Source organism: Curvibacter sp. Hmag1.1 (genome assembly GCF_059769165.1).
Genome location: NZ_JBMBGX010000002.1, coordinates 1,116,162 through 1,171,200, shown reverse-complemented (window position 1 = coordinate 1,171,200; position 55,039 = coordinate 1,116,162). Strand labels below are relative to the sequence as shown.

54 protein-coding genes and 2 pseudogenes (2 of these 56 only partly in view) are annotated in these 55,039 nt (G+C 60.6%); 29 read left to right on the top strand and 27 right to left on the bottom strand.

Annotated elements, in window-relative coordinates:
* On the bottom strand, window positions 1–1,337 hold the 5' portion of the coding sequence (locus tag ACOAP0_RS06105; protein WP_498391344.1) for a sensor histidine kinase. 136 nt of this gene lie to the left of the window's left edge; the window shows 1,337 of its 1,473 coding nt (coding positions 1–1,337); it begins with the start codon at window positions 1,335–1,337; its stop codon lies beyond the left edge, outside the window.
* A 66-nt stretch (window positions 1,338–1,403) separates the two neighbouring features.
* Here ACOAP0_RS06105 and dtd point away from each other — a divergent pair, with 66 nt between their 5' ends.
* Both dtd and ACOAP0_RS06095 read left to right on the top strand, forming a co-directional pair.
* Window positions 1,404–1,868: a D-aminoacyl-tRNA deacylase gene (dtd, locus tag ACOAP0_RS06100; RefSeq protein WP_498375158.1), complete on the top strand. Its 465-nt coding sequence runs from the start codon at window positions 1,404–1,406 to the stop codon at window positions 1,866–1,868.
* A 161-nt stretch (window positions 1,869–2,029) separates the two neighbouring features.
* On the top strand, window positions 2,030–2,428 hold the full coding sequence (locus ACOAP0_RS06095) for a hypothetical protein (RefSeq protein WP_498375159.1): 399 nt from the start codon (window positions 2,030–2,032) through the stop codon (window positions 2,426–2,428).
* Between the two features lie 149 nt (window positions 2,429–2,577).
* On the opposite strand, the gene ybeY is transcribed toward ACOAP0_RS06095, so the two are convergent.
* Complete coding sequence (gene ybeY / locus ACOAP0_RS06090; RefSeq protein WP_498375160.1) at window positions 2,578–3,021, bottom strand: rRNA maturation RNase YbeY; 444 nt, start codon at window positions 3,019–3,021, stop codon at window positions 2,578–2,580.
* A gap of 23 nt (window positions 3,022–3,044) precedes the next feature.
* Window positions 3,045–4,067, bottom strand: a complete 1,023-nt coding sequence (locus tag ACOAP0_RS06085) for a PhoH family protein (RefSeq protein ID WP_498375161.1) — start codon at window positions 4,065–4,067, stop codon at window positions 3,045–3,047.
* Window positions 4,068–4,198: 131 nt separating this feature from the next.
* On the opposite strand from ACOAP0_RS06085, the gene ruvA reads away from it, so the two are divergent.
* Together ruvA and ACOAP0_RS06075 are read left to right on the top strand one after the other, a co-directional pair.
* On the top strand, window positions 4,199–4,771 hold the full coding sequence (ruvA, locus tag ACOAP0_RS06080; protein ID WP_498375162.1) for a Holliday junction branch migration protein RuvA: 573 nt from the start codon (window positions 4,199–4,201) through the stop codon (window positions 4,769–4,771).
* Between the two features lie 169 nt (window positions 4,772–4,940).
* A complete protein-coding gene (locus ACOAP0_RS06075; RefSeq protein WP_087495098.1) occupies window positions 4,941–5,171 on the top strand; it encodes a DUF1161 domain-containing protein in 231 nt (76 codons plus the stop codon).
* A gap of 45 nt (window positions 5,172–5,216) precedes the next feature.
* Here ACOAP0_RS06075 and ACOAP0_RS06070 read toward each other — a convergent pair whose 3' ends face one another.
* Window positions 5,217–6,344 carry a carbonic anhydrase gene (locus ACOAP0_RS06070; RefSeq protein WP_498375163.1) on the bottom strand — a complete coding sequence of 376 codons (1,128 nt, stop codon included), beginning with the start codon at window positions 6,342–6,344 and terminating at the stop codon, window positions 5,217–5,219.
* A 180-nt stretch (window positions 6,345–6,524) separates the two neighbouring features.
* Here ACOAP0_RS06070 and ruvB point away from each other — a divergent pair, with 180 nt between their 5' ends.
* Both ruvB and ACOAP0_RS06060 read left to right on the top strand, forming a co-directional pair.
* Window positions 6,525–7,592 carry a Holliday junction branch migration DNA helicase RuvB gene (gene ruvB, locus ACOAP0_RS06065; protein WP_498375164.1) on the top strand — a complete coding sequence of 356 codons (1,068 nt, stop codon included), beginning with the start codon at window positions 6,525–6,527 and terminating at the stop codon, window positions 7,590–7,592.
* A 174-nt stretch (window positions 7,593–7,766) separates the two neighbouring features.
* Entirely contained in the window at window positions 7,767–8,492 is a 726-nt protein-coding gene (locus tag ACOAP0_RS06060) for a hypothetical protein (RefSeq protein ID WP_498375165.1), read from the top strand.
* An 83-nt stretch (window positions 8,493–8,575) separates the two neighbouring features.
* Here the strand turns inward: ACOAP0_RS06060 and ACOAP0_RS06055 are convergent, their stop codons facing one another.
* Genes ACOAP0_RS06055 through ACOAP0_RS06020 form a run of 8 tightly spaced genes read right to left on the bottom strand, consistent with a single transcriptional unit; the run spans window position 8,576 to window position 14,693 of the window.
* Complete coding sequence (locus tag ACOAP0_RS06055; RefSeq protein WP_498375166.1) at window positions 8,576–10,300, bottom strand: lysoplasmalogenase family protein; 1,725 nt, start codon at window positions 10,298–10,300, stop codon at window positions 8,576–8,578.
* 45 nt (window positions 10,301–10,345) lie between these two features.
* The gene (locus ACOAP0_RS06050; RefSeq protein WP_498375167.1) at window positions 10,346–10,831 is read right to left on the bottom strand and encodes a hypothetical protein; all 486 of its coding nucleotides are present in this window, start codon (window positions 10,829–10,831) and stop codon (window positions 10,346–10,348) included.
* Between the two features lie 19 nt (window positions 10,832–10,850).
* Complete coding sequence (locus tag ACOAP0_RS06045; protein ID WP_498375168.1) at window positions 10,851–11,501, bottom strand: histidine phosphatase family protein; 651 nt, start codon at window positions 11,499–11,501, stop codon at window positions 10,851–10,853.
* Window positions 11,502–12,104, bottom strand: coding sequence for a DUF4136 domain-containing protein (locus ACOAP0_RS06040; protein WP_498375169.1), 603 nt, complete (start codon window positions 12,102–12,104; stop codon window positions 11,502–11,504).
* A gap of 35 nt (window positions 12,105–12,139) precedes the next feature.
* Window positions 12,140–13,099: a tRNA 2-thiocytidine(32) synthetase TtcA gene (gene ttcA, locus ACOAP0_RS06035; RefSeq protein WP_498375170.1), complete on the bottom strand. Its 960-nt coding sequence runs from the start codon at window positions 13,097–13,099 to the stop codon at window positions 12,140–12,142.
* Between the two features lie 39 nt (window positions 13,100–13,138).
* Window positions 13,139–13,510: a dihydroneopterin aldolase gene (locus tag ACOAP0_RS06030; RefSeq protein WP_087495090.1), complete on the bottom strand. Its 372-nt coding sequence runs from the start codon at window positions 13,508–13,510 to the stop codon at window positions 13,139–13,141.
* A complete protein-coding gene (locus tag ACOAP0_RS06025) occupies window positions 13,507–13,908 on the bottom strand; it encodes a dihydroneopterin aldolase (protein ID WP_498375171.1) in 402 nt (133 codons plus the stop codon). The genes ACOAP0_RS06030 and ACOAP0_RS06025 overlap by 4 nt, the downstream gene beginning before the upstream one ends.
* A complete protein-coding gene (locus ACOAP0_RS06020) occupies window positions 13,905–14,693 on the bottom strand; it encodes an SDR family oxidoreductase (protein ID WP_498375172.1) in 789 nt (262 codons plus the stop codon). Before ACOAP0_RS06020 ends, ACOAP0_RS06025 begins: the two co-directional genes overlap by 4 nt.
* A 76-nt stretch (window positions 14,694–14,769) precedes the next feature.
* Here ACOAP0_RS06020 and ACOAP0_RS06015 point away from each other — a divergent pair, with 76 nt between their 5' ends.
* The 11 genes from ACOAP0_RS06015 (at window position 14,770) to ACOAP0_RS05965 (ending at window position 26,800) form a co-directional block, all read left to right on the top strand.
* Window positions 14,770–15,891 carry a class I SAM-dependent methyltransferase gene (locus ACOAP0_RS06015; RefSeq protein WP_296511313.1) on the top strand — a complete coding sequence of 374 codons (1,122 nt, stop codon included), beginning with the start codon at window positions 14,770–14,772 and terminating at the stop codon, window positions 15,889–15,891.
* Window positions 15,892–16,026: 135 nt separating this feature from the next.
* Window positions 16,027–17,052: an iron ABC transporter substrate-binding protein gene (locus tag ACOAP0_RS06010; RefSeq protein ID WP_296511309.1), complete on the top strand. Its 1,026-nt coding sequence runs from the start codon at window positions 16,027–16,029 to the stop codon at window positions 17,050–17,052.
* Window positions 17,053–17,059: 7 nt separating this feature from the next.
* A complete protein-coding gene (locus ACOAP0_RS06005) occupies window positions 17,060–18,628 on the top strand; it encodes an ABC transporter permease (protein ID WP_498375173.1) in 1,569 nt (522 codons plus the stop codon).
* Window positions 18,625–19,692: an ABC transporter ATP-binding protein gene (locus tag ACOAP0_RS06000; RefSeq protein ID WP_498375175.1), complete on the top strand. Its 1,068-nt coding sequence runs from the start codon at window positions 18,625–18,627 to the stop codon at window positions 19,690–19,692. The genes ACOAP0_RS06005 and ACOAP0_RS06000 overlap by 4 nt, the downstream gene beginning before the upstream one ends.
* 80 nt (window positions 19,693–19,772) lie before the next feature.
* Window positions 19,773–20,141: a phosphomannose isomerase type II C-terminal cupin domain gene (locus ACOAP0_RS05995; RefSeq protein ID WP_498375176.1), complete on the top strand. Its 369-nt coding sequence runs from the start codon at window positions 19,773–19,775 to the stop codon at window positions 20,139–20,141.
* Window positions 20,142–20,184: 43 nt separating this feature from the next.
* Complete coding sequence (locus ACOAP0_RS05990) at window positions 20,185–21,165, top strand: ROK family protein (RefSeq protein ID WP_498375177.1); 981 nt, start codon at window positions 20,185–20,187, stop codon at window positions 21,163–21,165.
* Window positions 21,166–21,340: 175 nt separating this feature from the next.
* Window positions 21,341–22,591 carry an ABC transporter substrate-binding protein gene (locus ACOAP0_RS05985; RefSeq protein ID WP_498375178.1) on the top strand — a complete coding sequence of 417 codons (1,251 nt, stop codon included), beginning with the start codon at window positions 21,341–21,343 and terminating at the stop codon, window positions 22,589–22,591.
* A gap of 97 nt (window positions 22,592–22,688) precedes the next feature.
* Window positions 22,689–23,951, top strand: coding sequence for an ABC transporter substrate-binding protein (locus ACOAP0_RS05980; protein WP_498375179.1), 1,263 nt, complete (start codon window positions 22,689–22,691; stop codon window positions 23,949–23,951).
* Window positions 23,952–23,956: 5 nt separating this feature from the next.
* Window positions 23,957–24,835, top strand: coding sequence for a carbohydrate ABC transporter permease (locus ACOAP0_RS05975; RefSeq protein WP_087495083.1), 879 nt, complete (start codon window positions 23,957–23,959; stop codon window positions 24,833–24,835).
* A 30-nt stretch (window positions 24,836–24,865) separates the two neighbouring features.
* Window positions 24,866–25,720 (top strand): carbohydrate ABC transporter permease, encoded by an 855-nt coding sequence (locus ACOAP0_RS05970; RefSeq protein WP_313867596.1) that lies wholly within the window; start codon window positions 24,866–24,868, stop codon window positions 25,718–25,720.
* Window positions 25,721–25,723: 3 nt separating this feature from the next.
* Window positions 25,724–26,800, top strand: a complete 1,077-nt coding sequence (locus ACOAP0_RS05965) for an ABC transporter ATP-binding protein (protein ID WP_498391342.1) — start codon at window positions 25,724–25,726, stop codon at window positions 26,798–26,800.
* Between the two features lie 141 nt (window positions 26,801–26,941).
* Here ACOAP0_RS05965 and ACOAP0_RS05960 read toward each other — a convergent pair whose 3' ends face one another.
* From ACOAP0_RS05960 to ACOAP0_RS05940, 5 genes and pseudogenes are all read right to left on the bottom strand, one after another.
* The gene (locus ACOAP0_RS05960; protein ID WP_498375181.1) at window positions 26,942–27,214 is read right to left on the bottom strand and encodes a hypothetical protein; all 273 of its coding nucleotides are present in this window, start codon (window positions 27,212–27,214) and stop codon (window positions 26,942–26,944) included.
* A gap of 73 nt (window positions 27,215–27,287) precedes the next feature.
* Complete coding sequence (locus tag ACOAP0_RS05955; protein WP_498375182.1) at window positions 27,288–28,664, bottom strand: sensor histidine kinase; 1,377 nt, start codon at window positions 28,662–28,664, stop codon at window positions 27,288–27,290.
* Window positions 28,661–29,362: a response regulator transcription factor gene (locus ACOAP0_RS05950; RefSeq protein ID WP_087495080.1), complete on the bottom strand. Its 702-nt coding sequence runs from the start codon at window positions 29,360–29,362 to the stop codon at window positions 28,661–28,663. Before ACOAP0_RS05950 ends, ACOAP0_RS05955 begins: the two co-directional genes overlap by 4 nt.
* Before the next feature lie 48 nt (window positions 29,363–29,410).
* Complete coding sequence (locus ACOAP0_RS05945) at window positions 29,411–30,712, bottom strand: multifunctional CCA addition/repair protein (RefSeq protein ID WP_498375184.1); 1,302 nt, start codon at window positions 30,710–30,712, stop codon at window positions 29,411–29,413.
* A gap of 25 nt (window positions 30,713–30,737) precedes the next feature.
* Window positions 30,738–31,422: pseudogene (locus ACOAP0_RS05940) on the bottom strand (glutathione S-transferase family protein).
* Window positions 31,423–31,552: 130 nt separating this feature from the next.
* Between ACOAP0_RS05940 and ACOAP0_RS05935 the strand changes: the two are divergent.
* Together ACOAP0_RS05935 and ACOAP0_RS05930 are read left to right on the top strand one after the other, a co-directional pair.
* A complete protein-coding gene (locus ACOAP0_RS05935) occupies window positions 31,553–32,440 on the top strand; it encodes a transporter substrate-binding domain-containing protein (protein WP_498375185.1) in 888 nt (295 codons plus the stop codon).
* Window positions 32,430–34,277: a diguanylate cyclase domain-containing protein gene (locus ACOAP0_RS05930; RefSeq protein WP_498391341.1), complete on the top strand. Its 1,848-nt coding sequence runs from the start codon at window positions 32,430–32,432 to the stop codon at window positions 34,275–34,277. The genes ACOAP0_RS05935 and ACOAP0_RS05930 overlap by 11 nt, the downstream gene beginning before the upstream one ends.
* Window positions 34,278–34,301: 24 nt before the next feature.
* On the opposite strand, the gene ACOAP0_RS05925 is transcribed toward ACOAP0_RS05930, so the two are convergent.
* Entirely contained in the window at window positions 34,302–36,302 is a 2,001-nt protein-coding gene (locus ACOAP0_RS05925) for a lytic transglycosylase domain-containing protein (protein ID WP_498375187.1), read from the bottom strand.
* Window positions 36,303–36,311: 9 nt separating this feature from the next.
* On the opposite strand from ACOAP0_RS05925, the gene ACOAP0_RS05920 reads away from it, so the two are divergent.
* Complete coding sequence (locus tag ACOAP0_RS05920) at window positions 36,312–36,911, top strand: 5-formyltetrahydrofolate cyclo-ligase (protein ID WP_498375189.1); 600 nt, start codon at window positions 36,312–36,314, stop codon at window positions 36,909–36,911.
* 49 nt (window positions 36,912–36,960) lie between these two features.
* Here ACOAP0_RS05920 and ACOAP0_RS05915 read toward each other — a convergent pair whose 3' ends face one another.
* Entirely contained in the window at window positions 36,961–37,362 is a 402-nt protein-coding gene (locus ACOAP0_RS05915; protein ID WP_498375190.1) for a TfoX/Sxy family protein, read from the bottom strand.
* 6 nt (window positions 37,363–37,368) lie between these two features.
* Entirely contained in the window at window positions 37,369–38,274 is a 906-nt protein-coding gene (locus ACOAP0_RS05910; protein ID WP_498375193.1) for a DUF6279 family lipoprotein, read from the bottom strand.
* Here ACOAP0_RS05910 and glmU point away from each other — a divergent pair.
* Window positions 38,273–39,724: a bifunctional UDP-N-acetylglucosamine diphosphorylase/glucosamine-1-phosphate N-acetyltransferase GlmU gene (gene glmU, locus ACOAP0_RS05905; protein ID WP_498375194.1), complete on the top strand. Its 1,452-nt coding sequence runs from the start codon at window positions 38,273–38,275 to the stop codon at window positions 39,722–39,724. The two genes, ACOAP0_RS05910 and glmU, sit on opposite strands and share 2 nt — an antisense overlap.
* Window positions 39,725–39,733: 9 nt before the next feature.
* Window positions 39,734–40,486: a sensor histidine kinase gene (locus ACOAP0_RS05900; RefSeq protein ID WP_498375195.1), complete on the top strand. Its 753-nt coding sequence runs from the start codon at window positions 39,734–39,736 to the stop codon at window positions 40,484–40,486.
* Window positions 40,487–40,543: 57 nt separating this feature from the next.
* Here the strand turns inward: ACOAP0_RS05900 and ACOAP0_RS05895 are convergent, their stop codons facing one another.
* Window positions 40,544–40,726 carry a hypothetical protein gene (locus ACOAP0_RS05895; RefSeq protein WP_313867582.1) on the bottom strand — a complete coding sequence of 61 codons (183 nt, stop codon included), beginning with the start codon at window positions 40,724–40,726 and terminating at the stop codon, window positions 40,544–40,546.
* A gap of 204 nt (window positions 40,727–40,930) precedes the next feature.
* Here ACOAP0_RS05895 and ACOAP0_RS05890 point away from each other — a divergent pair, with 204 nt between their 5' ends.
* The gene (locus ACOAP0_RS05890; protein ID WP_498375196.1) at window positions 40,931–41,875 is read left to right on the top strand and encodes a LysR family transcriptional regulator; all 945 of its coding nucleotides are present in this window, start codon (window positions 40,931–40,933) and stop codon (window positions 41,873–41,875) included.
* Here ACOAP0_RS05890 and ACOAP0_RS05885 read toward each other — a convergent pair.
* Window positions 41,872–42,345: an Lrp/AsnC family transcriptional regulator gene (locus ACOAP0_RS05885; protein ID WP_498375197.1), complete on the bottom strand. Its 474-nt coding sequence runs from the start codon at window positions 42,343–42,345 to the stop codon at window positions 41,872–41,874. The two genes, ACOAP0_RS05890 and ACOAP0_RS05885, sit on opposite strands and share 4 nt — an antisense overlap.
* Before the next feature lie 143 nt (window positions 42,346–42,488).
* Between ACOAP0_RS05885 and glmS the strand changes: the two genes are divergently transcribed.
* Complete coding sequence (glmS, locus tag ACOAP0_RS05880) at window positions 42,489–44,405, top strand: glutamine--fructose-6-phosphate transaminase (isomerizing) (protein WP_498375198.1); 1,917 nt, start codon at window positions 42,489–42,491, stop codon at window positions 44,403–44,405.
* 17 nt (window positions 44,406–44,422) lie between these two features.
* Window positions 44,423–44,935 (top strand): annotated as a pseudogene (mobB, locus tag ACOAP0_RS05875) (molybdopterin-guanine dinucleotide biosynthesis protein B); the annotation flags it as partial.
* Here the strand turns inward: mobB and ACOAP0_RS05870 are convergent.
* Window positions 44,932–46,629 (bottom strand): SulP family inorganic anion transporter, encoded by a 1,698-nt coding sequence (locus ACOAP0_RS05870; protein ID WP_498375199.1) that lies wholly within the window; start codon window positions 46,627–46,629, stop codon window positions 44,932–44,934. The pseudogene mobB and the gene ACOAP0_RS05870 sit on opposite strands and share 4 nt — an antisense overlap.
* A gap of 118 nt (window positions 46,630–46,747) precedes the next feature.
* Here ACOAP0_RS05870 and ACOAP0_RS05865 point away from each other — a divergent pair, with 118 nt between their 5' ends.
* The 4 genes from ACOAP0_RS05865 (at window position 46,748) to queC (ending at window position 51,336) form a co-directional block, all read left to right on the top strand.
* The gene (locus tag ACOAP0_RS05865) at window positions 46,748–48,193 is read left to right on the top strand and encodes a DUF4139 domain-containing protein (RefSeq protein WP_498375200.1); all 1,446 of its coding nucleotides are present in this window, start codon (window positions 46,748–46,750) and stop codon (window positions 48,191–48,193) included.
* Window positions 48,194–48,248: 55 nt separating this feature from the next.
* Window positions 48,249–49,844 carry a methyl-accepting chemotaxis protein gene (locus tag ACOAP0_RS05860; protein WP_498375201.1) on the top strand — a complete coding sequence of 532 codons (1,596 nt, stop codon included), beginning with the start codon at window positions 48,249–48,251 and terminating at the stop codon, window positions 49,842–49,844.
* A 190-nt stretch (window positions 49,845–50,034) separates the two neighbouring features.
* Complete coding sequence (locus ACOAP0_RS05855; protein ID WP_498375202.1) at window positions 50,035–50,532, top strand: hypothetical protein; 498 nt, start codon at window positions 50,035–50,037, stop codon at window positions 50,530–50,532.
* Between the two features lie 66 nt (window positions 50,533–50,598).
* Complete coding sequence (gene queC / locus ACOAP0_RS05850) at window positions 50,599–51,336, top strand: 7-cyano-7-deazaguanine synthase QueC (RefSeq protein WP_498375203.1); 738 nt, start codon at window positions 50,599–50,601, stop codon at window positions 51,334–51,336.
* Here the strand turns inward: queC and ACOAP0_RS05845 are convergent.
* The 4 genes from ACOAP0_RS05845 to ACOAP0_RS05830 form a co-directional block, all read right to left on the bottom strand.
* Entirely contained in the window at window positions 51,294–53,117 is a 1,824-nt protein-coding gene (locus ACOAP0_RS05845; RefSeq protein WP_498375204.1) for an ABC transporter ATP-binding protein/permease, read from the bottom strand. The genes queC and ACOAP0_RS05845 overlap by 43 nt on opposite strands.
* 94 nt (window positions 53,118–53,211) lie before the next feature.
* Window positions 53,212–53,463, bottom strand: coding sequence for a hypothetical protein (locus ACOAP0_RS05840; RefSeq protein WP_498375205.1), 252 nt, complete (start codon window positions 53,461–53,463; stop codon window positions 53,212–53,214).
* A gap of 92 nt (window positions 53,464–53,555) precedes the next feature.
* Window positions 53,556–54,449, bottom strand: coding sequence for a 5'-nucleotidase (locus ACOAP0_RS05835; protein WP_087495057.1), 894 nt, complete (start codon window positions 54,447–54,449; stop codon window positions 53,556–53,558).
* Between the two features lie 9 nt (window positions 54,450–54,458).
* On the bottom strand, window positions 54,459–55,039 hold the 3' portion of the coding sequence (locus tag ACOAP0_RS05830) for an SPFH domain-containing protein (RefSeq protein WP_498375206.1). The gene runs 226 nt beyond the window's last position; the window shows 581 of its 807 coding nt (coding positions 227–807); its start codon lies beyond the right edge, outside the window; the stop codon is at window positions 54,459–54,461.

The window sequence follows — 55,039 nt, the reverse complement described above, 5'->3', positions numbered from 1 at the left end:
TCACGCGTGGAAAAGAAGGGCTCAAACACCTTGGCCAATGCGTCTGGCGGGATGCCGGGCCCGGTGTCCTGCACACGCAGCACGCCGTGGGTGGCTGTGTGGCTCAGCGCCAGTTGCAGCGTACGCTGCTGCGGCGGTACCTGCTCCATGGCTTGCAGTGCGTTGGTCAGCAGGTTATGGATGATTTGCTCCAGCGCCACCGGGTCGGCCTGCACCTCCAATGGGGTGCCGTCCACGGTCAAGGTGGGGGTGCAGCGGCTGCGCTGCAGCTCGGGTTCCAGCAGGTAGAGCGCGTGCTGGCAGGCCGCGTGCAGGTCCACGCTTTGCACTGCTGCGGCGCTGCCCGGACGCTCCACTGTGCGGCGCAGGCGCCCCACCACATCAGACGCTCTGCGCGCCTGTTGCACCGCCATTTGCATCGCGCTGCGGGCGGCGGTCAGGTCCGGCTCGGCGTCGTCCAGCAGGCGGCTGGCGGCCTGGGTGTTGGCCAAGATGGCGGTGAGCGGCTGGTTGATTTCGTGGGCCATACCGGCTGCCAGTTCGCCCATGGTGTTGAGCCGTGTGCGCTGCCCCACGCGCTGGCGCTCTTCCTCGCGGCGTAGCTGGGTGCGTTGCTGCACCAGCATCCGGCCGCGCAGCAAGGCCAGCGCAATGGCGCCCGCGCTGATCAACATATAGGTCCACGGCAGAGCCGACCACGGCACATGCAGGCGCGACACCACTTCAAAAGGCTGGCTCTCCGCCGCCAGCACTTTGCGGGCTTCAAAGGTCCAGCCCGCATCTTCGGGAGCAAAGGGGTGACCGGCTTGCGCGGTGTAGGTCTTGGCGCCCAGATCGAGGCGCACTTGCACCGGGCTGGTGTCCGGCTTCATGGGCCATTCCGCCCACGGCACCATGTTGCGCAGGGCAATGGTCAGGGCATAGCTGTCCGGCTGCGCAGCCAAGACCAGCTGGTAAGTGCCCTTTTGCAGGTCGACATCGGCCAGCACTGCGCGCTTGAGGCGGAGGGACTCGGCCTCCGCGTTGGCAAGTTCGGGCGAGGGCCAGGTTTCATTGGCGCCCCGGTGGGCTGCCGCCGCAATCTGGCCATACAGCGCGGGCAGGCGTTGCTCAGGACGATCAGCCGCATTGCCGCCGTGCAGCAGCGCCAGCGTGGCCAGAATGGCATCGTGTTGCACGACCTGCTGGCTGAGCAAGCGGTGCACGATGCGGGCGTTGGTGTCGAACACGTCCTGCTGACGCGCCAGCTCGCCGCGCGCGATGTAAACACCGCTCAACAGCGACAGCGCGGCCCAGGCCAGCAGCCACAATCGGAGGCGTTGGAGGTGTGCAAACATGATGATTCATTGTGGCACAGGAGTGCGCGGCACAATGGCCGTAGACAGTTTCGAGAGGTACACGGGATGATGGCTTTGGTACAGCGCGTTCGCCGCGCGCAGGTGGTGGTGGAGGGCGCTACGGTCGGCAAGATTGAGCAGGGCTTGCTGGTGCTGGTGTGCGCCGAACAGGGTGATACCGAGGCCCAAGGCGACAAGCTGCTGGCCAAGCTGCTCAAGCTGCGCATCTTCAGCGATGCAGACGGCAAGATGAACCGCAGCGTGCAGGACCTCGATGGTGCGGGCCAGCACGGCGGCCTGCTTGTCGTGAGCCAGTTCACCCTGGCTGCAGACACGTCGGGCGGTAACCGGCCCAGCTTCAAAGCGGCTGCAGCGCCCGATGAGGGGCGGCGTTTGTACGACTACTTTGTGGCCCAGGCCCGCACAGTGCATCCCATCGTGCAGACCGGAATTTTTGCTGCAGACATGCAGGTGGAGCTGGTCAATGACGGGCCGGTGACGATTCCGATGCGGGTGGCGCCTGCTGTATAGGTGCTACTGATTTGATAGCTGATTGCGCATATTTCATGGGCGCTAGAGACTAAAAATACTAAAGGGTTAGGGCCGTCGCCTCCCTTTGAAGGCCCCTGCAAGCGAGGGCTCATGCTGCGGCATGTCGCGGCGAATTCACGCGTCGTCCCGATAATTTGCGTATGAAAATCGCACTCGCTATTGCAACTGTATTTCTCGCCCTGTTGTGGACTGGCTTTATCGGCCTCTCGGCGGCCTTGGCCAGTTGGGTGGCAGGCCAAGGCGTGGACCTGCAAGGCGGGCTTCAGACCATCGCCCAGTGGCCGCTGCCCCCATGGATTGCGTTGTGGACAGACGCAGGTACCGCTGAGGCGGTGCGCGCAACCATCGTGTGGTCGGTGGAAATGCTTGCCGCTGTCATGCCGTGGATCACTCCGCTGCTGGATTGGGTAGCCCCGCTCTTGTGGGTGATCTGGGCCTTCGGCATGGTGACACTGATGGTGCTGGCTGCAGTGGGTTTGCTGCTGATCGGACGTATGCGCAAGCGCGCACGGGTTGCAGGTGTGCGCTACGCGGATTGATAGAGGTGCGCAGGTTCTCGCTCGCAACGAATAACCCGTAGGAGAAGCCGCCTTGGGCGCTTTGCGCAGGTCAAGGAGGCGCGCGAAGCGCGGGGGACACGGAGCAAAGCGCCCAAGGCAGATGCTCCTGAGCGCACTACCAACAGGGTTCAATAGGGGTTCTTGAACCCCAAGCGTGCCATGATCTCGCTCTCGCGCAGCTCCATTACTTCAGCGTCTTCGTCCAGTTCATGGTCCCAGCCCTGCGCGTGTAGGGTGCCGTGGACGATCATGTGGGCGTAGTGGGCTTCCAGCGTTTTCTTTTGCTCTTTGGCTTCTTTGGCAACTACCGGTGCGCACAGCACCAAGTCTGCGGTGACAGGCTCTTGCGTGTAGTCGAAGGTCAGCACGTTGGTGGCGTAGTCCTTCTGGCGGTATTCGCGGTTCAGGGTCTGGCCTTCTTCGGCGTCCACAATGCGCACGGTGATTTCACCGTCCACCTCCAGGGTGTTGCGGATCCAGCGGATGACTTTGTGGCGCTTGAGTGCGTCGCGGTGTTTTTCGGCGTCTTGGATCTTGCCGAATTGCAGGGAGAGGCTGAGTTCTGGAAGCATGTGGTTCAGTGAATCAAAAAGGGTTAGCTGCTGCGTGCTGTACGGGCCGGAGCGCGGGTCTTGGGCAGGCCCACGCGGGGGAGTTCGAGCTCAGGCTCGGGAATAGCGATTTGTGGCAGGTCTTCCAGCCGCGCGGCCTCGTAGGCATCCACGATGCGGGCGACCAAGGGGTGTCGCACGATGTCGGAGCTGGTAAGGCGGGTGATGGCAATGCCCGGCGTGCGACGCAGCACGCGCTCGGCTTCCACCAGGCCGCTCATCTGCGCTTTGGGCAAATCGATCTGGGTCAGGTCGCCGGTGATCACCGTCTTGGTGCCGAAGCCCACGCGTGTCAAAAACATCTTCATCTGTTCTGGCGTGGTGTTCTGTGCCTCGTCCAGGATGACAAACGCGTTGTTCAGCGTACGCCCACGCATGAAGGCCAGAGGGGCAATTTCCAGCTGCTGGCGCTCAAACGCTTTGTGCACCTGGTCGTAGCCCATCAGGTCGTAGAGCGCGTCATACAGGGGGCGCAGATAGGGGTCCACCTTCTGGTTCAGGTCGCCGGGCAGAAAGCCCAGTCGCTCTCCGGCTTCCACCGCGGGGCGGGTCAGCACGATGCGCTGCACTGAGCTGCGCTGCAGTGCGTCCACCGCGGCAGCTACGGCGAGATAGGTTTTGCCGGTACCAGCGGGGCCGATGCCAAACGTGATGTCGAACTCGGCAATGTTGTCCAGGTACAGCGCCTGGTTCTGGCTGCGGGGTTTGAGGTCGGCGCGGCGGGTGGAGAGGCTGGGGCCCTCGGCGCCCAGTTCGCCATCGCCGCTGAGCATGAGCTGCACGGTGGATGCTGCAATCGGCCGGCCGGCAATCTCGTACAGGGCCTGCAGCATCTCCATGGCGCGCTGGGCTTTGGCCTTGGCACCTTCCACCTTGAACTGCTCGTGCCGGTGGGCAATTTTGACTTCCAGCTCGCGCTCGATGGTGCGCAGGTGTTCGTCGGTCGGTCCGCACAGGTGCGAGAGACGCGTGTTGTTCAGCGGGGTGAAGATGTGTTTGAGAATCAAGCTGATAATCCGGCAAAGCAGGGGGCCTGCGAAGGGGCGCCACAGAGGCGCTACCCCTGCATTGTCCCCAATTTGATCCGAACCGTGGCCTCGCTGGCCATCCACCACTCCAGAACCCCGGACTCCGCACCATGATCGGCAAACTCACAGGCATCGTCAGCGACAAAAATCCACCGCAAGTCATCATCGACTGCGGCGGCGTGGGCTACGAGGTGCAGGTGCCCATGAGCACCTTCTACAACCTGCCGGCCGACGGCCACAAGGTCACGCTGCTCACCCACTTTGTGGTTCGCGAAGACGCGCAAATCCTCTACGGTTTTGCCACCAGCACTGAACGCGAAGCCTTCCGGGAATTGATCAAGATCTCCGGTGTGGGGCCGCGTACGGCCTTGTCCGTGCTGTCGGGCATGGATGTGGGCGACTTGGCACAGGCGGTGACCTTGCAAGAGGCCGGTCGCCTGATCAAGGTACCGGGCATCGGCAAGAAAACAGCCGAGCGCTTGCTGCTGGAGCTCAAAGGCAAGTTGGGTGCAGACCTTGGTGCGCCTCTGGGCGCCGTGGGCGATGCGCAGTCCGACATCCTGCAGGCATTGCTGGCCCTTGGCTACAGCGAGAAGGAAGCGGCAGCCGCGCTCAAGGCCCTGCCCAAGGATGTGGGTGTCAGCGACGGTATCAAGCTGGCGTTGAAGTCTTTGGCTAAATAAGCCTCTGGCGCCCGCTGCATCTGCGTGGGAAGCTCCTCTTTTGGTAGCGCCTTGGGGCGCTAGTCTGCGGGTTAGCGATAGGTGGGGGTGCCTTGCGGTCTGGCTACCATGCAGTCAGGCCCGTAGAGGCCGTGTCTCTTGACGTACCCCACCAGAGAGGAATCGCCCCATGAAGAAATCCGTGTGCTTTAGCGTGTTGGCCTTGGGCCTGTTGTCCGCCAACGCATGGGCGGCCAAAGACTGCGAAGTGTTGAAGACTGAACTTGGCGCCAAGATCGAGTCCCATGGGGCCAAGAACTTCACCTTGGACGTGGTGGACCGCGATGCCGACAGTGGCAAAAAGCGCGTGGTCGGCACCTGTGAGGCTGGCAAAAAGAAAATCGTCTACACCCGCAACTGACCCCGCCCTGCGGCGGGTGTCTAGCGGCCTGACGCCAGTGCTTGCTTACTGCGCGTCACGCACCGGGCGGCCGTTCAGTGGCTGCACCGGGCGCGCATTCAACGGGTAGAGCTGGGTGAACAAGCGCAACTGGTTGCGGCTGATAGTCATAGGCTGCTTGAGCACCATCCACAGCACGCCTTCCGAGCAGGGGGGTGTGGTCAAGGACCCCATGAACTGGTAGTAGCGCTGGTCGGAGGGCAGCAATTCGTTCATGTTCAGCAGCTCGCGCGGCATGCGCACGCGGTCGCCTGCGTCCAAGGGCATGTACGTCCACACCTTGTCGATCAGCGGGTTGGGTGCGGCGCCCGGATCCAGCAGCACGGCCACCACGGCCAGTTGACCTTCATCATTCTTGTGCACCAGGTGCGCCACCATGGCAAAGCGCTTGTAATTTACAGACTCTTCAGACGGTGTGTGGAAGTGGAACTGCAGCAACCGGTAGCGCGAGCCACGCACGGTGATGCTGTTGTCGCCCTGTACATCCACCTGGATGGTGTGGCCGTTGTTCACCACGGTGCCATTACTGGGTGTGTAGTTGAACTGCACCGGTTCCGCGGGGCCCTGCAGGGTGCTGCCGTCTTCGATGTTGATGGGCGACTGGCGTTTGCCGATGGCGCAGAGGTTGAAGTCAGGTTTGAGCTTGCCCCAGGCCTGCGGGCCGTTCTCGCCCTCATAGGCCCAGTGGACATCGCCACCATGTGCATCTGCAGCGGACGCACCAACTGCTGCAATTTGTGCCGTACCGCCGTGACCTGCCAATGCCGCGGCACGCGCCTGGATGTATTGCCGGCTGCTCATGCTGGAGCCTGAGCTACCTCCGCCAGCCGCGGGAGCAGATGAGCCACCGGGTACCTTGGATACATTGATCAGCAGCTTCTTTTTGCCAGCTACTTCGGTGCCCAACGCTTCGCGCAGCTGGTCGCCCACCTCTTTGGGATTGGATGCACTGGTGGCGGAGATTTCGCCCAGCACCTCTTTTTTTGCGGCTTTTGTGGGCGCTTTTTCGGCCGTTTTGTGGGCAGGATCCGCGTCATTGGCCCATGCGGGTGCGCAACACAGGGCGGCCAGAAGCAAGGCGATCAGAGCCTTGGGGCGCAGGCGCTGCGCGGCAGAGGTAGGGCGGATGGGCATGGCGGGCGCTGCCTTTCAAGCAAACACAAATGCAAATCTCCGGCGGGCCACGGGGCACGCCAGAAGGGGATAAGGTGCTTATCGGCAGTCTGCCGCCTTCTCTTGAGCGCGGCAAGCTGCGCGCTATAGTGGGCACCCCGCTGGAGTTTCTTGTTTTTTCTGCTTGGATAGGCCGCTGCTGTGAGCATTCAGACCGACGATTTTGCTGTTCCCCCGCCGCCCGCACCCCGCGTGGTGTCGGCCGCGCCCGTGTCCAACAGCGAAGAGGCCATTGAACGCGCCCTGCGCCCCAAGCTGCTCGACGAATATGTGGGCCAGGCCAAGGTGCGCGAGCAGCTGGAAATCTTTATCGGTGCCGCCAAAAAGCGGGACGAGGCGCTGGACCACGTGCTGCTGTTCGGCCCCCCTGGCTTGGGCAAGACGACACTCTCCCACATCATTGCCCATGAACTGGGCGTTAACCTGCGCCAGACCTCTGGCCCGGTGCTGGAAAAGCCCAAGGACCTGGCCGCGCTGTTGACCAACCTTGAAAAGAACGACGTTCTTTTCATCGACGAAATCCACCGCCTCTCTGCGGTGGTCGAAGAAATCTTGTACCCCGCACTGGAGGACTACAAGATCGACATCATGATCGGCGAAGGCCCGGCAGCCCGCTCCATCAAGCTCGATTTGCAGCCCTTCACGCTGGTGGGAGCCACCACCCGCGCCGGCATGCTGACCAACCCGCTGCGCGACCGCTTCGGCATCGTGGCGCGGCTGGAGTTTTATACGAATGAAGAGCTGGCCCGCATCGTCAAACGAAGTGCGGGCCTCTTGGGTGTGCCCATGGACGAGAATGGCGGTTTCGAGATCGCCCGCCGCTCGCGCGGCACACCGCGGATTGCCAACCGCCTGCTGCGCCGCGTGCGCGACTTTGCCGAGGTCAAAGGCGACGGCAAGATCACTCTCGACATTGCCAACCGCGCGCTCGCCATGCTGGATGTGGATCCGCAAGGCTTTGACCTGATGGACCGCAAGTTGTTGGAGGCCGTGATTCACCGCTTTGACGGTGGCCCTGTGGGACTGGACAACATTGCCGCCAGCATCGGCGAAGAGCGCGAAACCATTGAAGACGTGATTGAGCCCTACCTGATCCAGCAGGGCTACTTGCAGCGCACTCCGCGTGGCCGCATTGCGACGCTGGCCGCTTACCGCCACCTGGGGGTGACCGCACCATCGGGCCCGGCGGTGGATTTGCTGGGCGACTAAGTATCAGGTGTCTCGAAAAATCGCAGGGTACTTCTGTTTCCTCTTGCGTTGAAACGCGATGCAAGATTAGTTTGTTGATTAAAGATTTATAAAATATTTGGCAGAGAAAAAATAGCCACGCTAATGGCCCAACTACGGCCTGAATGTTTTTGGCGATCACAGGGAGTGAAGAGTATGAAGTCTGCCTACATGACGCTTGGCCTTCCAGGGGATGCGAGTCCAGAGGAAATCCGACAAGCATTGACGGCTGCTCAATCGAGGTTCACCAAAGAACATCTGGTAAATCACCCCGAAGATATGGAGCGGCTTCAGTCAATCCGAGACGCTGGCAAGATCCTCTTAAATCCGGAGATGCGGACGGCCCATGACCGCAAGTTGCAGGCAAGTTCAGTTAAGCCTCCGCTTCCGATGCAATATGTGACAGAGGTTGGTCAAAAGCCTTGGTATTGGCGCCCGACTATGGTGGGCGCTTTGCTGGTCGTCGTGTTGTTTTCTGCCGGTGGCTACCTGCAGTATCAAAACCAAGAACGACGGCGGGAGCTTGCGATGATGGAGCTCGAAAAGCGAAAGATAGAAGAGCGAGAAGCCCAGCAAAAGTTGGCTGATGACGCTAGACGTGAAGCGATGGTTGCCAAAATGAACGCCGATGCTAGGGCTAACGAGGACAAACTTCGCCAAGAAAGCCTTGTTGCTTCTAGAAATGCGGAATACCAAAATTCTCTGGCCGTATCACAGCAGAATCAACGAGCTTATCTCGAGCGTGCAGAGGCTCAACGAAAAGAGTCTGCAGACAGAAATGCTAAGTACCAAGCGCAGATGGATGCCCAAAGAAATTTGGCAATTGACCAACAGCGTATTCGCAATCTTTGTATGCAGAACTACGGCAGGATCAACTGCTGAAAGAACACTTTCCACTCCTCATCATTGCATAGGGGCGTAGCTTTTCGCGGATTTGTATTTCATTGGTTTTGGTCGCACCCGTATCAGAATTTGCTATTGCGGGTGATCAGCAACTGCGCCGCAAAGTAAGTTACCAAAATCCAGAAAAAAGCCAGAGGTACCGGCGCGAGGAACTTGTTGACTGCAATCAGCGCGTCGCTCGCCATAAAGATGCATGCACCCAAAGCCACGCGCCTCGCCGCCCCATCGCCCAATGTGCTGGCCCGGCCCAAGGCTTGGGACGTCATCAGACAAATCACCATGATGTAGGCCGCCACAGCTATTTGCAGGCCCGCGTCGGGCAAATGACTCCACAGCAAGGCATAAACCGCAGCACCGAAAGCCAGCACCACTTGCAAAGCGCGGCGGTTGGCAAACCAAGGGGCATCCTGCCGGAACAGGGCGATGTAGAACGCGTGCGCCACCAAGAACGCCGCCAGCCCGGGGATAAAGTAGTCGCCCGGCAGCATCAAGAACACGTCACCCGCCAACGAAAACACCAATGAAGCCAGTAGCAGTGCGGTAGATTTTGATTGTTTTTGGCCGTTGGTGCTCATGGAATATGCGCGAGCAGCTACGAAAATAATAGCAATCGTCATGACCAGCGGCTTGGCTAGCAGGTGGCCGGGCAGCAGGTCTACCGCACTCAGGCTGGCCCATGCAGCAGCCTCTACCGCCAATACTTCCAGCATGCCCAGGCCATGTTGCATGAAGCGGCCCACTGCCCATACCGAAGCAAACAGCCCTGCCGCATACAGTGCCGCATTGGTAAAGCTCAAGCTGTCCGCAACCCACAAAAATGCCGCCACCGCACCCAGCAGTCCCAAAAACTGGAGGCCTGCGAACCACTGTTGGGTGGTGGTCAAGGGCGGGTTGAAGGTCTGCACCTGCTCCAGACGGAATGGAGGCTTGGGGTGGGCGGCGGCCAGGTCTGCCGGTTGCCAGCCTGGCGGCATGAACCAGACGCGCAGCTTGTCCATCCAGCGGCGGGTGGCCCAGCTGTCTTTGGCCAGGCCCCAGTAAACCTCGGCATTGGCCCAGACCGGGTCCCAGCTGTTGAGCGCGCCGCGGGTGCCGTAAACGCACGGCTCATCTTCGTCACGGAAGGTGCCGAACATGCGGTCCCACACCATCAGGATGCCACCGTAGTTTTTGTCGATGTACGGGTCGTTCACCGCATGGTGCACCCGGTGGTTGCTGGGTGAGCAAAACACGCGGTCAAACCAGCCCAGCTTGCCCACCTGCTCGGTGTGAACCCAGAACTGGTAGAGCAGGTCGATCAGCGCCACGATGCCGAAAACCAGCGGTGGCACACCGGCTATGGCCATGGGCAAGTAAAACACCCAGCCGAAAAACGCCCCGCTGCTGGTCTGGCGCAGGGCGGTCGAGAGGTTGTAGTGCTGGCTCTGGTGGTGCACCACATGGGCCGCCCAGAACAGCGCGACCACGTGGCCGGCACGGTGCAGCCAGTAGTAGCAGAAATCGTAAAACACCAAGGCCAGCACTACGCCGTACCAGGTGCTCCAGAAAGCTAGGTCGGGGTACAAGGCCACGGCCTTGAACACCGCGGCATAGATGCCCACGGTCAGCACTTTGGTCAGCACGCCCGCTACCTGGCTCAGAATGCCGAGGCTGATGCTGTTGATGGCGTCATTGAGCCGGTAGGCCCGGTTGCCGGGGACGCGGGCATTGGCACGTCGGCTCCAAGCGAACTCCAGGGCGATGAGGAGAAAGAAAACCGGGGTGGCGAAAACAATTATTTTGCTCATGCAGCATTTTTGCCGAGCAAGCGCTTGGTGCCGATCGGGGGAACCCTAGGCCGCGCTGGAGGGGGGCGTATATTTCCGTCCGCGGAAATCGCGCCACTGCACCCGGGTGAACCAGCCGGTGACAACGCCGAGCACTCCGTAGAAGGCCAATAGACTCCAATTCACTGCGGGGAAATCCCATGCAAACCCTATAACGGCAGATACGCTGATCAAAAAGAGCAATCCGGAGAGCAGCGACCAGATCAGCGCGAGGAAGCGCTCCACGCCAGTTTTGACGTTCTCCATGGTGTGTCGGGTTTCCTGCCATGCATCAGCCGCATCGGCCAATGGGCTTTGGGCTTGGGCTTCCAGCGCTTCGGCCACATTGCCTTGTTGGACCAGCGCTGCAAAATCACCTTGTTGCGGGCGACTTGCCCGCTTGCGCCACCAGAGACCAAAGAACACTGCGGCGATGACCGCGATGATGAGCCCGGCATACAGCAATTGGTCTTGCCAAGGGACTGAGCCGGCGTGTAGCACGTAATGGAGCATGGCAGAGTTCGGTGGGACCTCAGGCGGTGGTTTCGTCCAATGCGTCGTCTTCCAGATGGCGTGCATCGCCCCAGCCGACCAGGCTCAGACCATCCGGTGTCCACAGTAGCCGGTTGATCGCGGCGTTGCCCAAGTGCCAGGTGCGCGGGGCATGCAGCTCCTGCCGGGTGGCCAGGCGGTAAAGCATGTCCATCACGCCGCCGTGGGCTACCAGCACGATGTGTTCGCCGGGATGGCGGGAGGCAATGTCGTCCACCGTGGCCTGTACACGTACCAGCAGTTGGGTCGGGGTTTCACCGCCGGGCGGGGCGAAGTGAGGGTCGCGCTGTTTCCAGCGGCGGGACTCGTCGGGCCACTTTTCTGCAATGTCGGCCCAGGTCTCCCCTTCAAAGGTGCCGAAGCCGCGCTCGCGCAAGCCGGTGTGCAGTTGCACTTCGCGTGCGCTCGCGTGGGCAGCGTGTCGGGAAATGGCCTTCGCGGTGCTGTGGGCGCGTTGCAGGTCGCTGCTGTAGATCCTGTCTATGGCTTCTTCAGCCAATGCTTTGCCCACGCGCTCGGCTTGCCAGAGACCGCGCTCGTTCAAGCCAATGTCGAGTTGCCCTTGGATGCGGGTGTCCACATTCCAAGCGGTTTCGCCATGGCGCACGGCGATGATGCGGGTTACGGGCATTCAGGGGTTCTCTTTTCCGGGGGCGGGCAGCTCCACCACCACACGCCTGTTACCGGGGTTGGGGTAGTCCTTGAGTGCGGCTTCCAGCATGGGCGGTACGAGGTTCAGGGTGTCGCGCCAGGGACCGTCAAAGATGGCGGTGGTCTCAAAGGCCACTTGGCTGGTACTGCTGTCGCGCAGGGTCAGGTGTACTCGGTGGCGGAACCAGGGCACTTCAATGTCCGGCATCACTGGCCATTCTTCGTACAACTTGCCATCGGCACCCCGCACCAGGCGGGGGCGGGGCGGGCGGTAGTGCGGATTGCGGATGTTGTCCACGCCCAAACCCACTTGCGCCAGATAGCGGCCAGACGTGTCATTGCGGTTCAGGCCCACACGCTCCAAGGCTTCCTGCGCCATGCTCTCCAGTGTGTCCTGAAAGCCCAGGTTTTGCTGCTGCGAGGGCAGGCGTTCAAACCGGAAGTCCGCATTGCTGACCGGTAGCGCTGCGCCTGCAAAACTTTGCACATCGCTGTCGATCATGCGCGGCAGGGAGCAACCGGTCAGGCCAACCAGGGCTGCCAGAGCGACCCAGCGGGCTAGCGTGTGAAAGAGGTGAGGCATGGTGCGCTCCTCGGGTGTCAATGTAGGGCGGTGCTTTACAGGTTCACGACTTGCACACCCGGCAGCCCGGAGAGGCTGGGCAGGGTGGGAGCGGGCAGGTCTTCCGCGTCGAAGGCTTTGTCGCCGTTCTCGTCAGCGATGCCGGTGGGGCGGATGTTCTTGAAGTCGTGCTTGGTGTGGTCCATGAGGTGCGAGGGCACCACGTTTTGCAGCGCGGTAAACATGGTCTCCGCACGGCCGGGGTATTGCTTTTCCCAGTCGCGCAGCATGTTGCCAATCTGCACGCGCTGCAGGTTGGTCTGGCTGCCGCACAGCGAGCAAGGGATGATGGGGAACTCGCGGTGCGCGGCCCAGCGGATCAGGTCTTTCTCGGCCACGTAGGCCAGCGGGCGGATCACGACGAATTCGCCGTTGTCGCTGGTGAGCTTGGGTGGCATGCCTTTAAGCTTTCCACCGAAAAACATATTCAGGAAGAAGGTTTGCAACATGTCGTCGCGGTGGTGGCCCAGCGCGAGTTTGTTGCACTTGAGCTTGCGCGCCACGCTGTACAAAATGCCCCGGCGCAAGCGGCTGCACAGGCTGCACATGGTCTTGCCTTCGGGGATGTTGCGCTTGACGATGGAATAAGTGTCTTGCGTTTCGATGTGGAATTCCACCCCCAACTTGGCCAGGTATTCAGGCAAGATGTGGTCGGGGAAGCCGGGTTGCTTCTGGTCGAGGTTGACCGCCACGATCTCGAAGTTGATGGGCGCGCGCTGCTGCATCTTGAGCAGGATGTCGAGCATGCCGTAGCTGTCTTTGCCGCCGGACATGCAGACCATGACGCGGTCGCCTTCTTCAATCATGTTGAAGTCCACAATGGCCTGGCCCATCTGGCGGCACAGACGCTTTTCCAGCTTGTGGGTTTCGCGCTCGATCTTGAGTTCTTTGTTGCGGTTTGCAGCAGCTTCCGCCGCTTCGGTGGTGGTGTCTTCTTCAACCCATGTTGCGTTCATGCTTCTCTCCTTGTTGCGTTGGTGCAATGGCGGGGTGGATCACCACTCTCCGGTCTCCATGCGGATGGCAACTTCACAGTCTTCAAAAATTTCCAGTTTCGCGATCTTGACGCGCACGCCCAGCACGCCGGGCAACTGCATCAGCCGGTGGGCCAACTTGCCGATCAGGGTCTCCAGCAGGTTCACGTGCTCGGCCGTGCATTCGCTGATGATGATCTGGCGCACCTTGCGGTAGTCCAGCACGTGGTTAATGTCGTCGTCATGCGGCAGCAGGGGCTGGGTGCCCAGGCTCAGCTCGGCGTCCACCTGGATGGGCTGGGGTGCGACTTTTTCGGACTCCAGAATGCCGAGGTTGGCGTCAAAGCGCAGGCCCGTAAGGGTCAGGGTTTGGTGACCGGTGCTGGCCTTCATGTGTTCACGCCTTTCATGCGGAATACTTCGACGCCCACGCCCGCGCAGTCGGGGTACACGTCCGGTTTTTGGGTAGACAGGCGCACGGCGCGCACCTGCGGGTGGGCCAGCATCTGCTGCACCAATTCATCGCACAGGGTTTCCTGCAGTTCGACATGGCCACGCGCAATGCGGCGGGCAATGAGTTCGCGCACAAAGTCGTAGTCCACCACTTCTGACAAGCTGTCAGAAACAGGCGTGCTGCCCTCATAGGGCACGAACAGTTCCACATTAAAAATAAGGCGCTGTGACACACCTTTTTCAAAGTCATGGGCGCCGATGTGCACTTGCACTTCGTGGTCCCGTAAAAAAAGGCGGCGGCATTCCAGTGACAGGGTCACCAAGGGATCTTGGCTCATGGGTTGTCTTTCACAGAAATGGTTTCTACGGCAAACATCACATCGCGCTCCAATGGCACCAAATGTTGGCCGTTGTCCACGCACAAGGTGCTGCCGGTAATGCAAGGGTTCTCCGCCAGAAACAGGCAGGTGGCAGCGACCTGGCCGGGGTCTATGGGTTCGCGCAACAGGTTGACACGCGCGGCCTTGTCGAAGTTGTCCTGGGTTTGCGGGCCGCTCAAAAACATCAGGCCCGGAGCCACACCGCACACGCGCACGGCTGGAGCCAGCGCCTGGGCTTGCAAAGCCACTGCCCGTTCCAGCGCCAGCTTGCTGACGGTGTACGAAAAATAGTCGGGGTTGAGGTTGAACACCTTCTGGTCCAGCACATGGATGATGCTGTGCGCGCCCGGGGTAGCGTCCGCACCCAGGCTGTTGGCCATCCAGCGTGAGAGCGACAAGGGTGCCATCAGGTTGACTTCCAGCTGCTGGCGAGCGCCTTCGGTGTCGATGGCATCGCCACTGTCGGGCTCGAAGCTGGAGGCGTTGTTCACCAGGCAATGCAGCGGGCCGGACTTGGCGGCAATTTCTGCAATCACGGCCTTGCGGCTGCCTTCATCTGACAGGTCCGCATGGATGGCGTGGGCCTCATGCCCTTGGGCACGCAGCCCGCCGCACAGCGCTTCAGCCGCTTCAGCGCTGCGCTGGTAATGGCACCACACCTCCCACCCGGCCGCGGCGAAACGGGCGCAGAGGAGCGCACCCAAACGATGGGCACCACCGGTGACAAGTACGCGCTTCAACACAAATGCATCCTGAAAAAAGGGAGGGGGCGTGGGGGAAAGATAATCTGTGGCTTTACGCAACACGAGACCCATGCCCATGTCCACGACGGAGAGTATTCCGGCCAACTTGACCCGAATTATCGCGGATGCCATCGAAAAGGCGGGCGGATGGATTGGATTTGACACCTTTATGGCCCTGGCTTTGTATGCGCCGGGTTGGGGCTACTACGCCAACGGCTCCACCAAATTCGGCCAGATGCCCCAGGGATTGGTGGGTGAAGCAGGGGTCGAAGGTGCCGGTAGCGACTTTGTGACGGCCCCGGAGATCAGCCCTTTGTTCGGCCAGGCGCTCGCCCGCCAGGTAGCGCAGGTGCTGGAAGCCACAGGCACCGACGAGCTCTGGGAATTCGGCGCGGGCACCGGAGCCTTGGCGCTGCAGTTGCTCGACGCATTGGGCGACCGGGTGCGCTCGTACACGATTGTGGATCTTTCGGATTCCTTGAAAGCCCGCCAGCGGGAGCGACTGGCAGGCCATGCAGGCAAGGTGCAGTGGGTGAGCGCGCTGCCTGCGCACATGCGTGGCGTGGTCGTGGGCAATGAGGTGCTGGATGCCATGCCGGTGCAGCTGCTGGCCCGTGTGGCGGGGGCCTGGCATGAGCGCGGTGTGGCCTTGGCTCAGGGCCAATTGGTCTGGGCTGACAAGCCCAGCACCTTGCGCCCGCCCGTCGATATTGATGGCGAACATGACTACCTGACGGAAATCCACGCACAGGGTGAAGCCTTTGTCCGCACGCTGGCGGATCACTTGCAGCTTGGGGCTGCTTTCTTGCTGGACTACGGTTTCCCCGAGAGTGAGTACTACCATGTGCAGCGCTCCGGCGGCACGGTCATGTGCCACCGCGCCCACAGGGCGGATGCGGACCCTTTAAGCGATGTGGGGCTCAAAGACATCACCGCGCACGTGAACTTCACTGGTGTTGCGGTCGCCGCGCAGGACGCGGGGCTGGATGTATTGGGCTACACCAACCAGGCACACTTTCTGATGAATTGCGGCTTGGTGGAAGCCATGCAATCGCAGCCACTGCAAGCCCGTGTAGCCGCCCAGAAACTTCTGATGGAGCACGAGATGGGCGAGTTGTTCAAGGTAGTCGCGTTGGGTCGGGGTGTGGACGCTCCACTTCTGGGCTTTGCTCGTGGCGACAGGACCCACCGGCTTTAGTCCTGAGGCATTCGCGGTCTCTCCGGAGGCCCCATCGGGGTGCAGCGAAAACTAAGGCTACAATCTAAATGCGAATTGTTGTTATTTGTGTTGTGGCCGAAACAAAACGGCCGGATTAAACCCTTTGCCTGCATCATGAAACGTAAATTCCTGAACTCTTTGTTCCGCTTGGCTGCCTTGGGCGCTGCGATCGCCACCGTGGGATTGCCTGCGCAAGCGCAGACGCCTTCCGCAGAAGGCATCCTGGTCTACAACGCTCAGCACGCCAGCTTGACCCAAGCCTGGGTAGAGGCCTTCACCAAAGAAACCGGCATCAAGGTCACTTTGCGCCAAGGCAGCGATACCGAGTTGGGCAACCAACTGGTGCAAGAAGGAGCCGCCTCGCCGGCCGACGTGTTTTTGACTGAAAACTCCCCGGCCATGGCCTTGGTAGACGGTGCCGGCCTGTTTGCTCCGTTGGACCCCGCCACGATCAACCTGATTGCCCCTAGCTACCGCACCGCCCACGGCCGCTGGGTAGGCATTGCGGCGCGTAGCACCGTGTTTGTGTACAAGAAAACCAAGTTCACTCCTGAGCAGCTGCCCAAGTCGCTGATGGATCTGGCCAAGCCCGAGTGGAAGAGTCGCTGGGCTGCGTCCCCTGCGGGTGCGGACTTCCAGGCTATCGTGAGCGCGGTACTGGAGCTCAAGGGCGAGGCTGCTACAGCTGCCTGGCTCAAGGGCATGAAAGAGAACGTGGTGCCCTACAAAGGCAACAGCATTGCCATGAAGGCTGTCAACGCGGGTCAGGTTGACGGTGCGGTGATCTACCACTACTACTACTACGGCGACATGGCCAAGACCGGTGAGAACAGCGAAAAGGTGGGTTTGCACTATTTCCGCAATGAAGATCCGGGCGCATTTGTGAGTATTTCGGGTGCGGGCGTGCTGGCCTCCAGCAAGCGCAAGGCAGAAGCCCAGGCATTTGTGAAGTGGGTTGCCGGCAAAGGCGGCCAGGAAATTTTGCGCACCGGCAACTCATATGAATATGCTGTGGGTCAGGGTGCTGCTTCACACCGCAGCCTCGTACCTCTGGCGGACTTGCAAGCTCCGAAAGTCGAGCCCGCCAAACTCAATAGCAAAAAAGTATCTGACCTGATGACCCAGGCGGGCCTGTTGTAATCCATTTGTGACTTCTCTCGCGGTGCATGTTCCTGCGCCCCTGGCCCGCCCCGCGCGCCAGGGGCGTTTGTCCTGGGTGGCGCTGGCTGCGCTGCTCGTGTCCGTGCTTGCCCTGCTGCCCTTGGGTTTTGTGGCATGGGTCGCTTTTCAGAGCGGTTGGGACACGGTGGTGGCCTTGGTATTCAGGCCGCGGGTAAGCGAGTTATTGATCAACACCGCACTGCTGGTGGTCCTGACCGTGCCACTTTCCATCGTGCTTTCGTTGTCCTTGGCGTGGTTGACCGAGCGTTCAGACCTGCCCGGTGCGCGCTGGTGGTCGTGGTTGGCTGCGGCGCCTTTGGCAGTGCCGGCCTTTGTGCACAGCTACGCATGGATCAGCGTTGCGCCCGGCATGCACGGCCTGTGGGCGGCGGTGTTGATTTCGCTGGTGGCGTACTTCCCGTTTGTGTATTTGCCGATTGCGGCCGCTTTGCGGCGCTTGGACCCAGCTATGGAAGACGCGGCGGCTTCTCTGGGCTACGGCCCGTGGGCCGTGTTTATCAAAGTGGTGCTTCCACAGTTGCGGCTGGCCATCTGGGGCGGCGCACTGCTGGTGGGTCTGCATTTGCTGGCGGAATACGGATTGTTTGTGACCATCCGCTTTGACACCTTCACCACCGCCATCGTGGACCAGTTCCAATCCACTTACAACGGCCCGGCCGCCAACATGTTGGCGGGGGTGTTGGTGCTGTGCTGCTTTGGCTTGCTCGGCTTGGAAGCCGGCACCCGCGGACGGGAGCGCTATGCGCGGGTCGGCGCGGGTTCTGCCCGGCAAGTGCCTGTGCGGGCCTTGGGCCGCTGGACTGCACTTTGCCTGCTATTGCCGGCTGCGACTGCCTTGTTGTCACTGGGCGTGCCGCTGGTCACCCTGAGCCGCTGGCTGTGGGCAGGCGGCGCGGAGGTCTGGAACTTCAAGGAATTGGCGCCCGCACTCTGGCAAACCTTGCTGTTGGCCGGTTTGGGGGCCTTGCTCACTACCGTATCTGCGGTACCCATGGCTTGGTTGTCTATCCGGTCGCCCGGGAAAGTGCAGCGTTGGGTGGAGGCGGCCAATTACCTGGCCGGCGCACTGCCCGGCATCGTGGTGGCGCTAGCACTGGTCACTATCACCGTGCGCGTGGCGCTGCCGCTGTACCAGACAGTGTTCACTGTATTGCTGGCCTATGCGCTCATGTTTTTACCCCGTGCGCTGGTGAGCCTGCGCGCCGGCATCGCACAAGCTCCCATGGAGCTGGAGCAGGCTGCACGCAGCCTGGGGCGCACACCTTTGCAGGCCCTGTGGCAGATCACCATGCGCTTGGCGGCACCCGGCGCAGCATCAGGCTACGCCATGGTGTTTTTGGCCATTACCACTGAACTCACGGCCACTTTGTTGTTGGCCCCCAATGGCACCCAGACGCTGGCGACCGCTTTCTGGTCCCACAGCTCGGAGATCGACTATGCCGGCGCCGCGCCTTATGCGCTGCTGATGGTGCTGATGTCGCTCCCACTGACTTGGATGCTTTACCGCCAATCTCGACGCATGGCTGGACGATGACGACTCTTGAACTGCACGGTGTGCACAAATCGTATGGAAATGTGGCGGCCCTCAAGGGCATACAGCTGAGCGTGCCGCGCGGCAGCCGCACCGCCATCGTGGGGCCTTCGGGCTCCGGCAAGACCAGCCTCTTGCGCATCATTGCAGGCTTTGAGGCGCCTGACGCAGGTCGCGTGGTGTTGCAGGGTGATGTGCTTGCGGACGGGCCTGCCATCGTGCCTGCGCACCAGCGTGGCATTGGCTATGTGCCGCAAGACGGCGCGCTGTTTCCTCATTTGAGCGTCGCTGACAACGTGGGCTTCGGGCTGGACAAATCGGCTCCCGATCGCAAGTCTCGCATTGATGAATTGATGGACATGGTTTCGCTGGACCGTGCCATGCTGCAACGCCGCCCGCATGAACTCTCTGGTGGGCAACAGCAGCGCGTGGCGCTGGCGCGCGCCCTGGCGCAGCGGCCCAAGTTGATGCTGCTGGACGAGCCGTTTTCCGCGTTGGATACGGGCTTGCGGGCTTCCACGCGCAAGGCGGTCGCCCAGTTGTTGCAAGACGCGGGCATCACCACCATCCTTGTCACACATGACCAGGCGGAGGCTTTGTCTTTTGCAGACCAGGTCGCTGTGATGCGCGGCGGCCTGCTCGCGCAGGTGGGCACTCCCTTGGACTTGTACTTGCGCCCGAACGATCCTGTCACTGCCAGCTTCTTGGGCGATGCAGTGGTGCTCGACGCGACGCTATCAGCCGGCTGGGCGGACTGCGCCCTGGGCCGGCTGCCCACGCAAGAACACGCCCGGGTGGGCGCTGGCCAAATTTTGTTGCGCCCTGAGCAGCTGTCAGTCAGTCCGCTGGATACGGCGGCAGTATCCGCAGGGGGGGCGCAGTCCTGTGTGGGCACGGTGGTTGAGGCCGATTTCTGCGGTTCGGTATGTGAACTGATTGTTCAGTTGGATACGCCGGTCACCGGTGGTCGTGTGCACGTGCACAGTGCAGGGCTGGAGGCGCCTACCGTGGGTGCACGGGTGCAGGTGTCGGCGCGTGGCATGGCCCACGTGTTTCCCGCATCCTGATATTCGGCAGTAACAGCCCCGTAACGACGAGGGTGTGATGCGGGGTAGGATAGCCGCGCCGTTTTAAGGATTGTTTAATCATGCAAACTACCTTGCGAACCGAGACCATCGAACGTACCCAGCGCCCCTGGGGCTGGTACGAGACCATCTCAGAAGTACCGGGCAACAAAATCAAGCGCATCGGTGTGTTCCCCGGTCAGCAACTGAGTTTGCAAAAGCATCACCAGCGTGCAGAGCATTGGGTGGTGACAGAAGGCATTGCCCGGGTCACACTGGATGACCGCCAGTTTGACCTGAAGCCCGGTGAGTACTGCGACATTGCCATCGGGCAAGTGCACCGCCTGGCCAATCTGACCGACGGCCCGGTAGAGATTGTGGAAGTACAGTTCGGTAGTTATCTGGGTGAGGACGATATCGTGCGTCTCCAGGACGACTACGGCCGCAACTGAAACCCAACCCCTGTAAATTTCAAGATTTGAGAGCGAGTGCAGCATGGCATTGACCCACGACATTGAATTGAACATCGCCCCCGGCAGCGCGCCTGTCGCCTGTGTGGACATCGGCGGCACCAAGGTGGCAGTCAATATTGCCGATGCTGCCGGAGTGCGGGGCAAGGTTTCTGAGCCCACCGCCAAAGAAGGCAACAACGATGCCTTGGCCCGTCAGATCATCCGCATGGTGGGCGAGAGCTGCGCCTTGGCGGGCGTGGCCGTGGCGGACATTGCTGCAGTGGGGGTGGCCACCTGCGGGCCTTTTGTGATCAACCAGGGCATGGTCGAGTTGGCCGGCCCCAACATCTGTGGCGGCCTGGCTGGCAAGGCGCGCGGTTTGCCCAACGACTGGGTGACCGCCTTGCTCGAAGCCCCCTTGAAAGCCACATTCCCGAACGTGCGGGTAGAGAACGACGGAGTAGGCGCCCTGGAAGCAGAGCGCCGCTGGGGTGCGTTGCAGGGTGTGGCCAATTGCGCTTACGTGACCTGGAGTACTGGTATCGGCATGGGCTTGTGTGTGGACGGCAATATTCTGCGCGGCAAAAACGGTAACGCAGGCCATGCGGGCCACACCTTTGTGAGTTCCAACGACGATGCCTTGTGCGGCTGCGGCAACGTGGGCGATGTGGAAGGGCTGGTCGCCGGCAACGCGATTCCGCGCAGGTTCGGTGCACAGGGCTTTGCAGACGCTGCTACGCTTTTTGTAGCTGCTCGCGCAGGCGATGCGGGCGCTGTGGCCATTGTGGATGATCTTTGCGACCTTATGGGGCGTACCTTGTACAACATGGTGGCCACGCTGGACTTGCAGCGCATCAGTGTGGGCGGCAGTGTGTTCTGGCACAACCGCGATTACCTCTTGCCCAAACTCCAAGCCGCTCTCAAAGGCAAGCTACCGGCCCTGACCGACGGTGTGGAGATCGTGCCCGCCGGCTTGGGTGAGAAGGTCGGCGACTACGCCGCGCTCGCATTGGTGGTGGCCTGAGTCGGTAAATCAAGCCGATAGATCTAAGTCTCCCTAGGGAAACTCCTAGTAGTTCAACGTTAAAAATTAATTAAAAATTAATTAATTCAAGTGAACATGGTGTTCGCTCGAATTCAACGTTGCTTCCGGCCCGTTTTGTTGCACAGCCGGACAGATACACTTTTTTGGAGACAAGATGTTGAAGCTTTCTAAACTCGCCACCGCAGTGGCACTCGTGGTTGCTGGTTCGGCCGCTGTGGCTGGTGAAGTGGAAGTCCTGCACTACTGGACATCCGGCGGCGAAGCCAAGTCCGTGGCTGAACTGAAGAAGATCATGCAAGGCAAGGGCCACACATGGAAAGACTTCGCAGTGGCCGGCGGCGGTGGTGACAACGCTGCTACCGTGCTGAAGAGCCGCGTGGTGAGCGGAAACCCTCCTGCAGCCGCCCAGATCAAAGGCCCTGCCATTCAGGAGTGGGCTTCTGAAGGCGTGTTGGCTAACCTCGACGCTACCGCCAAGGCTGAAAAGTGGGGCGACCTGCTGCCCAAGGTGGTGGCTGACGTCATGAAGTACAAAGGCAACTACGTTGCTGCTCCCGTGAACGTGCACCGCGTGAACTGGATGTGGGCCAACTCCGCTGTCCTGAAGAAGGCCGGCGTGACTGCTACCCCCAAAACATGGGACGAGTTCTTTGCTGCTGCTGAAAAGGTCAAGAAGGCCGGCCTGATCCCCGTGGCACATGGTGGCCAGAACTGGCAAGACTTCACCACCTTTGAGTCTGTGGCTCTGGGAGTGGGCGGCACCAAGTTCTACAACGAAGCTCTGATCAAGCTCGACCAGAAGGCACTGACCAGCGCCACCATGACCAAGGTCCTGGAAACATTCCGCAAGGTCAAGGGTTACACCGACGCAGCCGCCCCCGGCCGTGACTGGAACCTGGCGACCGCCATGGTCATCCAAGAGAAGGCCGCATTCCAGTTCATGGGTGACTGGGCCAAGGGCGAGTTCTCTGCTGCTGGCAAGGTTCCCGGTAAAGACTACGTCTGCGCTGCTGCCCCCGGCACCGGCAATGCGTACACCTTCAACGTGGACTCCTTCGCGATGTTCAAGCTGAAAGACTCTGGCGCCCAAAAGGCCCAGGCTGATCTGGCTGCTTCCATCATGGGCACCGAGTTCCAGGAAGTCTTCAACCTGAACAAGGGTTCCATCCCCGTGCGTTTGAACATGTCCATGGACAAGTTCGACGACTGCGCCAAGACTTCCGCCAAGGACTTCGTGTCTACCGCCAAGTCCGGTGGTCTGGTTCCTTCCGTGGCTCACGGCATGGCCATCAAGCCCGCTGCTGAAGGCGCGATCAAGGACGCCGTGTCCCAGTTCTGGAACGACGACAAGATCTCCGTTGCTGACGGTGTGAAGAACATCGCCAAGGCCGCTGCTACCAAGTAAGCCCTGGCCGGGCGCCTGGCGCCCGTTCTTCCAAGATGGCCCCATCCCTTGACGGGGGTGGGGCCATTCCCCATCACGTGTTCTTCAGGTCAACCTCATGTACTTTTCAGCCCTAGCGCGCACCATGGCCGCTGCATTTGCGCTGTGCGCAAGCGCCGCGTTGCATGCCGGCGAAGTAGAAGTCTTGCACTACTGGACCTCCGGCGGTGAAGCCAAATCGGTTGCAGAACTCAAAGACATGATGGGCAAACGCGGTCACACCTGGAAAGACTTTTCCGTGACCGGTGGTGGTGGCCAGAATGCCATGGCGGTGCTCAAACAGCGTGTGCTCGCGGGCAATGCGCCGGCGGCAGCCAACATCAAAGGGCCAGCCATTCAGGAATGGGCCGAGCTGAACGTGTTGACCAGCCTCGACGCGATGGCGTCGTTCGAAAAGTGGGACGAAGCGCTCCCCAAGGTCGTTGCCGACCAGATGAAATACAAAGGCCGCTATGTGGCCGTCCCGGTGAACGTACACCGGGTGAATTGGTTGTGGGCCAACTCCGCCGTGCTCAAGAAAGCCGGTGTCGCAGCGCTACCCAAGACATATGACGAATTTTTTGCCGCAGCCGACAAGATCAAGGCTGCCGGCTTCATCCCTGTCGCACACGGCGGGCAGGACTGGCAGGACTTCACGGTGTTTGAAAGCGTGGTTCTGGGCGTGGGCGGTACCGCGCTGTACGACAAAGCTTTGGTCAAGCTGGACCGCACTGCGATGACCAGCGACGAGATGAAAAAGGCGCTGGAAATCTTCCGCCGCATCAAGTCTTACACCGATGCCAATTCCAACGGCCGTGACTGGAATGTCACCACCGAGATGGTCATCAACGGCAAAGCCGGCTTCCAGTTCATGGGTGACTGGGCCAAGGGCGAGTTTCTGGCTGCGGGCCAGACACCTGGCAAGGAATTTACCTGCTCCGCAGCACCCGGCACCGCCAACGCCTACACCTTCAACGTGGACTCCTTTGCCATGTTCCAGCTCAAGAGCTGGGAAGCCCAAAAAGCCCAAGGCTACCTGGCCTACCTGCTCATGGGCAAGGAGTTTCAGGAAAAGTTCAATCTGCGCAAGGGCTCCATCCCCGTGCGACTGGGCATGAACATGGACAAGTTTGACGACTGCGCCAAGACCTCCAGCAAAGACTTTGTGGCCACCTCCGCCTCTGGCGCGCTGGTGCCCTCGGTAGCCCACGGCATGGCGCTGTCGTCGTCACAACAAGCGGCCATGCGCGCCGCGGTGAGCGAGTTCTGGAACAACGACAAGCTGAGCGTGAGTGAGGCCGTCGCCAAATTGGTCGCAGTGAGTGCGCCCAAGCAAAAGTAAGACTTATGAAAACCCTTGAAAACATCCTCCCCAAGCTGGTGATTGCCCCGGGCTTTGTGCTCGGCTTCGCCTTCATTTACGGATTCATGATCTGGAACGGCATCCTGTCGGTCACCGGCTCGCGCATGCTGCCCAACTACGAAGAGTTCGTGGGGTTGGAGCAGTACGTGCGCCTGTGGGAGATGGACCGTTGGTACATCGCCCTCAAAAACCTCGGCATCTTCAGCGTGTTGTATGTGGGTGGCTCCATGATCCTGGGCATGGCCTTGGCGATTTTTCTGGACCAGAAAATCCGTGCCGAAGGCGTGCTGCGCACCATTTATCTGTACCCCATGGCCTTGTCGTTCATCGTGACCGGCACTGCCTGGAAATGGATCTTGAACCCCAGCCTGGGTTTGGAGAAGTTGGCGCACGACTTCGGCTGGACCAGCTTCAGCTTCGATTGGCTGGTGCAGTCTGACACCGCCATTTACTGCGTGGTGATTGCCGGCATCTGGCAGTCCGCGGGCTTTGCCATGGCCTTGTCGCTGGCCGGCCTGCGCGGCATTGACGACAGCATCATCAAAGCTGCCCAGATTGATGGCGCATCGCTGCCCCGCATCTACTGGCGCATCATTCTTCCCATCCTGCGCCCCGTGGTGTTCTCCACCGTACTGGTGTTGTCGCACCTGTCTATCAAGAGTTTTGACCTGGTGATGGCGCTCACGTCTGGCGGCCCCGGCTATGCGTCTGACGTACCCGCCACCTTTATGTACGTGATGAGCTTCACCCGCGGCCAGATCGGCCTGGGTGCCGCCAGCGCCACCATGATGCTGATGTTCGTGGCGGCCCTCGTGGTGCCGTATCTGTACAGCGAATTGCGCACCAAACCTCACGACCGTTAATCCACGACCGTACCACCACGATCGCACCCTATGTTGTCTAAAAACCTACCCCGCATCCTGATCTACGGCACGTTGCTGTTGGCCGCCTTCTTTTTCCTGGCGCCGCTGTACGTGATGTTGGCCACCTCGTTCAAAGATGCCGAGCAAATCCGTTCCGGCAACTTGCTGAGCTTGCCCAACTCCCTCAATTTTGAATCTTGGCAACTCGCTTGGTCCAGCGCCTGTACCGGTGTGGACTGCCGCGGCCTGCAGCCTTACTTCATGAACTCCATCATCATGGCGGTACCCGCTGTGCTGATCTCCACCGCCTGGGGCGCCATCAACGGCTACGTGCTAAGCATGTGGAAGTTCAAAGGCAGCGAAGTGCTGTTCGGCTTCATGCTGTTTGGCGTGTTCATGCCCTTCCAGGTGGTGTTGTTGCCCATGAGCCAGGTGTTGGGCTACTTGGGCCTCTCCAGCTCACTCGGTGGCTTGGTGCTGGTGCACTGCATTGCCGGTTTGGCCGGTACCACGCTGTTCTTCCGCAATTACTACACCGCCATCCCCAAAGAGCTGGTGAACGCAGCGCGCATTGACGGTGCCGGTTTCTGGCGCATCTTCTTCCGCATCGTGGTGCCCATGTCCACCCCGATCCTGATGGTGACGCTCATCTGGCAGTTCACCAACATCTGGAACGACTTCCTGTTCGGCGTGGCCTTCAGCGGCGCGGACAGCAAGCCCATCACCGTCGGCCTGAACAACATGGCCAACACCTCCAGCAGTGTCAAAAGCTACAACGTCGACATGGCTGCGGCCGTGATTGCAGGTCTCCCCACCATGTTGGTCTACGTACTGGCAGGTCAATACTTCGTGAAAGGTCTCACCGCTGGCGCGGTGAAAGGATAAAAAATGGCAGCTTCTCTCCAAATCGCAGGCATCCGCAAAGTTTTCGGCAAGGGCGACAAAGCCGTTGAAGTCCTGAAAAAGATCGAAATCGACGTCGCCCCCGGCGAGTTCCTGATTCTGGTCGGCCCCTCCGGCTGCGGCAAGTCCACCTTGCTCAACATCATTGCAGGCCTCGAAGAACCGTCCGAAGGCGAGCTGCGCATTGCCGGCAAAAACGTGGTGGGTGTAGCCCCCGCACAGCGCGACATCGCCATGGTGTTCCAGAGCTACGCGCTTTACCCCACCATGAGCGTGGCTGACAACATCGGCTTCGCCTTGGAAATGCGCAAGGTGCCCGTGGAAGAGCGCAAAAAGCGCATTGCTGAAGTGGCCGCCATGCTGCAAATCGAACACTTGCTGGACCGCCGCCCCGCGCAGTTGTCTGGCGGTCAGCGCCAGCGTGTAGCCATGGGCCGTGCTTTGGCACGTGACCCCCAACTCTTCTTGTTTGATGAGCCGCTCTCCAACCTGGACGCCAAGCTCCGCGTGGAAATGCGCGCTGAAATCAAGCGCCTGCACCAGGTGTCCGGCATCACCAGCGTGTACGTGACACACGACCAGATTGAGGCCATGACGCTGGGCAGCCGCATTGCAGTGATGAAGGACGGCATCCTGCAACAAATCGGTACGCCCGACGACATCTATAACCGCCCGGCTAACACTTATGTGGCGACCTTCATCGGCTCGCCCACCATGAACCTGATCAAAGGTCATGTGGAAGTGCCCGGCGCGCAAGGCCGCTTCACTTTCAACGGCAGCACTCTGGAGCTGGCGACCCCCGCCACTGGTGACGCCACCCTGGGCGTGCGCCCAGAGCACATCGAGCTGATCTCAGGCGATGCTGCTTGGTGTGGCGAAGTGGCGGTGGTGGAACCCACCGGCGCTGACACTTACGTGGTGGTGAAAACCTCGGCGGGCGAAGTGACTGTGCGCACTGCTCCGAGCGCATCCTGGAAAACCGGCGACCAAGTCGGCCTGCGCGTGAACCCTGCGAACACCAACTGGTTCAGCACTGCGACGGGTGTGCGTTTGGACGTGTAAGTCTTCAAGACCTTAACGAAAAAGCCGGGCTGCCCCTGTGGGGCAGTCCGGCTTTTTTGTGACTTTCAACAGGCCGTTAGCGCGCATCAACGTCGCAGCTTAGTAATCAATCTGATCAAGCAGCTAAAGAACACTCTCGCTTCACGCTTCAAGGTACCAAGCAAGGAAGGCAACTACACCTCCCCCAAGAATGAAAAATACCCCATAGGCCCATGTTGAAGCTCCGCTGGCTAACGGATAGCGCATTTCAACGAAGCTACGTAGGCTATCTGGAATTGGCCGACGATGATTTTTTCCAAACATCATTTCATCTTTTTCGACTTGATTCAGTGGTGACTCATGTCGCGAAAGCTGAAACGCATCGAATCCAAGCCAAAACAGAACCCCAGCAATGAGGTACAGAAAAATTGACATGGGTGTATCTGCCTCGGTCAATCAAATTGAATAAGAAAATAAATGGTCGCTTCCGCCGCTTCGCTGACCACCATCACCCCTGCAACGGCAACTGCAACCGAATCGTCAACCCATGCGGCAACGTCGTCTGCGCTGTCGCCGTGCCGTTATGCCGCCGTGCAATTTCCGCCACGATGGACAGTCCAAGGCCACAGCCGCCGGGCAGTTCGCTGGCGCGCCAGAAGCGTTCAAACACGCGCTCCAGCTGCTCGCCAGAGACGCCGGGGCCGGTGTCTTCCACATCCAGCCAGCAGAAGCCATCATGTACCGTGGTGCGCAGCGTGACCACGGCGCCTTTGCCGGCGTAGCGCAGGGCGTTGTCGATGAGGTTGCTCAGCACTTCGCGCAGCAGCAGTTTGTCGGCGGGCACCATGACGCTGTCTTCACCTTCGTAGCCCAAGTCCACGCCAGCCGCCAGGGCGCGGCGAGTCCATTCGCGTGCCACTTCCCGTGCGAGCGACGCGGCGTCCACAGGCACCAGGCTCACCTCCGCCTCCGTGCGGGCCAAAGACAGTAGCTGATGCACCAGGTGGGCACTGCGCTGGGCGCCGGTGTGCACTTTGGTCAGGCGCTGTTGCAAGGCCTCGGGGTCTCTTTCTTGCATGGCCAGCTCGGTCTGGCTGATCAGGCCCGCAAGGGGCGTGCGCAGTTGGTGGGCGGCGTCATTCAAAAAGCGCTTTTCCTGGCTCAGGCTGCGGCGCAGGGTGGTGAGCAGCTGGTTCAGCGTGTTGGCCAGGGAGTGCACCTCCTCCGGCGCTTGCGTCATCTCGATGGGAGAGAGCGACGCCATGTTGCGGTTGGCCAGCTGCGCCTCCAGCCGCTCCAGTGGAGCCAGGCCGCGGCGTATGCCTTCGTACACCAGCACGCTGAGCACGGCGCCCAAGATCAGCAACGGGAAGAGCACGTCACGCACCAGCTCCCGGGCAATGCGTTGCTGTGCTACCAGGCTCTTGGCCACCTGAACCCGCATGCGCTGGTCGGTGAATCCATCGCCAAAACTCAGGTCGATGGAGGCCACGCGCATGGGCCGGCCGTCCATCACCACTTCGTAGAGCACGGGCTCGTTGTCGGCGGAATACAGGTCGGGCGTGCGCCCGGGGATTTTGGTGTTGCCCAGCAAGAAGCTGCCGGGCGGGGAGGACACCATGTAGGCCACGCGGTCGTCGGGGTCTTGTTCGATGATGTCGCGCGCCGCACGCGGAAAGTCCACCAGCAGGCCGGAGCCCATGGGCTTGACCTGCCTTGCCAGCGAGCGCACCGATTGCGTCAGTGATTGGTCAATGGTTTTCTCCGCATAGGCCAGCGCCACGCGGAATGCCAGCACGCCACCCATGAGCCACAACACCAGCTGGGGCAGCAGCAACCAGATCAACAACTGCCGCTTGAGCGAGAAGCGCGCAGGGCGGCTCACGGAGTGTCCGATTCGAGCATGTAGCCCAGGCCGCGCACGTTGCGGATGTTCAAGCCGCTATCGGTGAGCTTGCGGCGCAGGCGGTGCACGTACACCTCCAGCGCGTTGGAGCCGGCGGCGCCGCCCTCCAGCGGAGCGGTTTGCCAGACGGACAACACGTCTTCCCGGCCGACGACCTGACCCATGTTGTTGACCAGCAGCGAGAGCAAAGACCATTCGCGATGGGTGAGCTCCATCGGGTCATCGCCCAGCCAGGCCAGGGGCAGTACCGGGTCCAGACGCAGGTTGCGGCTGTGGGTGCTTTGCACCTCCAGCGAGCCACCGAATGCAGGCAGGCGCGAGCGGCGCAGCATGGCCTGCAGGCGGGCCAGCAGCTCGGCCATGTTGAAGGGTTTGGTGAGGTAGTCGTCGGCGCCCGCGTTGAGGCCTTGTACGCGGTCGTCAACGCCATCACGCGCGGTGAGGATGAGGACCGGAAGCGCGGCAAGGCGCTGGCGTATCCATTGCAGCACGGCAATGCCGTCCACCACCGGCAGGCCCAGGTCGAGCACCACACCGTCAAAACGGGTGGACTCCAGCAGGCCTTGGGCTTGCGCGCCGTCGCTGGCGCTGCTCACGCTGTGGCCGGCGTGTACCAGCTGCGCGCACAGGCCGTCGCGCAGCAATTCATCGTCTTCAACAATCAGTAAATGGGCCATGCTTGGAGCATAACAAGGCAAGCCCCGCCGCTGGCAGCGGAACAACCCTCAGGCAGCGATGGCAGCCGGCAGGCCAGCGGCAATGGCCTCGGCGCGGGCGGTTTGGATGAATTTACCGATCTTTGGGCCGGTGGCTCCCATGGATATTGCGCGAGCAGCTATGGAATCTGTAGCAACTGCCAGCGCCAGGTCCAGTGCCTGCCCCAGCCGCTGGGCTTGGGGGTAGGGCGCATCGTGCAGCCCGAGGCGACCTTGGGCATCGCATTGGCAGGCCAGCAAGGCGGCGCGAAAGCGCTCAGGCTTGCGGATGGCGTCGCAGCGCTCCAGGAGGCGCAGCAGGGCAGCAGCGTTGAGCGAGCCGCTGCGGTGGATGTTGCCGTGCTCGCGGGCGACTACGTCGGCCAGCTCGGCGCAGTCGTTGGGCACGCGCAGCCGCCGGCAAACGCCCTTGAGCAGGCGGGCGCTGCGCTCCTCATGGCCGATGTGGCGGGGCAGCACGTCGGCGGGCGTGGTTCCCTTGCCCAGGTCGTGGCCCAGGCAGGCAAAGCGCACCGCCAGCGGCGCATCCAGCTGGGCGGCGCGGTCCAGCACCAGCATGAAGTGCACGCCCGTGTCCACCTCGGGGTGGTACTCGGGGCTTTGGGGTACGCCCCAGAGCCGGTCCAGCTCAGGCAGCAGGCGCTTCATGGCGCCGCAACTGCGCAGCACCTCAAACATGCGGGAGGGGCGGGCTTCCATCAAGCCTTTGGCGATCTCTTGCCACACGCGCTCAGGCACCAGGTGGTCCACCTCGCCGTCTTCCACCATGGTCTGCATCAGGGCGGTGGTTTCAGGTGCCACGGTGAAATCGGTAAACCGCGCCGCAAACCGGGCCACACGGAGGATGCGCACCGGGTCTTCGCGGAAGGCAGGCGTCACATGGCGCAGTACACGCATCTGCAGGTCTGCCTGGCCACTGAAGGGGTCTATCAGGTTTTTAGTATCAAAAGTGCCATTGGCGCCCGTGTAATCTGCGCGAGCAGCTATGGAATTGATAGTGAGGTCGCGCCGGGCCAGGTCTTCTTCCAAGGTCACATCCGGTGCGGCGTGCACCGCAAAGCCCTTGTAGCCGGGCGCGGTTTTGCGCTCGGTGCGGGCCAGGGCGTATTCCTCTTGAGTGCGGGGGTGCAAAAACACCGGGAAGTCTTTGCCCACGGCGAGGTAGCCCGCATCCAGCATTTGCTGCGGGCTGCTGCCCACGACCACCCAGTCGCGGTCTTTCACCTCCAAGCCCAACAGAGCGTCGCGCACGGCACCGCCCACCAGAAAGGTGCCGGTGGAGTGGGTGTGGGCGGGCGAGCTGGCGTGCATGGAAGGCGCGGGCTGAGGAAGTGGCTCAGCGTTGCAGGCGGTAGGGTTCTTCAAAGTCCAGAAAGTCTTTCTCCGCCAGCGCGCCGGTGATCCAGGCCTGCACGCCTGGCAGTGCCAGCACGCGGGACACATAGGCACCCACAACCGGACTGACCGGCAGGCCATAGGTTTTGAGGCGGGCGCAGACGGGGGGCGAAGTACGCATCTGCCACTGAGAACTGGCCGAACAACATGGGGCCGCCATACTGGGCCAGCAGCTCTTCCCACATGGCGCTCAGGCGGGCCACATCCGCACGCACGGCGGGCTTGTCGCGCCAGATCAGGGCGCCGGTTTCCAGCAGGGTGGCCTCGATGTTCATGGGGCAGTTGCTGCGCAGGCCGGTGAAGCCGGAGTGCATCTCGGCGCACACGCTGCGGGCCCGTGCGCGGGCGGCTTTGTCGGCCGGCCAGAGCTGCAGGTTGGGAAACTCTTCGGCCACGTACTCGGCAATGGCCAAGGTGTCCCAGACCGCGAGGTCGCCATCAACCAGCAAAGGCACCTTGCCGGTGGGGCTGAGTTTGGAGAGCGTGGTTTTGAATTGCGACTGGCTGTCGAAGGAGTCGAAGCGGACCATGACCTCTTCAAAATCGATTCCGGCCTGCTTCAGAAGCACCCAAGGGCGCATGGACCAGGAAGAATAATTTTTGTTACCGATGTAGAGCTTGATCATGCGCAATCCTTGGTCAAAACGTCATGCTAGCACCGCCTGTGGGGACTAGGCGCGCGGCGGGGCCGGTCCTATACTGACTTCAAGGACTCGGACACTGCACTCCAGCAGACACAACGAGAGGGACACAACCATGGCGCACACCACAAGCTCCTGCCGGCCAACCGCATTGGGCCTGATGGCTTTTTGTCTGGGCATGCTGCATGGTGCAGTGGTAGCACAAGCCATCCGCTTTGCGCCTGAAAAAGATTACGCGCCCTTTGTCAGCGCCGGGCCTGCCGGGCAGGTGCAAGGCCTGTCCATCGATGTGTTGGACATCCTCAAGCCCCGTTTGGGGGCCGACGTGCAGATGCTGCCTGCAGACAACCTTGCGAACATCTTGCAGGCGGCGCGCCGTGGCGAGGTAGACCTGATTTCCTCTTTGCGCCCCACCCCGGAGCGGGCCGAGTTTTTGGCCTTCACGGAGCCCTACGTCAAAGTGCCCGCCGTGTTGGTGGTGAGGCAGGGGCCGGTGCCTCCAACCCTGAAAGACTTGGCTGGCCGTTCGGTCGCAGTAGGTAAAGGCTATGCCGTGGAAAGCTTTGTCCGCGCCACATACCCGCAAGTGCGCTGGGTCGCGGTGCCCGATGATGTCGCCGCATTGCAAGGCCTGATGCGTGGTGATGTGGACGGCGTGGTGGCGGATGTGGCCAGCGTGAGCGATGCCACCCGTCACAGCGGCATACGCGGCGTGCAGGTAGTGGAGTCGCTCCCCTTTGAGTACGAGCTGAGCTTTGCCTATCGCAAAGAGTTGACAGGGCTGGGCGATGCCTTGAATGCAGGCCTCAAGGACATCACGCCTGCCACCCGGCAGGCGCTGTTGCGCCGCTGGATAGACACCGAGACATTGACCTATGAAGACCCGCGGCTGACCTGGGTGCGCAAACTGGCCATGGTGCTGTCGTTGCTGGCATTGGTCATGGTGGGGGTATGGCGATTGCGGGCCAAACGCCCTTCTGACAGGGGTGCGGATGGTCTTTGAAGTCCAGCAAACCGGTGCCATGCGGCCCCGCGCGCGCAGCGGGCGGTGGATGCTGCTTTGGGCAGGCGTCTGCGCAGCAATGGGGCTCTTGTCGCTCATGGTGTCCGACGCGCGGCCGGGGCAGGTCATCATCTGGATGGCCAACCCGGTAGGGGCAGTGGCTCTGCTGCGCCTGCAGCGTTCGCAGTGGCCTGCCATGTTGGCTGCTTTGTTTGTGGCCGTGTGGGTGACCCACATGGCGTATGCCTGGGGGGCAGGACCAGAGTTTCAAGCGTGGATCAGCCCCACGACGATGGCATGGCGTGCCGTCTTGGACGTGCCGGTGCACTTGTTGGAGATGATGCTGTCTGCTGTCATGTTGGACCGCATCCGGGCATTGGAGCACGCCGGAGATCGGGCGGCAGTGCAAGGCGTGGTGTTGCTGCGTGCGGCCTTGCTGCCTGCAGCCGTCCTCGCGCCTCTGGGGGGATTGGCCTGGATAGGTGTGGCGGGTGGAGATTGGCATGTGATGGCGCTGAACTGGTTCGTCGGCCACACCATAGGCACCGTTGCAGCCCTGCCCCTTGCACTGTCGGTGGCAACCAAACGGCCCCGCGTGGCGCTAGAGCAGGTCACCGAGCCCATGGCCATGGCCATGTTGTTCGGCAGTGTGGCTGTCACGCTGTGGGCAGGTACGAGCCTGCCCAAGCCCTTTGTGATCATGGTGGCCCCAGTGGTGTGGATGGCCATGCGTTCGACCCTGGTAGCCACCTTCACCGCCAACTTGCTGGTCGCCGCCAGCATGGCTGCACTGATCCGTTATGGCGTGCTGCTGCCCCCGCCAACCTCCAGTTGGTGGGGCGATGCCTTGTTCTATTTGTCGGTATTGGCCACGCTCTTGCCGGGCTTGTTTCTGGCGGTGATGTCTGAAGGGCAGCGCCAGGCTTTGCGGGTACTGGCCGACAGTGAGGCGCGGGCCCGGGACCTTTACTTTCAGACTCCGGCCATGCTGCATTCGATTGATGCGCAAGGACGCATCGTGCAGGTCAGCAAGTTGTGGCTGGACACGCTGGGTTATGCCGAGGCAGATGTGTTGGGACGGCATGTGGCCGACTTTATGGATCCGGCCTCCGCGCTCAAAGCACGCGAGGTGGTGATCCCCGCCGCCGCGCGCGATGGCCGTTGCGACAACATCGAGTACCAGCTGTGTCGCCGCGATGGCACGCTGTGCGATGTGATCCTGTCTGCCATCTGGGAATACGACGAAGCGCACCAACCTGTGCGCAGCCTTGCGGTCTTGCAGGACGTGACGGAGAAAAAGCGGCTCGAAGCCCGCAGCCACTTTGCCGAGCATGACGCCCTGACGGGCCTACCCAACCGGGTGCTCTTGCAAGACCGGCTCAAGATGCTGTGCGCGCACTACGGCCGGCACAAAGGGGTCTTTGCCATCGGGTTTCTGGATCTGGACCACTTCAAAGAGGTCAACGACAACCACGGCCACGACGCAGGCGACCTGCTATTGAAGGAAGTGGCCCGCAGGCTGCTGGGTTCTTTGCGCGCGGCTGATACGGTGTGCCGCTTGGGCGGCGACGAGTTTGTCATGATTTTCAGCGCAGTGGAAGGCCGGACGGAACTCCAGGCGCTGGCTGCCAAACTGATGGCCGCCATTGCCGCGCCTTGTATCTTGGGCGAGGGGCCTGACGCACCGGTGGTGCAGGTTTCAGGCAGCCTGGGTATGGCGCTTTTTCCTGAGCATGGCTCAGAGCCCCAGCTGCTACTTACGCATGCGGACCAAGCCATGTATGCCGCCAAGCGCAGCGGACGTAACCGCTGCGAGTTTTACCGTGGCACGGCCTGAGAGGCCGGAGCTTCTCTCGGGGTATTAAGGCAAGTCGAGCCCTGCCTCCGGGCTGGTGGCATCTCGCGGCCCCACGTTGCCCAGTCTGGCTTTCAGGGACTGGGGTTGGCCCGTGATGAGCGCCGCGTACAACGTGGTGTTGGCCAGCACTTTTTTGACGTAGTCCCGGGTCTCTGAGAAAGGCACGTTCTCGGCCCAGATGGCAGCTTCCAGCACAGGGCTGCCCGTCTGACCGCGCCAGATGCGGGGGCGGCCGGGGCCCGCGTTATAGGCTGCTGCTGCCATGGGCATGGAGCCGTTAAAGCTGTCGAGCACCAGCTTCAAATACCCGGTGCCGATAGCAATATTGGTGTCCCGGTCGGTAATCTGGTGACTCTGGAAGTCGCTGAGCCCGATTTTTTTGGCGGTCCACTTGGCAGTCGCGGGCATGACTTGCATCAGACCCGCAGCGCCCACGCCGGATTTGGCATCGGTGATGAAGCGGCTCTCCTGCCGGATCAGACCGTACACATAGGCCGGATCGAGGCCGATAGTCTGGGTGCGCGCCAGCACCGCGTTCTTGTGCGGCATGGGGTAGCGTTGGTCGATATCGACCATGCCTTTGGTGCGTTCGCTGGTGTTGATGCAGCGGTCCCACACTTCGGCCTTGCAGGCCAGGTCGGCCGCGGCCAGGAGCGCGCGATCGTCCAATCCGCCACGGTTGTGCAGGTTGGTGCTGTAGTTCCATTCGCGCACGCCGTCGCTGCGCAGGCCGATAGCGATGGCATGGAGTGCACGGGCCAGGCCGGGGTTCTTTTTGGCCTGATCTTTTTCCTCCAGCGTCAAAGGTGCGGGTTTGGCCGGCACCACAATCTTTTGCCCCAGTTCCTCCAGGGCCAGCATTTCATAAAAGCCCTTGGTGCCTGCGATGGATTCGAGCAGCGTCTGGCTCTCCATCTTGGCGGTTTCGACGTTGTTGCGTTGAGCCAGCGCGCGGGCGCGCCAATAGACCCAGGTCGAGTCGTTGCGCAAGGAATCCGGCATGGCGGCAATCGCATCCGCCACTTGGCTCCAGCGACCGGCCCGGAGCGCGGCGCGTGCAGCCCAGACCAAATGGTCTTCGTGCATTTGCGCAAATTGGCCTTTGGCAAAGGTGGCCGGTGCCTCGTCCGAGAGCTTTTGCGCCAAGCGCTTGCCGATGACACCCCAGACCCAGCTGCGTTCTTCCTGGTTGAGCTGGGCTTTCCAGCGCAGTTTGTCGATCTCAACAGCTGCACTGTCCGGGTCTATATAGGCCAGCCGGATCAGGGCGAGCGATACAAATTCGCGCGTCTGTGGACGCAGCGCGGTGACTTTGTCGTTCAGGTACTTGGCCGGTGTGCTGTAAATGGTGTTGACGGTTTTGACGTAGTCGCTGTCCAGTGCCGCAACGGCTTGTGTGGCCACACGCAAGCGGTCGTTTTCCATGCCCAACCGTGCCCGGACCCATGCGCTGTGCGCGCTGAGCTTTTTGTCTTTGACCAGTTGGGCAGCCAGACCGCCGCACGCGTCGTCGGCTTCTTTCTGTCCCCACCAAACAGGTTCCAAGGCACCGGCTACATCGGCATTGCGGGTGCTGTAGTCTGCCCACAGCGCATAGCAACGCACGGATTTGTCGTCGTTCATGCGGTAGAGCGGGTACTCGCGCCCGAATGTGTCCCAGTCGCGGTTGCGGCCGAGTTGAAGCAGCCACTCTGCGCGCAGGCGGTCTTCCTGGTAAGTGCCGTTGTAGCGATTCAGATAGTCTTGAATTTCGGACTTGCTGGCCTCGTCAAGTCGGGCAGAGAGTTCCCAATACGCGGCCCATGGTTCCAGGATGTAGCCCTTCATCGAGGGCAAGGCAGCGCTCAGGCGTTTGCGGTCCCGGTTTTTGTAGGCTTGGGCCAGGTCCAGAATGGTCTCATCGAGACGGGTGATATCGCGCCCTTGCGCGTATGCTGAAGTGAAAGTGGGGTACATCAGGGCGCCGCACAGGGCCAGTGATGTCAGAATGGCTGAAAACTGCATGTGGGGATTATGGACAACTCGGACGACAGCAAAGCTGCACAAAAGAAAGCCCTTCGCAAGGCCCTGTTGGATCAACGTCTGGCGATGCCGGATCGACTACAGCGTGCCGATCTTTTACAACGCGTGATGCGTATCTGGCTGGTAGGCCGGCCGGATGCGGTTATCGGTGCCTATTGGCCGATCAAGGGCGAGTTTGATCCTTTGCCCGCCTTGCACCGCTGGAAAGAAGACGGTGAGCTGATCGATCAGCCGCAGCCGCGCCGCATCGGCTTGCCGGTAGTGAACCGTGCCCACAAAACCATGACCTTCCATGCCTGGTATCCCGGTTGCCCGATGGAAGAGGATGCCTACGGCATTCCCAAGCCCAAAGACACCGAGCTGATCGTGCCAACCCTGCTGTTTGTGCCCTGCGTGGGCTATGGTCCCGGCGGGTACCGCTTGGGCTATGGCGGCGGTTTTTATGACTGCATGCTGGCCAGCTTGAGCCCGAAACCCTTTACGGTAGGTTTGGGCTTTGGCACCGGGTTTGTGGATGATTTTGAGCCGGAAGCCCACGATATGCCGCTGGATGCCATCCTCAACGACCACGGAGTGGTTTGGCCGGTGTAAAGGTGTCCCCACGCTCCACCGCTGTGCGGGTCGCTGCCCCCCGAGGCGGCTAAACCGGCGTGGGGCGGCCCGGCACCGATTTTTTCCTGGCCTTGGCCGATGTAGGTTTCCGGGCTGCGAGCGCCGCTTGCCAGGCGAGCTGTGCCCAATCCCGCATCAAGGCCGGTGACTCCATGGCGTCGGCCGGGGCGCTGTAGTAATTCATGCCACGTGGCTCGCCTTTGGCGGTGTAGATGAAGCGTTTGCAGCCCTCCGCTTCATAGATGGCACGGTTGTCGGCACTGGCTTTGAGCCACAACGTGTTGCCATCGCCCAGATCCGCGATCACGGCCACCGTCAAGCCATCGCAGCTTATGCCCCAACCACCAAACATGCGTTTGGCGTGGCAGGGTCCCAGGCTGGCCAATAGTTCGCAGCAATAGTCGGCAAATCCGGAGTCGGTGGTGCTCATGGTGATTCAGCGTTGCATCAGAGCGCGAACATCGTTTTCGTAGCCCTGCAAGGTTTGCTGCAGCTTGGTGCGCTGGGCCAGGCTGGTGGCATTGTGAAGCTCTGCGGCAGATTCACAGAAATGGCTGCGAACCCGCTCGGTGTATTGCACAAACGTAGTGTCAGGCGACTGCAGGCTGCGCACCAACAGAGCCCGCATTTCGGCCTGCACTTGAATCTCACTGGGCGCTCCAGCTTTGAGCGCGCGCAGGGTTTGGAGTGCGTCTTTCTGCCGCCGCAACACCTCTTTATATTGGATGGCCGCATCGAAAGGCGAGCTTTCCAGTTGGCTGCGGATCAGCGCTTTCTGGATGTCGGTGAGCCGGCCGTAAAAGCCCTCGGCGCGTTCGATGGTGGTTTTCAGGCGCCGGCTCAGTCGTTCCTGCGGGGACCCGTCCAGCCATTCCTCCCGCCATTCCGCATTGCGCTTGTCCCATGAGCGGGCCAAATGGTCTAACTGGGCATTGCTCAATGTCGGGCCGAGTGCAATTGCGGTCGGCGTGGCGCGGTCGAGCACGGCCTGGAACCGGCCTTCAAGGTAGCGCGATAGCTGGCATACCTGATCGGCAGCCACGGGCTGGGGAGACGCGGCTTGTAGGTTCTTGAGCATTTCGGCAACTGCGGGCAACTCTTCTTTGCGGTGCCAGGTCTGCAGGGCATTCAAGTCATTGCGCAGGCGCACGCTTTGCGGGCTGTCGAGGTCCAGAAAGCCATCCAGCCACCAGTAGGTGAGGTCGGGGGCGTTGTTGTAGGCTAGTCGCACCGCGCCGCAACCTGTCAGGATCAGACCCGCCGCCAGCAGGCAGATAATGGCGCACCAGCGCCGGGCTACACCCCCCGCGCAAACTAACGTTCCAGAATTCAACAAAGGCATGGCATTGACTTCCAATCCCCATCTTTCAAGTGGCGCACCGGCACACGCTCCGGTGGACGTGGTCATTATGGCGGCGGGCAAAGGCACCCGCATGCGCAGCAAAATCCCGAAAGTCCTGCAGCGCTTGGCCGGGCGCCCCTTGTTGCAGCATGTGGTGGAAACCGCCGCGGACCTTCAGGCCCGTCATGTGGTGGTGATCACCGGCCACAGTGCTATGGAAGTGGAAGCAGCCTGCGCTGATTTCACGGGTGCTAGCGCCGGATTTTCCTTTAATTTTGTGCGCCAGGAGCCGCAGCTCGGCACCGGCCATGCCGTGCAGCAAGCCGCGCCAGTGCTGCCGGACGATGGCGTGGTGGTGGTGCTCTCAGGCGACGTGCCCTTGACGCAATCCGATACCTTGTTCCACCTCATTCAGGCCTGTGGCGGCAACAAACTCGCGCTGCTCACACTGGAACAAAGTAACCCGGCTGGCTACGGGCGCATCGTGCGCGATGCGGGTGGCGCGGTGCAAGCCATTGTGGAGCACAAAGATGCTTCAGAGGCACAACGTGCAATCACAGAGATTTACAGCGGCATCATGGCTGTGCCTGCGGCGCAGCTCAAAACCTGGTTGGCACGCCTGGACAACAAAAACGCCCAGGGCGAGTACTACCTCACCGACGTGGTGAAGTTTGCTGTGTCCGATGGCGTGGCGGTGGTGGGGCACAAGATTTCGGATCCCGTGCAAGTGGCCGGGGTGAATAGTCCGGTGCAGCTGGCTGAACTGGAGCGTGCCTATCAATCGCAGCAAGCCCACCGTTTGATGGACGAAGGCGTGCGGCTGGCCGACCCTGCGCGCATCGATGTGCGTGGCGACCTGTTGTGCGCTCATGACGTCAGCATCGATGTGAATTGTGTTTTTTCGGGTCAGGTGAGTCTGGGCGAGGGAGTGTCGATCGGCGCGAACTGTGTGATCGCCAACTGTGTGATCGAGGCGGGCGCAGTGATTCACCCCTTCACTCACATTGATGGCGAGAAGTTGGGCGTGACAGTGGGTGCAGGCGCGTTGATTGGCCCCTTCGCCCGCTTGCGCCCTGGCGCCAAGTTGGGCGCGGAGGTGCATATCGGCAATTTTGTGGAGGTGAAGAATTCCACCCTAGCCGCCGGCGCCAAAGCCAACCACTTGGCTTATTTGGGCGATGCCACAGTCGGTGAGCGGGTGAACTATGGCGCAGGCAGCATTACCGCTAACTACGACGGCGCCAACAAACACCGCACTGTCATTGAGGCGGATGTGCATGTGGGCAGCAATTGCGTGTTGGTCGCGCCCGTCACCATTGGTGCAGGCGGCACCATCGGTGGCGGCTCCACCATTACCAAGAGCACCGAAGCCGGTGCCCTGAGTGTGGCGCGCGGTAAACAGGTGAGCATTGCCAACTGGAGCCGTCCGGCAAAGAAACCCAAAGCCTGAGAGGTGAACATGCACAGCAGCGAGCACCAGTTGCAACAACGTATTCAAGAGTTGGAGGTAGAACTTGCCGCCAGCCGCGCTGAGCTGCAGGAGTTCACCTACACCGTGTCTCACGACCTGCGGGCGCCGCTACGCCATCTGGTGTCGTTTGCGCGTTTGCTGGAGGAGGAAGCCGGTGCCCAGCTCACTGGCGAAAGTGCTGACTTTCTGCGCACCATCACGGCCTCCGCCGATCACATGGGCGTGTTGCTGGACGCTTTAACGGCCCTGTCCCGCCTTGGGGCTGTACAGGCACTGCCGGGTGCTGTTGAACTGGCTCCCGTGGTGGAGTCTTGCGTGCGGGAGGTGCAGGCAGGCTTTGTTGATCGAGTTGTCGCTGTGACTGTGGATGTGCCCGCCCCGCTCGAGGTGCTGGCTGATGAGGCCATAGTTCGGCAAGCGCTGTCACAGGTTCTGGCCAATGCCTTCAAATTTACAGCCAAGGTGGCGGAGCCTGTGATTTCCGTGTCGGTCCATCAAGCTCCGGAGGGAAAGGTGCAGCTTCGGGTGGAAGACAACGGTGCCGGTTTCAACCCGGCGATGCAAGACAAGTTGTTTAAGGTGTTTGGCCGATTGCATTCCGCCAAGCAGTTTCCCGGTTTGGGTGTGGGCCTGCTGACGGCGCAACGCCTGCTGGCCAAAGTAGGCGCGACCATCAGCCTTGTGCCCAGAGAGCAGGGCGGCACGCTGGCATGTCTGTTATTCCCACAGGCAAAAAAATAGCCCGGCGGTGCCGGGCTGGTGCGGGTTGCGCTTACGGCCTGTGGGCCGTAGTGCGGATTACCACTTCTTGATTTTGTCCAGGTCAGCGTAAGCGTCAGTGGACTTGCTGTCAGCTGCCTTGGCGGCAACGGCTTGCTTGTCGGCAGCCTTGGCATCGGTAGCAGCGTCAGCAGCGAAAGCTTGACCGGCCAACAAAGAGCCGAGAACCAAGGTGATAGCAGCAAAAGTAGTCTTGTTCATGATGAAGTTCCTTTCAAAGTTGAAGATTCCGCTCCGGCGGGTTTCAGTCCGTCTGAACAGCATCGATGGGGCGGTTATTTCGTTTGCGTCTCGTCGATGGGATGAACTGTAAAATTTCTCAAAACAAAGATAAACTATCCAAATAGAACTTCAGCGTTGCTGATTTGGAAACAATCGAGTTCTTGTTGAAAAAAGGAAAGTGCGATGGACCGGTTGCAATCCATGCGGGTGTTTCAGCGAGTCATTGACGAAGGCGGTTTTGCAGCTGCAGCACGTGCCTTGGACATGTCGCCGGCCGTTGTGACGCGGCTGGTGGCCGATCTGGAAGAACACTTGGGGACCCGTTTGCTCCACCGCTCGACGCGGAAGGTTTCTTTGAGTGAAGCCGGTGAGGCCTATCTGGCCCGGGTACGCGCCATTCTTCAGGACATTGACGAGGCTGATGCCTTAGCCAACTTGCATACCCAGGAGCTTGCCGGGGAGCTGCATGTGCTGGCCACGCCGGTGCTGGCCACCTACTTGTTGGCTCCCTTGCTGGCTGGGTTCCGTGCCAAGTATCCCAAGATCACGCTGCACATCCGGGTGGAATCGTTTGAAGAGCCCTCGGTCGAGGAGCACGACGTGACACTTTTTGCGGCAGATGAGGCATACGACGGCACCATCGTGGCCCGGAAAATTGCGACGACGCACGGCATTCTGGTGGCGGCGCCTTCGTATTTGCAGCGCAAAGGCATACCTCAAACTCCCGATGAGCTGGTTGCACACGATTGTTTGGAGCTTTCGGGCAGCATTGCCCGCCACAAGCGTTGGCACTTGCGCAATGAAACGAATCCGCAAGAAACGGTGGACTTGAATCTCACACCGGTGATCAGCTCGAACCACATTGAAACCCTGATTGCCGCCACGCTGGACGGTGTGGGCATCACCCCTTGCACCGTGGAGTTGGTGGGGCCATTGCTGGCCACAGGTGAGTTGGTGCGCGTGCTCGCGCCTTGGGTGGCGGGGCAGGTGCACTTGTATGCAGCATTGCCCAGCCGCCAGTATTTGCCGCGTCGCACCCGCGTGTTCCTGGATTACCTCACAGAGCAAACCGCCCTGATGCTGGCCGATGCCCAAGCGGTATGCGGCGGCATGAGCGGCTTGCGTTAGCGCAGTGGCAGTTCTGCGCCGAATTTGCTGCGTTTGACGCTGAAAAACGCTTTCACGTTGCGCACATTGGCATCGCTGGTGAAAAGACGTTGCGTGATCGCCTGATAGTCCGGCATGTCTTTGGCGTGCACTACCAGACAAAAGTCAGGACCGGGTGATACGCGATAGCACTGCTGCACGCTGAAGTCGTCCGCCACCCGGGCTTCAAACATCTCCAGCGCGCCGGTGTCCTGCCGGTCCAGCGTGATTTCCACAATGGCGGTCAGACCATGGCCTATGACCTCTGCCATGCGCTGCGGGTTCAGGATGGCGACTTGCCGCTCAATCAACCCGGCGTCATGCAAGCGCTTGACCCGGCGCAAGCAGGTAGGGGGCGAGGTATGCACCCGCTCTGCCAAGGCCTGATTGCTCAAGCTGGCATCCACTTGCAATTGCGCCAGCAGTTGAAGGTCGGTAAGGTCTAGCTCCATAAATTCAAATTGAGATAAAAATTGAAATTAAATTTCATATTCAGCATTGTGTGAAATTTTCATTCAATTTAAATGGAAAAACAAGCATTAATTTCTTCGAAAAGTTCTACCATCCACACCATTGTTTGAATTGGAGACTGTCTATGTGTGGCATCGTCGGCGCGGTTTCGACCCGCAACATCATTCCCGTATTGGTTCAAGGCCTGGAGCGGCTGGAGTACCGGGGGTATGACTCCTGTGGCGTGGCGGTGTATGCGCAAGACGAAGCTAGTAACGGTGGCGCTCCGTTCAATGGCTTGCGACGTGCCCGCAGTACGTCTCGCGTGGCCGAGCTGGTTGAGCAAGTGGCGGCTGGTGCCGTACAAGGGCACCTGGGCATTGCTCACACACGGTGGGCCACGCACGGAGCTCCGGTGGTGCATAACGCGCATCCCCATTTCAGCCACGGCCCCGGTGCGGATGCAGAGAGCAAACCCGGCCGGATTGCACTGGTCCACAACGGAATCATCGAAAACCACGATGACCTGCGATTGGCTCTGAAAGCCAAGGGCTATGTCTTTCACAGCCAAACCGATACGGAAGTTATTGCCCACCTGATCGACAGTATTTACGACGGCGACTTGTTCGAGGCAGTCAAAGCCGCCGTCTTGCAGTTGCACGGCGCCTATGCGATTGCCGTGTTTTGCAAAGACGAGCCGCACAGGCTGGTCGGTGCGCGGGCTGGCTCGCCGCTGATACTGGGTGTCGGCAAAGACGGGCAAGAACATTTTTTGGCCAGCGATGCGATGGCGCTCGCAGGTGTGACGGACCAGATCGTCTACCTCGAAGAAGGCGATGTGGTGGACTTGCAGCTGGGCAAGTACTGGCTGGTGGACAGGGCATACAAAGCGGTTGCACCTGCGCAGCGCCCGGTCAAAACCGTGGTCGCCCACAGCGGTGCCGCAGAGCTGGGGCCCTACCGCCACTACATGCAGAAGGAAATCTTCGAGCAACCCCGCGCGATTGCCGACACGCTCGAAGGCGTGGAAGGCATAGTCCCCGAGTTGTTTGACCAGCAAGCGAACCACGCACCCGGCGCTAACGCTGCGCGGGTGTTCAAGCAGATTGACAGCGTTTTGATTCTGGCCTGCGGCACCAGTTATTACAGCGGATGCGCGGCCAAGTACTGGATCGAGAGCATTGCCAAGATCCCGTGCAATGTAGAAGTGGCCAGCGAGTACCGCTATCGCGACTCCGTGCCGAACCCGAACACCTTGGTCGTCACCATCACGCAGAGTGGAGAGACAGCCGACACCTTGGCAGCATTGCGTCACGCCCAGTCTTTAGGTATGCAGAACACGCTCACCATTTGTAACGTGGCGACCAGTGCCATGGTGCGCGAATGCAGCTTGGCGTATGTGACCCGGGCAGGTGTGGAAATCGGGGTCGCGTCTACCAAGGCCTTCACCACCCAGCTGGCCGGTCTGTTCCTGTTGACTTTGTGCCTGGCGCAAGCCAAGGGTCGCTTGAGCGATGCGGAAGAGGCTCGCCACCTCAAAGCCATGCGCCACCTGCCGGCCGCGCTGCAAGCAGTGCTGGCCCTGGAGCCTCAGGTGATGGCATGGGCGGAAGACTTTGCCAAGAAAGAAAATGCCTTGTTCTTGGGCCGTGGCTTGCACTACCCCATTGCCATGGAAGGCGCGCTCAAGCTCAAGGAGATCACCTACATCCACGCCGAAGCCTATGCCGCCGGTGAACTCAAGCATGGCCCCTTGGCTTTGGTAACCAGCGAGATGCCGGTGGTCACGGTGGCACCTAACGACGCACTGTTGGAAAAACTCAAGAGCAATATGCACGAGGTGCGCGCTCGTGGCGGCGTGCTGTATGTCTTGGCCGATGCGGATACCAAGATCGAGAGTGGCGAAGGCTTGCATGTGATCCGCATGCCGGAGCACTATGGTGAGCTCTCTCCTTTGCTCCACGTAGTGCCCTTGCAGCTGCTTTCTTATCACACCGCCTGCGCGCGAGGGACCGATGTCGACAAGCCGCGCAATCTGGCCAAAAGCGTGACCGTCGAGTAAATCTGTACATGCGCTTTTTCGGCATCGCTGGTCACTCCGGCATGGGAAAAACCACCTTGCTGGAGCGGCTGATTCCCGAGCTTACCGGACGGGGACTGCGGGTATCACTGATCAAGCACAGCCACAAAGACATCGAGATCGACCGGCCGGGCAAAGATTCATTCCGCCTGCGCGAAGCCGGATGCTCCGAAGTACTGTTGTTGGGGCGGGAGCGTTGGGCACTGATGCATGAGTTGCGTGGCCAACCCGAACCCTCGCTGGACTATCTGCTGGATCGCATGCAGGCCTGTGACCTGGTACTGGTCGAAGGATTTAAAGGTGGTGAGTTTCCCAAACTGGAAGTCTGGCGTGCCAGCGAGGGCAAGGCCACGCTTTGGCCCGCGTGGCCCGGCGTGATTGCGGTTGCCAGTGATTCTGCGTCGCACCCCGGAAACGTGCTGCATTTGGACTTGAGCGATGTCGGTCGGATAGCAGACTTTGTGCTCGCGCACGCAGCACAACGCTTGCCCCAAGAGTCCTTCGCGTCCTAAATAGCCAGTGCTGCGTCCGCAGCGGGAAGTCTTTTGCTCTGCAAAACATGGAATGCTTCAGATACCGACTGAAACACCTGGCCTGACAAGCCGGTCCACAGCTCGGTGTGCATCAACCGGTCTTGCACCGGGCCTTTGACCTCTGCGAAATGGAGCTTTATGCCGCGTTCTTGCAGATCGCGGTTGATGTCTGCGAGAACTTCCATGGCTGAAGTGTCAACGCGGTTGACTGCTGTCATCACCAAGACTACATCTTCAACTTGCTCTGATTGTCCCAATTCCTGGCTCAGGCGAGCTTCGATCGCTTGCAGGTTGCCGAAGAACAGACTCTCATCGATACGCAGCAACAGCGCGTGCGGCAAGGTCTCAGTCTCGTAGCGTTCTACATTCCGGAAGGTAGATGTACCCGGCAGCCGACCAAGAGCTGCAATATGCGGTGCGCTGGAACGCCACAGCAGTGTCGCCAAGGACAGTCCTATGCCCATGGCTATTCCGGTATCCAAACCGAGAGCAAGTACCCCCATAGCGGTACCCAGCCACGCAATCGCATCTGCACGGTCGTAACCCCAAGCTTGGCGCAGTGCTCGCACATCGATCATCCCCCAGGCGGCCACCACAATGCTGGCAGCCAGCACTGCCAGCGGGAGTTTGGCCAGCCATTCCGTGCCCACCAGTACCAATATCACCATCGAAAGCCCCGAGACTACGCCGGCCAGAGGCGTTTGCGCGCCGGCCGCCACGTTGATGGCAGACCGAGACAAGCCTCCACCCACGGGCATGCCACCACTAAAGGCCGCGGCAATGTTAGCTGCGCCCAAGCCGGTCAGCTCCCGATTCGCATCGATGCGCTCCCGCCGTTTGGCGGCAAGTGCTTGCGCCATGGTGATGCACTGCACCATGCCGATGAAGGAAATCAGCAAGGTAGGCCCCGCCAATGCTTGGAGGGACGCCATCTCCGGCAGGGTAAACACCTGAGACATTCCATCCAGGCGGATGGCGCCTACCACTGCTACCGCATGCTTGGAATCCAAATCAAGTGAGGAGACGACAAGAGTGGTCACCAGCAACACCAGCAAGGGCGAGATGCGCATCCACACCGGCCAATGCTTGAGCCACAAGCGGGCCGCGGTGAGCGCCGCAATGGAAGCCAGACCCAGCATCAAGGTGACTTGATTGGTGTTGGGTAGCTGCTGAGCCAGAAGGCGCAGGGTCTGGCCCGTGGAATTGCCGTGAACTTCAACACCAAGAATGAACTTGGCTTGGCTCACCATGATCAACACGGCCGACCCGGCAACGAAACCGCTGACAACCGGGCGGCTCAAAAGCTGGGACAGAAAGCCCAGCCTCGCCACGCCGCATGCAGCGATCAGCAGGCCGGATGACAAACTCAGCCAAGCTGCCAGTTGGATGTAGTGCGCTGAACCGGGTTGGGCGATCGGGCTCAACACGCTGTACGTCATGATGGCTGTGATGGCTACAGGTCCTACCGCTTGCACCATGCTGCTTCCGAGCAAGGCATAAGCGATGGCGGGCAATATGCTCACATAGAGCCCCGCCTGCGGAGGCAAGCCCGCCAATAGTGCATAGGCCAGACTCTGCGGTATGACCAGAACGGTGAGTACCAGACCGGCAAGGACGTCGTCCCGCAAACGGTGGCGGGGGTAGTGTTGAATCCAGTGCGGTATCAGGGCCATGCACTATGCTAACCGCCGGCCAAACGCCGGGTGGAATTTGGTAACACAATGCAAGCGCGTCAGCCCATCCTCGGTCCCGGGCGTTGTGCGCATAGATTGTTTCAACAAAAGGATATTCATGCGCGTTTCTGCTCCTCTCGCTGCCGGTAGTGTGCTGCTCAGTTTTGCTTTGTCCGGCCATGCACAACCAGTGGAGCAGCGCAGCAGCTTGGCTGACCAGCAGGAAGTCGCTGTCACCATCTATAACGAGAACCTGGCACTTGTGAAAGACGTGCGCAAGATTCCCTTCAAGAGCGGCCCGCTGGCTCTCGCGTTCCGCGACGTAAGCGCGCGTATGCGGCCTGAAACGGCATTGCTGCGCAGCCTGAGTTCGCCAGGCGCACTGAAGGTTCAGGAGCAGAACTTTGATTTTGACCTGCTAACCCCCCAGAAAATGCTTGAGAAATATGTAGGCCGGCAGGTCAAGGTCGTGCGCACGAATGCGGCAACTGGCCAGGAAACGGTAGAAGCTGCCACGGTGCTTTCGGCCAATAACGGAGTCGTCTTGAAGATCGGCGACCGCATAGAAACCGGTGTCCCCGGACGGCTGGTCTTTGACGATGTGCCAGCCAATCTCCGCGATCGCCCCACACTGGTCATGTCTTTGAACAACACCGGTGCAGCCAGCCAGGATGTGGAGCTCAGTTACCTGACGGGTGGCCTGTCCTGGAAGGCCGATTACGTGGTCGAATTAAATGCTGCGGACGATGCCCTTGACATGTCGGGCTGGGTCACGTTGACCAATACCAGTGGTGCCTCTTACCGCAACGCCAAACTCCAGTTGGTGGCCGGCGACGTGAATCAGGCTGCACCGGAAATGGCGGTTCGCGGGCGGGCGGTATTGATGGCGGCTCCTGCCATGGCCAAGGCGGACAGCTCCATGGCAGAAGAGTCTTTGTTCGAATACCACCTCTACACCCTAGACCGTCCGACCACAATCGCTGAAAATCAGACCAAACAGGTGGCCTTGCTCTCCGCCAACGGCGTGCCTGCCCGCAAAGAAATGGTGCTGCAAGGTGGCGACTACTACTACCAAGGCGCGTCTGGCGAGCTGGGCCAAAAGCTCAAGGTAGGTGTGTTTCTGGAGTTCGACAACAAAGACAATGCCCGTTTGGGCTTGCCTTTGCCCAAAGGTGTGGTCCGGGTCTACAAGAAAGACAGTGCCGGCAATGCACAGTTCATCGGTGAAGACCGGATCGAGCACATTCCCAAAAATGAAAAGGTCCGCCTCAAGCTGGGCAATGCGTTTGACGTCACGGCAGACAAGAAGCAAACCGACTTCAAACGCCTGCCCAACGCCGGCAAATACGGATTTGTGTCAGAGAGTGCGTATGAGATCGTGCTCAAGAACGCCAAAAAAGAAGCGGTCACTGTGACGGTGCAGGAGCCCATCCCCGGTGATTGGCAGATCCTGAGCACCAGCCAGGCACACACCAAGGCCGCGTCAAACATGGCTGTCTGGAAGGTGACAGTTCCCCCAGAAGGCAAAGCTGTTTTGACCTACCGCACACTCGTGCGCTATTGACCGGCACGGCGCTTTGTCCTGATACTGCGGGCCACCCGTATTCAGGATGGAGCGTATGAAGAATTTCAGCATCGCACTCAAACTCTGGTTGCCGGCCATTTCGGTCAGTGTGGCTTTGGTAGCCATGGCGTCAGGCTCCGCTATCCGGACCATCCGCTCCCAGGCCATGACAGTGGCCGAGCAGTCGGAACAGCAAAGCAAACTCGAAATGAGTGCCCGTTGGTACGGTCTGGCACAAGCTCAAGCTTTGCGTGGCATCGGTGCTGCCCTGTCCACCGATGCGGCTGCATCTGAACTACTGATATCCGGCAGGGAGTCTGGTGCGCGTGAAGAAACCCAACTGCAGGCAGATCTTGAGCGCTTGATGCAGAGCCCTGCGGAGCGGGCGGCTCTGGATGCGGTCAAGGTCAAGGCGCTATCGTTGAAGGCGTCCATTGCCAAAGCAGAATCATTGCGTGCCGGTGGGGACACCGCGGCAGTTCTCGCGGAAATCCGCTCTACCACCCAGCCAGAGCTCACCGCTTTTCTTGCGGCACAGCAAGCTTTGGTGAAATTGACGGAAGAAGGCGCTACAGCATTGCGGGACAAGGCCGGCGCTGAGCGCATGCGTACTGTGTGGTCCGTGGCTGGCATCATGGCCTTGATCGTCGTATTGATCTCTATCGGGACGCGCATGTTGCAGCGCAATGTATGTGATCCGCTAGACGAGGTAGTCAGAGTCGCCAAGTCCATCGGCGAAGGCGATTTGAGTGTGCGCATCCACACCGATCGCAAAGACGAAATGGGTGACGTGCTCCGTTCGCTCGCGCACATGGCTCAATCTTTGGCAGAACTGGTGGGGCAGGTTCACAAATCCACCGGAAGCATCACGGTGGCCAGTTCGGAAATTGCCCACGGAAATCAGGATCTCTCCAACCGGACGGAAACCACGGCTTACAACTTGCAGCGGGCAGCTTCCTCCATGGAGCGCTTGAATGGTTCCGTCCAACAGTCAGCTGAGGCAGCCCGCCAAGCCAATGCCATGGCCGGTTCTGCCTATTCAGTTGCGGAGAACGGCGGGGAATCGGTTTCTAAAGTGGTGAGCACCATGCATTCGATCCACGGCTCATCCCGCAAGATCGTTGACATTATTTCGGTGATTGACGGCATTGCATTCCAGACCAATATTCTGGCCCTGAATGCTGCGGTCGAGGCCGCTCGAGCCGGTGAGCAGGGACGGGGTTTTGCGGTGGTGGCCAGTGAAGTGCGTGCCTTGGCCGGTCGCAGTGCCGAAGCCGCCAAGGAGATCAAAACCCTGATCACCAGTTCGGTGGAAAGTGTGGAGCACGGCTCGCAGCTCGTAGACGGCGCCGGACAAACCATCCAAGGCGTGGTGGAGGCGGTGCAGAAAGTCAGTGGAATCATTGCGGAAATCACTGCATCCACTGCTGAGCAAAGCCAGGACATGCATGAAGTAAGCGCGGCGGTCAGTGAGTTGGAACAAATGACCCAGCAGAATGCCGCATTGGTGGAGCAGAGCGCAGCGGCGGCGGCTTCCCTGCGTGAACAGGCTGCATTGCTGGATCAATTGGTGGGGAGGTTTACCTTGCCTTCAGCACCCGCGACTTCCGGCGTCGGTCCGGCTGCACTTCTGGGCTTCGAGCCCGCCTGACGAACCCGACAACCCCGTGCAATGCGGGGTTTGCACCTCTTTGGTGCAATAGAGCGTGCTTTGGGCCCGGGTCTTGGCAATTTTTTTCGAATATTTTTGGAAAAAGGCCTAAATAACCCCCTAAATCTGCCGTTAAGAAACGTACGTCAACTCCTAAAAGCCACCGGAGGGGCCGAAAGGCCTACCCAAAATGCAACTGCCAACCATTGAACGAACCCCGAACATGCGCCCCGCCGGCGCAGACGCGGTGTCGTCTGGGGCAAATAGGGTTATCCCAGTTGCTCCGGTCAACCCGTCTGTGAGTGCCACCTCGTCGATCGAGTCCACGCCGGACGTGATTGACAAGGTGAACCCGGCACTCAAGCCCCAGTCCAGCGGAGAAGCGCCTTATCAAAGCGTGTCTGATCCGTCGATCAAGGGCTCCGAGGCAGCCGTGCCCAAGGATTGGACTATTCATCGGCCGGAGAAAGAAAAAGTGGAGGACCCTCCGCCCAAACCCATCTCGCAGGTGTTGATGGACCACCTCAAGACCATGTGGACGGCCAGTGCCAGCGCTGTCCAAATCGAGCAGGTCAAGAACCAGGTGAGTACGCCTCAGCCTATATCCCCAGCCGAGGTGCCGGGGCAGTTGGCCAAACAAGCCTTGGTCTACACGCCCAGCAAGGTCAAGAAGACCGAAAACCTGTAGCAGCCGACTGCGCTGTACCACAGGGTCCGCAGCGCAGAAGGTGCGCGGTGTTCTAACATCACGGTCATGCATACCTCCGCACTTGTACTTTTTTCCGGTGGCCAGGACTCCACGACCTGCCTCGCCCACGCCCTGGCGCGCTACGAGCGCGTAGAAACCATCGCTTTTGACTACCGCCAACGCCACAACGTGGAGCTGGAGGCGCGGCTGAACGTGCTGCGCGAGATCAAGACCCGCTTTCCGCAATGGGCAGCGAAGCTGGGCGAAGACCACTTGCTGGACCTGGCGGTGCTGGGTGAAGTGAGTGAGACCTCCCTCACACGGGATACAGCGTTCAAGATGGAGGCCAATGGCCTGCCCAACACCTTTGTGCCGGGCCGCAACCTGTTATTCATGACACTGGCAGCGGCTTTGGCCTACCGCCGCGGATTGCAGGTGATCGTGACCGGTGTCTGCGAAACCGACTTTTCCGGCTACCCCGACTGTCGTGACGACACCATGAAGGCGCTGCAGTTGGCCTTGTCCCTGGGCATGGACCAGCGCTTCCTGATCGAAACACCCCTCATGTGGATCAACAAGGCCCAGACTTGGGAGCTCGCCCATGAACTGGGCGAGCGATCCGGCGTGCCTGAGGGCGGGCAAGCCTTGGTGGACTTGGTGGTGGAGCACACCCATACCTGCTACCTGGGTGACCGCACCCACCGCCACGCTTGGGGCTACGGCTGCGGCACTTGCCCGGCATGTGAACTCCGGGCCAAGGGTTATGCCGGCTTTGTAGACAAGGTGAACAAAGCAGCAGCCTGAGGCGCAGAGCTGCCAGCGTATTCGGCAGCATCACGAGGCTCCAACACCCAACGCTGGTTGTGGAATGCCGCTACGCCCGGCCGGTGGGCGATGGACACCAGAGCACCGCCCCGCTCGGTCACCAAATCGCACAGGCGCTGGTAGAGGGCGGCTTCGGCTGCTTCGTCCAGCGCGCTGGTGGCTTCATCTGCAAACAGCCATTGCGGCTTCTTGAGCAGCACGCGGGCAATCGCCAGGCGCTGTTGTTCCCCACCCGAGAGCTTCTGGCTCCAGGCATCCACGGTGTCGAGCGCGTCGGCTAGTTGGGGCAGCAGCGCATCACGCAGCGCCTGCTGCAACTCGGCGTCGCTGTAGCGGGTAGCCGCCTCCGGGTAGGCGAGCGCCTCCCGCAAGGGCCCGTTGGGGAAGTAAGCACGCTGAGGCAAGAACATGCTGTCAGCGGGCAAATCCACCGCCCCTTGCGCGTAGGGCCAGATGCCGGCCAGCGTGCGGAACAGGGTGGATTTGCCACTGCCTGACGGGCCTTGCAACAGAATGCGGTCGCCCGGTTGTGCATGCAGTCGGGTGTGTTCCAGCAGCGTGGTGCCGTTGGGAAGGGCAATGCGCAGAGGCTCAGTATCCAAAGGACCTGCGGTTGCTATAGTTTTGGTAGCTGCTTGCGCATGTTCCACCTGCGCCAGCGCCTTGAAAGACTCTTCAAAGCCGGTCAGCCGGTCGGTCGTGGCGCGCCAGCTGGCCAGGCTGCTGTAAGTGTCCACAAACCAGCTCAGTGACCCTTGGACCTGTCCGAATGCGCCAGATATTTGCGTGAGTTGTCCCAGTTGAATGGCACCGCTAAAGAAGCGCGGTGCTGCCACCACAAACGGAAACACCACGGCGGCTTGCCCGAAGAAACTGGTGAACCAGATCAAGCCCTTCTGCGCCTTGATGAGCGCCAGGTTGTTGGCCAGTACCCGGCTGAAACGCTGGGCCATCTGCTCGCGCACTACGTTCTCGCCACGATCAAAGGCAATGGATTCGCTGTATTCGCGGGCGCGCACCATGTGGTGGCGGAAGTCCGCCTCCACGCGCTGCTGTTCGAAGTTGAGGGGGATTTGCTTGCGGCCGATGTAATGGGTAATCACGCTTCCTACAGCGCAGTACAGCACCGCCATCCAGACCATGAAGCCGGGTATGGAGTATTGCTGCCCGGCCAATGTGAAAGCAAAGGCGCCTGAGAGCGACCACAAAATTCCCACAAAGCTCACCAAAGTGACCACGGAATTCAACAGCCCCATGCTCAAGGAGATGGTGAAGGTCGTGAACTGGTTGATGTCCTCCTGGATACGCTGGTCGGGGTTGTCCGGGTTGGCACCGTGGGCGTGTGCGGATGGCGCGAAACGCGCCAACTCCAAGCGATAAAAAGCCTGGTGTGACATCCACTTGTGCAGGTAGTGGTTGGTCATCCACGCGCGCCAACGCATCTCGAGCAGCTGCGTCAGGTAGAACTTGTAGACCGCGATGACGATGAAGCCGAACGCGAGGTAGGTGAAGCGGCCCAATTGCTCCCAGAAGACGGCGGCATTCTTTTCCTGCAGCGAGTCATAGAAAAGCCGGTTCCAGTCATTGAAAACCACTGCCATGTAAACCAGCGCGAGGTTGAGGGCCACGATAGCCGCCAGCATGCCGCGGGCCTTCCATTTGTCTTCCGACGAAAAGTAGGGAGTGGACAGTGCCACGGCGCGAAGAATGAATGCTTTGAACGTCGCCCATTTGGCGGACGCGGATGCCACAAATGCCATGCAGAAAGTCTCGGTTGGAAGTCGGGGCCGGCCGTGCGGGTTGCACCAAGCCTGAAGCTAGCGGGATATTAGCGCCCGCCGAATAGCCCGAGGCCTATAGGCTTTGAAAACCGCTCTGGTGCGGGTCGCTGGAGGGCGCCTCGTGACCGTCAGCCGGGTCATGGGGGGCGCTGGCTGGTTGTCGCGCACGCACCAGCTCGGAGGCGCGGTGGTAACCCACTATTGCCAGTCGTCGCCACGCTTCCGCGTTGGCGGACAAGGTCTGCTCGACACCGGGGTGCTCATGCGCCGCATCCCTGCTGCGCGGGGGGGCAGGTGAGTTGGGGGGAATGCGTGCGAAGGACATGGCATGCAGGATAGACCTGCATGTCCTGCGTGTCAGTCGGTTTTACATTGGTTTACCAAAGCAGCTCCGGCTTTTACACGCTTGAAACAAATCTAGTTGCGCACGCCACTTGCCACATGGCCGCTGGGGACATGACGGGCTGCAGATTCGATGTGTCCTGTCTGGTCGTCAAAGAAAAAGTCCGGCTCGAACTCGCGCAGGAATTCGCCTTTGTCGAGGCCGCCCAGGAACATGGCTTCGTCGACTTCAATGTTCCAGTCCATCAGGGTGCGGATGGCGCGTTCGTGCGCGGGTGCACTGCGGGCGGTGACCAGCGCCGTGCGGATACGCATGTGCGGAATGGCGGCCTGTTGCATGCGGTGCAGGGCGACCAGCAGGGGCTTGAAGGGGCCGTCGGGCAGGGGCTGGCCCACCTTGTCCATCTCGTGTTTCTGGAAAGCGGTTAGGCCGCCGCTCTGGTACACCTGCTCTGCCTCGTCGCTGAAAAGCACGGCGTCGCCGTCAAAGGCAATGCGAACTTCGGCGGGGTGTGCGTCGCTGGCATGTGCGCTGTGGGGGTAGACCTGCGCAGCAGGCACACCAGCGGCCAGGGCGTCGCGCACGTCTTTGAGGTGGGTGCTCAAAAACAGGTTAGCCCGCAAAGGCTTGAGATAGCGCCAGGGCGACTCGCCTCGGGTGAACGAGCAACGAATGATGGGCAGCGCATAGTGCGCCGCACTGCGCATGACGCGCAAGCCGCTGACGGGGTCGTTGCGCGAAAGGATGACCACCTCTACCCGCTGCGACGGAGTTTCGTTGAAGGCCAGCAGCTTTTTCACCAGCGAAAAGGCGACCCCCGGTTTTGCAGGTACGTCCAGCCGCTCGCGCTGGAGCTGCATGTAGGCGTGGTCGTCGGTTTGTTCGAAGACCTGGTTCTCTTCTTCGAAGTCAAACAAGGCACGGCTGGAGATGGCGACCACCAGCTTGCCGTCGAGGGTCAGTCCCATGGGGAATCCTTATTTCGCGTTCACGATGCCCTTGAAGTCGTAGGGCACCACAATGGTTTGCACTTTGCCGTTGGCCACGCCTTCGGCAATTTTCAGGTTAGCCATGGCATTCATGTAGCCGATGGCGCCTGCATTGGCGTTCAGGGCTGCAATGCGCTCCGCTTCTTTCTTGGCGGTTTGCACTTCCACCTCTTTGGTCTTGAGTTCGTTCTGGGCACGCACCAGTTCATTGGCGCTTTGCACAATGACATCGGCCGGCGTGATCGCACGCACCTGCACTTGAGATACGGTGATCTTGTCACCCAGCTTCTCGTCCGTCAGGGTTTTGATGATGTTCTCGCGGATTTGTTGTTCCATCAATGGCCGGTTGTCCGCCATCTTGAGCGACTCGTAACCCCGTGCCACTTTGTACGCAGCGTTGCGGGCGCTCAGCGCCACGTAGTTCTGCATCAGCAGAATGTCGCCGCCTTTGTCAGAGATGCCGTGGAAGGTGCGGTTCTTGGTGGTCCACAGCTCAGACACGGCCGAGGGGTTCACGTTGTAGACCACGGTCATGTCGAAGTCTTTGATGGTGGAGTTGTCTGAGGCCA

Coding starts and splice junctions, on each gene's coding strand:
- dtd (WP_498375158.1), top strand. CDS start 1,404: ATGATGGCTTTGGTACAGCGCGTTCGCCGCGCGCAGGTGGTGGTGGAG.
- ACOAP0_RS06095 (WP_498375159.1), top strand. CDS start 2,030: ATGAAAATCGCACTCGCTATTGCAACTGTATTTCTCGCCCTGTTGTGG.
- ybeY (WP_498375160.1), bottom strand. CDS start 3,021: ATGCTTCCAGAACTCAGCCTCTCCCTGCAATTCGGCAAGATCCAAGAC.
- ruvA (WP_498375162.1), top strand. CDS start 4,199: ATGATCGGCAAACTCACAGGCATCGTCAGCGACAAAAATCCACCGCAA.
- ACOAP0_RS06075 (WP_087495098.1), top strand. CDS start 4,941: ATGAAGAAATCCGTGTGCTTTAGCGTGTTGGCCTTGGGCCTGTTGTCC.
- ACOAP0_RS06070 (WP_498375163.1), bottom strand. CDS start 6,344: ATGCCCATCCGCCCTACCTCTGCCGCGCAGCGCCTGCGCCCCAAGGCT.
- ACOAP0_RS06060 (WP_498375165.1), top strand. CDS start 7,767: ATGAAGTCTGCCTACATGACGCTTGGCCTTCCAGGGGATGCGAGTCCA.
- ACOAP0_RS06055 (WP_498375166.1), bottom strand. CDS start 10,300: ATGAGCAAAATAATTGTTTTCGCCACCCCGGTTTTCTTTCTCCTCATC.
- ACOAP0_RS06050 (WP_498375167.1), bottom strand. CDS start 10,831: ATGCTCCATTACGTGCTACACGCCGGCTCAGTCCCTTGGCAAGACCAA.
- ACOAP0_RS06045 (WP_498375168.1), bottom strand. CDS start 11,501: ATGCCCGTAACCCGCATCATCGCCGTGCGCCATGGCGAAACCGCTTGG.
- ACOAP0_RS06040 (WP_498375169.1), bottom strand. CDS start 12,104: ATGCCTCACCTCTTTCACACGCTAGCCCGCTGGGTCGCTCTGGCAGCC.
- ttcA (WP_498375170.1), bottom strand. CDS start 13,099: ATGAACGCAACATGGGTTGAAGAAGACACCACCACCGAAGCGGCGGAA.
- ACOAP0_RS06030 (WP_087495090.1), bottom strand. CDS start 13,510: ATGAAGGCCAGCACCGGTCACCAAACCCTGACCCTTACGGGCCTGCGC.
- ACOAP0_RS06025 (WP_498375171.1), bottom strand. CDS start 13,908: ATGAGCCAAGATCCCTTGGTGACCCTGTCACTGGAATGCCGCCGCCTT.
- ACOAP0_RS06015 (WP_296511313.1), top strand. CDS start 14,770: ATGTCCACGACGGAGAGTATTCCGGCCAACTTGACCCGAATTATCGCG.
- ACOAP0_RS06010 (WP_296511309.1), top strand. CDS start 16,027: ATGAAACGTAAATTCCTGAACTCTTTGTTCCGCTTGGCTGCCTTGGGC.
- ACOAP0_RS06000 (WP_498375175.1), top strand. CDS start 18,625: ATGACGACTCTTGAACTGCACGGTGTGCACAAATCGTATGGAAATGTG.
- ACOAP0_RS05995 (WP_498375176.1), top strand. CDS start 19,773: ATGCAAACTACCTTGCGAACCGAGACCATCGAACGTACCCAGCGCCCC.
- ACOAP0_RS05990 (WP_498375177.1), top strand. CDS start 20,185: ATGGCATTGACCCACGACATTGAATTGAACATCGCCCCCGGCAGCGCG.
- ACOAP0_RS05985 (WP_498375178.1), top strand. CDS start 21,341: ATGTTGAAGCTTTCTAAACTCGCCACCGCAGTGGCACTCGTGGTTGCT.
- ACOAP0_RS05980 (WP_498375179.1), top strand. CDS start 22,689: ATGTACTTTTCAGCCCTAGCGCGCACCATGGCCGCTGCATTTGCGCTG.
- ACOAP0_RS05975 (WP_087495083.1), top strand. CDS start 23,957: ATGAAAACCCTTGAAAACATCCTCCCCAAGCTGGTGATTGCCCCGGGC.
- ACOAP0_RS05970 (WP_313867596.1), top strand. CDS start 24,866: ATGTTGTCTAAAAACCTACCCCGCATCCTGATCTACGGCACGTTGCTG.
- ACOAP0_RS05965 (WP_498391342.1), top strand. CDS start 25,724: ATGGCAGCTTCTCTCCAAATCGCAGGCATCCGCAAAGTTTTCGGCAAG.
- ACOAP0_RS05960 (WP_498375181.1), bottom strand. CDS start 27,214: ATGTCAATTTTTCTGTACCTCATTGCTGGGGTTCTGTTTTGGCTTGGA.
- ACOAP0_RS05950 (WP_087495080.1), bottom strand. CDS start 29,362: ATGGCCCATTTACTGATTGTTGAAGACGATGAATTGCTGCGCGACGGC.
- ACOAP0_RS05945 (WP_498375184.1), bottom strand. CDS start 30,712: ATGCACGCCAGCTCGCCCGCCCACACCCACTCCACCGGCACCTTTCTG.
- ACOAP0_RS05935 (WP_498375185.1), top strand. CDS start 31,553: ATGGCGCACACCACAAGCTCCTGCCGGCCAACCGCATTGGGCCTGATG.
- ACOAP0_RS05930 (WP_498391341.1), top strand. CDS start 32,430: ATGGTCTTTGAAGTCCAGCAAACCGGTGCCATGCGGCCCCGCGCGCGC.
- ACOAP0_RS05925 (WP_498375187.1), bottom strand. CDS start 36,302: ATGCAGTTTTCAGCCATTCTGACATCACTGGCCCTGTGCGGCGCCCTG.
- ACOAP0_RS05920 (WP_498375189.1), top strand. CDS start 36,312: ATGGACAACTCGGACGACAGCAAAGCTGCACAAAAGAAAGCCCTTCGC.
- ACOAP0_RS05915 (WP_498375190.1), bottom strand. CDS start 37,362: ATGAGCACCACCGACTCCGGATTTGCCGACTATTGCTGCGAACTATTG.
- glmU (WP_498375194.1), top strand. CDS start 38,273: ATGGCATTGACTTCCAATCCCCATCTTTCAAGTGGCGCACCGGCACAC.
- ACOAP0_RS05910 (WP_498375193.1), bottom strand. CDS start 38,274: ATGCCTTTGTTGAATTCTGGAACGTTAGTTTGCGCGGGGGGTGTAGCC.
- ACOAP0_RS05900 (WP_498375195.1), top strand. CDS start 39,734: ATGCACAGCAGCGAGCACCAGTTGCAACAACGTATTCAAGAGTTGGAG.
- ACOAP0_RS05895 (WP_313867582.1), bottom strand. CDS start 40,726: ATGAACAAGACTACTTTTGCTGCTATCACCTTGGTTCTCGGCTCTTTG.
- ACOAP0_RS05890 (WP_498375196.1), top strand. CDS start 40,931: ATGGACCGGTTGCAATCCATGCGGGTGTTTCAGCGAGTCATTGACGAA.
- ACOAP0_RS05885 (WP_498375197.1), bottom strand. CDS start 42,345: ATGGAGCTAGACCTTACCGACCTTCAACTGCTGGCGCAATTGCAAGTG.
- glmS (WP_498375198.1), top strand. CDS start 42,489: ATGTGTGGCATCGTCGGCGCGGTTTCGACCCGCAACATCATTCCCGTA.
- ACOAP0_RS05870 (WP_498375199.1), bottom strand. CDS start 46,629: ATGGCCCTGATACCGCACTGGATTCAACACTACCCCCGCCACCGTTTG.
- ACOAP0_RS05865 (WP_498375200.1), top strand. CDS start 46,748: ATGCGCGTTTCTGCTCCTCTCGCTGCCGGTAGTGTGCTGCTCAGTTTT.
- ACOAP0_RS05860 (WP_498375201.1), top strand. CDS start 48,249: ATGAAGAATTTCAGCATCGCACTCAAACTCTGGTTGCCGGCCATTTCG.
- ACOAP0_RS05855 (WP_498375202.1), top strand. CDS start 50,035: ATGCAACTGCCAACCATTGAACGAACCCCGAACATGCGCCCCGCCGGC.
- queC (WP_498375203.1), top strand. CDS start 50,599: ATGCATACCTCCGCACTTGTACTTTTTTCCGGTGGCCAGGACTCCACG.
- ACOAP0_RS05845 (WP_498375204.1), bottom strand. CDS start 53,117: ATGGCATTTGTGGCATCCGCGTCCGCCAAATGGGCGACGTTCAAAGCA.
- ACOAP0_RS05840 (WP_498375205.1), bottom strand. CDS start 53,463: ATGTCCTTCGCACGCATTCCCCCCAACTCACCTGCCCCCCCGCGCAGC.
- ACOAP0_RS05835 (WP_087495057.1), bottom strand. CDS start 54,449: ATGGGACTGACCCTCGACGGCAAGCTGGTGGTCGCCATCTCCAGCCGT.